The organism is Enterobacter sp. WPR_3_1, assembly GCF_003635055.1.
Lineage (GTDB): Bacteria > Pseudomonadota > Gammaproteobacteria > Enterobacterales > Enterobacteriaceae > Enterobacter > Enterobacter ludwigii.
This window is the reverse complement of sequence record NZ_RBXU01000011.1, coordinates 57,672-115,342: the sequence shown is the minus strand read 5'-3', so window position 1 is coordinate 115,342 and position 57,671 is coordinate 57,672. Positions and strand designations below refer to the sequence as shown.

46 protein-coding genes (2 of these 46 cut by a window edge) are annotated in these 57,671 nt (G+C 54.2%); 31 read left to right on the top strand and 15 right to left on the bottom strand.

All coding sequences use genetic code 11. The features are described from left to right. From rarA to BJ887_RS14580, 7 genes are all read left to right on the top strand, one after another. On the top strand, window positions 1–627 hold the 3' portion of the coding sequence (gene rarA, locus BJ887_RS14610) for a replication-associated recombination protein RarA (protein WP_014169370.1). Its footprint begins 717 nt before the window's first position; only the last 627 of its 1,344 coding nucleotides appear in the window; its start codon lies beyond the left edge, outside the window; its stop codon occupies window positions 625–627. Between the two features lie 92 nt (window positions 628–719). Further along, window positions 720–2,012: a serine--tRNA ligase gene (gene serS, locus BJ887_RS14605; protein WP_008499983.1), complete on the top strand. Its 1,293-nt coding sequence runs from the start codon at window positions 720–722 to the stop codon at window positions 2,010–2,012. 210 nt (window positions 2,013–2,222) lie between these two features. Further along, complete coding sequence (gene dmsA / locus BJ887_RS14600; protein WP_040017048.1) at window positions 2,223–4,664, top strand: dimethylsulfoxide reductase subunit A; 2,442 nt, start codon at window positions 2,223–2,225, stop codon at window positions 4,662–4,664. Window positions 4,665–4,674: 10 nt separating this feature from the next. Next, window positions 4,675–5,292, top strand: coding sequence for a DMSO/selenate family reductase complex B subunit (locus tag BJ887_RS14595; RefSeq protein ID WP_020884826.1), 618 nt, complete (start codon window positions 4,675–4,677; stop codon window positions 5,290–5,292). A 1-nt stretch (window position 5,293) separates the two neighbouring features. Then, the gene (locus BJ887_RS14590) at window positions 5,294–6,157 is read left to right on the top strand and encodes a dimethyl sulfoxide reductase anchor subunit family protein (protein ID WP_014169375.1); all 864 of its coding nucleotides are present in this window, start codon (window positions 5,294–5,296) and stop codon (window positions 6,155–6,157) included. 274 nt (window positions 6,158–6,431) lie between these two features. Further along, a complete protein-coding gene (locus BJ887_RS14585) occupies window positions 6,432–7,580 on the top strand; it encodes an MFS transporter (protein ID WP_014169376.1) in 1,149 nt (382 codons plus the stop codon). Window positions 7,581–7,703: 123 nt separating this feature from the next. Next, window positions 7,704–8,225 carry an anti-virulence regulator CigR family protein gene (locus tag BJ887_RS14580; RefSeq protein WP_020884824.1) on the top strand — a complete coding sequence of 174 codons (522 nt, stop codon included), beginning with the start codon at window positions 7,704–7,706 and terminating at the stop codon, window positions 8,223–8,225. A gap of 34 nt (window positions 8,226–8,259) precedes the next feature. On the opposite strand, the gene pflA is transcribed toward BJ887_RS14580, so the two are convergent. The 4 genes from pflA to ycaO form a co-directional block, all read right to left on the bottom strand. Further along, window positions 8,260–9,000, bottom strand: a complete 741-nt coding sequence (gene pflA / locus BJ887_RS14575; protein WP_020884823.1) for a pyruvate formate lyase 1-activating protein — start codon at window positions 8,998–9,000, stop codon at window positions 8,260–8,262. A gap of 204 nt (window positions 9,001–9,204) precedes the next feature. Next, a complete protein-coding gene (gene pflB / locus BJ887_RS14570; RefSeq protein ID WP_014169380.1) occupies window positions 9,205–11,487 on the bottom strand; it encodes a formate C-acetyltransferase in 2,283 nt (760 codons plus the stop codon). 51 nt (window positions 11,488–11,538) lie between these two features. After that, entirely contained in the window at window positions 11,539–12,396 is an 858-nt protein-coding gene (focA, locus tag BJ887_RS14565) for a formate transporter FocA (RefSeq protein WP_025204555.1), read from the bottom strand. Window positions 12,397–12,802: 406 nt separating this feature from the next. Beyond that, window positions 12,803–14,563 (bottom strand): 30S ribosomal protein S12 methylthiotransferase accessory factor YcaO, encoded by a 1,761-nt coding sequence (ycaO, locus tag BJ887_RS14560; RefSeq protein WP_121340041.1) that lies wholly within the window; start codon window positions 14,561–14,563, stop codon window positions 12,803–12,805. A 127-nt stretch (window positions 14,564–14,690) separates the two neighbouring features. Here ycaO and BJ887_RS14555 point away from each other — a divergent pair, with 127 nt between their 5' ends. The 13 genes from BJ887_RS14555 (at window position 14,691) to BJ887_RS14495 (ending at window position 29,686) form a co-directional block, all read left to right on the top strand. Next, on the top strand, window positions 14,691–15,383 hold the full coding sequence (locus BJ887_RS14555) for a DUF421 domain-containing protein (protein WP_020884820.1): 693 nt from the start codon (window positions 14,691–14,693) through the stop codon (window positions 15,381–15,383). A 162-nt stretch (window positions 15,384–15,545) separates the two neighbouring features. Further along, window positions 15,546–16,634 carry a 3-phosphoserine/phosphohydroxythreonine transaminase gene (gene serC / locus BJ887_RS14550; protein ID WP_044866179.1) on the top strand — a complete coding sequence of 363 codons (1,089 nt, stop codon included), beginning with the start codon at window positions 15,546–15,548 and terminating at the stop codon, window positions 16,632–16,634. Between the two features lie 69 nt (window positions 16,635–16,703). Continuing rightward, window positions 16,704–17,987 (top strand): 3-phosphoshikimate 1-carboxyvinyltransferase, encoded by a 1,284-nt coding sequence (aroA, locus tag BJ887_RS14545; RefSeq protein WP_044857540.1) that lies wholly within the window; start codon window positions 16,704–16,706, stop codon window positions 17,985–17,987. A 253-nt stretch (window positions 17,988–18,240) separates the two neighbouring features. Next, window positions 18,241–18,924 (top strand): (d)CMP kinase, encoded by a 684-nt coding sequence (gene cmk / locus BJ887_RS14540; protein ID WP_014169386.1) that lies wholly within the window; start codon window positions 18,241–18,243, stop codon window positions 18,922–18,924. A 110-nt stretch (window positions 18,925–19,034) separates the two neighbouring features. Beyond that, on the top strand, window positions 19,035–20,708 hold the full coding sequence (gene rpsA / locus BJ887_RS14535; protein ID WP_014169387.1) for a 30S ribosomal protein S1: 1,674 nt from the start codon (window positions 19,035–19,037) through the stop codon (window positions 20,706–20,708). A gap of 171 nt (window positions 20,709–20,879) precedes the next feature. After that, window positions 20,880–21,167 carry an integration host factor subunit beta gene (gene ihfB, locus BJ887_RS14530; protein WP_008499965.1) on the top strand — a complete coding sequence of 96 codons (288 nt, stop codon included), beginning with the start codon at window positions 20,880–20,882 and terminating at the stop codon, window positions 21,165–21,167. 215 nt (window positions 21,168–21,382) lie between these two features. After that, window positions 21,383–23,647, top strand: coding sequence for a ComEC family protein (locus tag BJ887_RS14525; RefSeq protein ID WP_121340040.1), 2,265 nt, complete (start codon window positions 21,383–21,385; stop codon window positions 23,645–23,647). A 36-nt stretch (window positions 23,648–23,683) separates the two neighbouring features. Beyond that, the gene (gene msbA / locus BJ887_RS14520) at window positions 23,684–25,432 is read left to right on the top strand and encodes a lipid A ABC transporter ATP-binding protein/permease MsbA (protein ID WP_020884816.1); all 1,749 of its coding nucleotides are present in this window, start codon (window positions 23,684–23,686) and stop codon (window positions 25,430–25,432) included. Then, window positions 25,429–26,406, top strand: a complete 978-nt coding sequence (gene lpxK, locus BJ887_RS14515; RefSeq protein WP_121340039.1) for a tetraacyldisaccharide 4'-kinase — start codon at window positions 25,429–25,431, stop codon at window positions 26,404–26,406. Before msbA ends, lpxK begins: the two co-directional genes overlap by 4 nt. Window positions 26,407–26,450: 44 nt before the next feature. Next, on the top strand, window positions 26,451–27,680 hold the full coding sequence (locus BJ887_RS14510; protein ID WP_121340038.1) for a winged helix-turn-helix domain-containing protein: 1,230 nt from the start codon (window positions 26,451–26,453) through the stop codon (window positions 27,678–27,680). A gap of 45 nt (window positions 27,681–27,725) precedes the next feature. Continuing rightward, window positions 27,726–27,908 (top strand): protein YcaR, encoded by a 183-nt coding sequence (gene ycaR, locus BJ887_RS14505; protein ID WP_006174474.1) that lies wholly within the window; start codon window positions 27,726–27,728, stop codon window positions 27,906–27,908. Beyond that, the gene (gene kdsB, locus BJ887_RS14500; RefSeq protein ID WP_014169394.1) at window positions 27,905–28,651 is read left to right on the top strand and encodes a 3-deoxy-manno-octulosonate cytidylyltransferase; all 747 of its coding nucleotides are present in this window, start codon (window positions 27,905–27,907) and stop codon (window positions 28,649–28,651) included. Before ycaR ends, kdsB begins: the two co-directional genes overlap by 4 nt. A 141-nt stretch (window positions 28,652–28,792) precedes the next feature. Further along, window positions 28,793–29,686: a YcbJ family phosphotransferase gene (locus tag BJ887_RS14495; protein ID WP_121340037.1), complete on the top strand. Its 894-nt coding sequence runs from the start codon at window positions 28,793–28,795 to the stop codon at window positions 29,684–29,686. Here BJ887_RS14495 and elyC read toward each other — a convergent pair. Beyond that, window positions 29,663–30,442, bottom strand: a complete 780-nt coding sequence (gene elyC, locus BJ887_RS14490; protein ID WP_121340036.1) for an envelope biogenesis factor ElyC — start codon at window positions 30,440–30,442, stop codon at window positions 29,663–29,665. The two genes, BJ887_RS14495 and elyC, sit on opposite strands and share 24 nt — an antisense overlap. 124 nt (window positions 30,443–30,566) lie before the next feature. Here elyC and cmoM point away from each other — a divergent pair, with 124 nt between their 5' ends. The 7 genes from cmoM to BJ887_RS14455 all read left to right on the top strand — a co-directional run bounded on the left by cmoM (window position 30,567) and on the right by BJ887_RS14455 (window position 41,205). Further along, complete coding sequence (gene cmoM / locus BJ887_RS14485) at window positions 30,567–31,346, top strand: tRNA uridine 5-oxyacetic acid(34) methyltransferase CmoM (protein ID WP_032677804.1); 780 nt, start codon at window positions 30,567–30,569, stop codon at window positions 31,344–31,346. 3 nt (window positions 31,347–31,349) lie between these two features. Then, window positions 31,350–32,672 carry a chromosome partition protein MukF gene (mukF, locus tag BJ887_RS14480; RefSeq protein WP_014169399.1) on the top strand — a complete coding sequence of 441 codons (1,323 nt, stop codon included), beginning with the start codon at window positions 31,350–31,352 and terminating at the stop codon, window positions 32,670–32,672. Beyond that, window positions 32,653–33,357 (top strand): chromosome partition protein MukE, encoded by a 705-nt coding sequence (gene mukE, locus BJ887_RS14475; RefSeq protein ID WP_014169400.1) that lies wholly within the window; start codon window positions 32,653–32,655, stop codon window positions 33,355–33,357. The genes mukF and mukE overlap by 20 nt, the downstream gene beginning before the upstream one ends. Further along, the gene (gene mukB / locus BJ887_RS14470) at window positions 33,357–37,808 is read left to right on the top strand and encodes a chromosome partition protein MukB (RefSeq protein ID WP_121340035.1); all 4,452 of its coding nucleotides are present in this window, start codon (window positions 33,357–33,359) and stop codon (window positions 37,806–37,808) included. Before mukE ends, mukB begins: the two co-directional genes overlap by 1 nt. 177 nt (window positions 37,809–37,985) lie before the next feature. After that, a complete protein-coding gene (gene ldtD, locus BJ887_RS14465) occupies window positions 37,986–39,809 on the top strand; it encodes a L,D-transpeptidase (protein ID WP_121340034.1) in 1,824 nt (607 codons plus the stop codon). 176 nt (window positions 39,810–39,985) lie between these two features. Continuing rightward, a complete protein-coding gene (locus tag BJ887_RS14460) occupies window positions 39,986–40,537 on the top strand; it encodes a YcbK family protein (RefSeq protein ID WP_014169403.1) in 552 nt (183 codons plus the stop codon). A 20-nt stretch (window positions 40,538–40,557) separates the two neighbouring features. Beyond that, window positions 40,558–41,205, top strand: a complete 648-nt coding sequence (locus BJ887_RS14455; protein ID WP_020884810.1) for an MBL fold metallo-hydrolase — start codon at window positions 40,558–40,560, stop codon at window positions 41,203–41,205. Between the two features lie 50 nt (window positions 41,206–41,255). On the opposite strand, the gene aspC is transcribed toward BJ887_RS14455, so the two are convergent. The 4 genes from aspC to pncB form a co-directional block, all read right to left on the bottom strand. Further along, a complete protein-coding gene (gene aspC, locus BJ887_RS14450; RefSeq protein WP_020884809.1) occupies window positions 41,256–42,446 on the bottom strand; it encodes an aspartate transaminase in 1,191 nt (396 codons plus the stop codon). 185 nt (window positions 42,447–42,631) lie between these two features. Continuing rightward, window positions 42,632–43,738, bottom strand: a complete 1,107-nt coding sequence (locus BJ887_RS14445; RefSeq protein WP_050736580.1) for a porin — start codon at window positions 43,736–43,738, stop codon at window positions 42,632–42,634. A gap of 605 nt (window positions 43,739–44,343) precedes the next feature. Next, entirely contained in the window at window positions 44,344–45,744 is a 1,401-nt protein-coding gene (gene asnS / locus BJ887_RS14440) for an asparagine--tRNA ligase (RefSeq protein WP_032677806.1), read from the bottom strand. 169 nt (window positions 45,745–45,913) lie between these two features. After that, window positions 45,914–47,116, bottom strand: a complete 1,203-nt coding sequence (pncB, locus tag BJ887_RS14435) for a nicotinate phosphoribosyltransferase (protein ID WP_025204545.1) — start codon at window positions 47,114–47,116, stop codon at window positions 45,914–45,916. A gap of 255 nt (window positions 47,117–47,371) precedes the next feature. Here pncB and pepN point away from each other — a divergent pair, with 255 nt between their 5' ends. Next, window positions 47,372–49,984: an aminopeptidase N gene (pepN, locus tag BJ887_RS14430; protein ID WP_063925140.1), complete on the top strand. Its 2,613-nt coding sequence runs from the start codon at window positions 47,372–47,374 to the stop codon at window positions 49,982–49,984. A 43-nt stretch (window positions 49,985–50,027) separates the two neighbouring features. On the opposite strand, the gene ssuB is transcribed toward pepN, so the two are convergent. Genes ssuB through ssuE form a run of 5 tightly spaced genes read right to left on the bottom strand, consistent with a single transcriptional unit; the run spans window position 50,028 to window position 54,268 of the window. Then, window positions 50,028–50,798, bottom strand: coding sequence for an aliphatic sulfonates ABC transporter ATP-binding protein (ssuB, locus tag BJ887_RS14425; RefSeq protein WP_032681326.1), 771 nt, complete (start codon window positions 50,796–50,798; stop codon window positions 50,028–50,030). Further along, window positions 50,795–51,586, bottom strand: a complete 792-nt coding sequence (ssuC, locus tag BJ887_RS14420; RefSeq protein WP_044866350.1) for an aliphatic sulfonate ABC transporter permease SsuC — start codon at window positions 51,584–51,586, stop codon at window positions 50,795–50,797. The genes ssuB and ssuC overlap by 4 nt, the downstream gene beginning before the upstream one ends. Before the next feature lie 9 nt (window positions 51,587–51,595). After that, the gene (ssuD, locus tag BJ887_RS14415; RefSeq protein ID WP_014169416.1) at window positions 51,596–52,741 is read right to left on the bottom strand and encodes an FMNH2-dependent alkanesulfonate monooxygenase; all 1,146 of its coding nucleotides are present in this window, start codon (window positions 52,739–52,741) and stop codon (window positions 51,596–51,598) included. Further along, window positions 52,738–53,700 (bottom strand): sulfonate ABC transporter substrate-binding protein, encoded by a 963-nt coding sequence (locus BJ887_RS14410; RefSeq protein WP_044866351.1) that lies wholly within the window; start codon window positions 53,698–53,700, stop codon window positions 52,738–52,740. The genes ssuD and BJ887_RS14410 overlap by 4 nt, the downstream gene beginning before the upstream one ends. Beyond that, window positions 53,693–54,268, bottom strand: a complete 576-nt coding sequence (gene ssuE, locus BJ887_RS14405; protein WP_025204542.1) for an NADPH-dependent FMN reductase — start codon at window positions 54,266–54,268, stop codon at window positions 53,693–53,695. The genes BJ887_RS14410 and ssuE overlap by 8 nt, the downstream gene beginning before the upstream one ends. Before the next feature lie 249 nt (window positions 54,269–54,517). On the opposite strand from ssuE, the gene pyrD reads away from it, so the two are divergent. Both pyrD and zapC read left to right on the top strand, forming a co-directional pair. Beyond that, on the top strand, window positions 54,518–55,528 hold the full coding sequence (gene pyrD, locus BJ887_RS14400) for a quinone-dependent dihydroorotate dehydrogenase (RefSeq protein WP_020884800.1): 1,011 nt from the start codon (window positions 54,518–54,520) through the stop codon (window positions 55,526–55,528). A 165-nt stretch (window positions 55,529–55,693) separates the two neighbouring features. Next, window positions 55,694–56,236, top strand: coding sequence for a cell division protein ZapC (gene zapC, locus BJ887_RS14395; protein WP_025204541.1), 543 nt, complete (start codon window positions 55,694–55,696; stop codon window positions 56,234–56,236). Here the strand turns inward: zapC and BJ887_RS14390 are convergent. After that, window positions 56,233–57,342, bottom strand: coding sequence for a YcbX family protein (locus BJ887_RS14390; RefSeq protein WP_025204540.1), 1,110 nt, complete (start codon window positions 57,340–57,342; stop codon window positions 56,233–56,235). The two genes, zapC and BJ887_RS14390, sit on opposite strands and share 4 nt — an antisense overlap. A gap of 98 nt (window positions 57,343–57,440) precedes the next feature. On the opposite strand from BJ887_RS14390, the gene rlmKL reads away from it, so the two are divergent. Next, a protein-coding gene (gene rlmKL, locus BJ887_RS14385; protein WP_121340033.1) for a bifunctional 23S rRNA (guanine(2069)-N(7))-methyltransferase RlmK/23S rRNA (guanine(2445)-N(2))-methyltransferase RlmL crosses the window boundary here: on the top strand, window positions 57,441–57,671 show its 5' end (the start). The gene runs 1,878 nt beyond the window's last position; the window shows 231 of its 2,109 coding nt (coding positions 1–231); it begins with the start codon at window positions 57,441–57,443; the stop codon falls past the right edge of the window.

Here is a 57,671-nt window from a genome sequence, read left to right as displayed (position 1 = left end):
ATCGCCGGGGAGCGCAGCGCGCGTTTCGACAATAAAGGCGATCGGTTTTACGATCTAATTTCGGCACTGCATAAGTCCGTGCGCGGCAGCGCGCCCGATGCGGCGCTTTACTGGTATGCCCGCATTATCACCGCCGGTGGCGATCCGCTGTATGTGGCCCGTCGCTGCCTGGCGATTGCCTCTGAAGATGTCGGGAATGCCGACCCGCGCGCCATGCAGGTGGCTATTTCGGCCTGGGACTGTTTTACCCGCGTCGGGCCTGCTGAAGGCGAGCGTGCTATCGCTCAGGCGATTGTTTATCTGGCCTGCGCACCGAAAAGTAACGCTGTCTATACCGCCTTTAAAGCGGCCATGTCCGACGCTCGTGAACGCCCGGATTATGACGTGCCGGTACATCTGCGCAATGCGCCGACCAAACTGATGAAAGAGATGGGGTATGGGCAGGAGTACCGCTACGCCCACGACGAACCCAATGCCTACGCCGCCGGGGAGGAATATTTCCCGCAGGAGATGGCACAAACCCGCTATTATCACCCCACAAACAGAGGTCTTGAAGGCAAGATTGGCGAAAAGCTCGCCTGGCTCGCCGGACAGGATCAAAATAGCCCTATAAAACGCTACCGTTAGTGCGATCGTTGCGGTAATGTTGGCAATGTATCCCTGTGGCCGCAGGCTGTGGTCACATTTTCCTATTTTAATTCGATAAGCACAGGATAAGCATGCTCGATCCCAATCTGCTGCGTAATGAGCCAGACGCAGTCGCTGAAAAACTGGCACGCCGGGGCTTTAAGCTGGATGTAGATAAGCTGCGCGCTCTTGAAGAGCGTCGTAAAGTTCTGCAGGTACAAACTGAAAATCTGCAGGCAGAGCGTAATTCTCGATCGAAATCCATCGGCCAGGCGAAAGCGCGCGGGGAAGACATTGAGCCATTACGCCTGGAAGTGAACAAACTGGGTGAAGAGCTGGATCAGGCGAAAGCGGAGCTGGACGTGCTTCAGGCCGAGATCCGTGATATCGCGCTGGCGATCCCGAACATTCCTGACGATAGCGTACCTGTCGGTAAAGATGAAAACGACAACGTTGAAGTGAAACGCTGGGGCACGCCTCGCGAGTTCGACTTCGAGGTTCGCGATCATGTGACCCTGGGCGAAATGCATGCCGGCCTGGACTTTGCGGCCGCAGTTAAGCTGACCGGTTCTCGCTTCGTTGTGATGAAAGGCCAGATTGCTCATCTGCATCGCGCTCTGGCGCAGTTTATGCTGGATCTGCACACCGAGCAGCACGGCTACAGCGAAACCTACGTCCCGTATCTGGTTAACCACGATACGCTGTACGGTACTGGCCAGCTGCCAAAATTTGCCGGCGATCTGTTCCACACCCGTCCGCTGGACGAGGAAGCTGACAGCAGCAACTACGCGCTGATCCCAACTGCGGAAGTGCCGCTGACTAACCTCGTGCGTGATGAGATCATCGACGAAGACGACCTGCCAATCAAACTGACAGCACACTCTCCGTGCTTCCGTTCTGAAGCGGGTTCTTACGGTCGCGACACCCGTGGTCTGATCCGTATGCACCAGTTCGACAAAGTAGAGATGGTGCAGATTGTCCGCCCGGAAGAGTCGATGGACGCGCTGGAAGAGATGACCGGCCACGCTGAGAAAGTGCTGGAGCTGCTGGGTCTGCCGTACCGTCGTATGGCGCTGTGCACCGGTGATATGGGCTTTGGTGCCTGCAAAACCTTCGACCTGGAAGTCTGGGTTCCTGCGCAGAATACCTACCGTGAAATCTCCTCCTGCTCTAACGTCTGGGATTTCCAGGCGCGTCGTATGCAGGCACGTTGCCGCAGCAAGTCTGACAAGAAAACCCGTCTGGTGCATACCCTGAACGGTTCTGGTCTGGCTGTCGGTCGTACACTGGTTGCCGTGCTGGAAAACTATCAGCAGGCGGACGGTCGTATTGAGATCCCTGAAGTGCTGCGTCCGTACATGAAAGGCCAGCAGTACATCGGTTAATGATTTGACGTGAAACAAAAAAGCGCCTCAGGGCGCTTTTTTATACCTTAGAATTGATACGACGCAATAACCCCTCCCTCCAAAGTAGTAATACTCCTCCGAATGAAAGTCAGCATAAAAAACCAATAACGAAGTTATTCGTTATATATAAAACTATATAGCGGCTTATGCCGCCTCTCTTTTCTTTGTGAGCAACCAAAGTGAGTCTCTATGAAAATCAAAGCGCCTGAAGCGTTAATGGCTGCCGAGGTCACTCGCCGTGGGTTGATGAAAACCACGGCAATTGGTGGTCTGGCCGTTGCCAGCAGCGCCTTTACGCTCCCTTTTTCTCGTCTGGTGTCGGCGGCGGATGCACTGTCCCCGACCACCCCGGAAAAAGTGGTGTGGAGTGCCTGTACCGTAAACTGCGGTAGCCGTTGTCCACTGCGTATGCATGTGGTGGATGGTGAGATTAAATATGTCGAAACCGATAATACCGGGGACGATAACTACGAGGGATTACATCAGGTCCGCGCCTGCCTGCGCGGCCGTTCAATGCGTCGTCGCGTTTATAACCCGGACCGCCTGAAGTACCCGATGAAACGCGTTGGCAAGCGTGGAGAAGGGAAGTTCGAGCGCATTAGCTGGGATGAAGCCTACGACATTATCGCGACGAACATGCAGCGTCTGATCAAAGACTACGGCAACGAATCCATCTATCTGAACTATGGCACCGGGACGCTCGGCGGCACGCTGACCCGCTCCTGGCCACCGGGGAAAACGCTGGTGGCCCGTCTGATGAACTGCTGCGGCGGTTATCTGAACCATTATGGCGACTACTCTTCGGCGCAGATTGCCGCCGGTCTGAACTACACCTACGGTGGCTGGGCTGACGGTAACAGCCCGTCTGATATCGAAAACAGTAAGCTGGTGGTGCTGTTCGGCAACAACCCGGGTGAAACGCGCATGAGCGGTGGCGGGGTAACGTACTACCTCGAACAGGCGCGAGCCAAATCGAATGCCCGCATGATTATTATCGACCCGCGCTATACCGACACCGGTGCAGGGCGTGAAGATGAGTGGATCCCGATTCGTCCAGGCACCGATGCTGCGCTGGTCTCCGCGCTGGCGTGGGTGATGATCACTGAAAATCTGGTCGATCAGCCGTTCCTCGATAAATACTGCGTCGGTTATGACGAGAAAACATTGCCAGCCAGCGCGCCGGCTAATGGCCACTATAAGGCCTATATTCTCGGTCAGGGCAGCGACGGTATTGCCAAAACGCCGGAATGGGCGTCCACCATCACGGGAATTCCGGTAGACCGTATTGTTCAACTGGCACGCGAGATTGGCTCGGCTAAACCGGCCTATATTAGTCAGGGCTGGGGTCCACAGCGTCATGCGAACGGTGAAATTGCCACCCGTGCCATTTCGATGCTCGCCATTCTGACGGGTAACGTGGGCATTCATGGCGGTAACACGGGGGCGCGTGAAGGCTCCTATGAAGTGCCGTTTGAACGTATGCCGACGCTGGAAAACCCGGTTCAGACCAGTATCTCCATGTTTATGTGGACTGATGCCATTGAACGCGGCCCGGAAATGACTGCGCTGCGTGACGGCGTGCGGGGTAAGGACAAACTGGATGTCCCGATCAAGATGATCTGGAACTACGCCGGCAACTGTCTCATCAACCAGCACTCTGAAATTAACCGCACCCATGAAATCCTGCAGGATGACAAGAAGTGCGAGATGATTGTGGTAATCGACTGCCACATGACTTCTTCGGCAAAATATGCCGATATTATTCTCCCGGACTGCACGGCCTCTGAGCAGATGGATTTCGCGCTGGATGCCTCCTGCGGCAACATGTCCTACGTCATCTTTACCGATCAGGCTATTAAACCTCGCTTTGAGTGCAAAACCATCTATGAGATGACCTCTGAGCTGGCGAAACGTCTTGGCGTTGAGCAGCAATTTACTGAGGGGCGCACGCAGGAAGGGTGGATGCGCCATCTGCATGAACTCTCCCGCAAAGCGATCCCTGACCTCCCGGATTTCGATACCTTCCGTGAGCAGGGGATGTACAAACAGCGTGATCCGGAAGGCCATCACGTGGCGTACAAAGCTTTCCGTGACGATCCGCAGGCCAATCCGCTGACCACGCCATCGGGCAAAATTGAAATTTATTCAGAAGAGCTGGCAAAAATTGCCTCTACCTGGGAGTTGCCGGAAGGGGATGTTATCGATCCGCTGCCGATCTACACGCCGGGCTTTGAAAACTACAACGATCCGCTGACCGCGAAATTCCCGCTGCAGTTGACCGGCTTCCACTACAAAGCGCGTGTTCACTCCACCTATGGCAACGTCGACGTACTAAAAGCTGCCTGCCGTCAGGAGATGTGGATTAACCCGATGGATGCCAAAGCCCGTGGGATCAGCAATGGCGACCGCGTGCGCATCTTTAACGGTCGCGGTGAGGTACACATTGAAGCCAAGGTGACTCCGCGCATGATGCCTGGCGTTGTCGCGCTGGGGGAAGGGGCCTGGTATAGCCCGGATGCGAATCGCATCGACCAGGCAGGCAGTATTAACGTACTGACCACGCAGCGTCCGTCGCCACTGGCGAAGGGCAACCCGTCCCACACGAACCTTGTTCAGGTTGAAAAGGTGTAAGGAGTAACCGATGACAACCCAGTATGGATTTTTTATTGATTCCAGCCGCTGCACCGGGTGCAAAACCTGCGAGCTCGCCTGCAAGGATTACAAAGATTTAACCCCGGACGTCAGCTTCCGCCGTATTTACGAATACGCGGGCGGTGACTGGCAGGAAGACAGCGGTGTTTGGCACCAGAACGTGTTTGCCTACTACCTGTCGATTGCCTGCAACCACTGCGAAGACCCGGCCTGCACCAAGGTCTGCCCGAGCGGGGCGATGCACAAGCGTGACGACGGGTTCGTGGTGGTGGATGAAGATGTCTGCATCGGCTGTCGCTACTGCCACATGGCCTGTCCGTACGGTGCCCCGCAGTACAACGCCGCCAAAGGCCATATGACCAAGTGCGACGGCTGCCACACCCGCGTGGCGGACGGCAAAAAGCCGATCTGCGTGGAGTCCTGCCCGCTGCGTGCGCTGGATTTCGGTCCCATTGACGAACTGCGTAAAAAACATGGCCAGCTGGCGGCCGTCGCGCCGCTGCCGTCCGCGCACTTCACGAAGCCAAGCATCGTGATTAAACCTAACGCCAACAGCCGCCCGACAGGGGATACCACCGGCTACCTGGCAAACCCGAAGGAGGTGTGAGATGGGAAGTGGATGGCATGAATGGCCGCTGATGATCTTCACGGTCTTTGGGCAGTGTGTGGCGGGCGGTTTTATTGTCCTCGCGCTGGCGCTGCTGAAAGGGAATCTCACTGCTGAGCAACAACAACGTTTAGTGTTGAGTATGTTTGGCCTGTGGGTGCTGATGGGAATTGGCTTTATTGCCTCTACGCTGCACCTCGGCTCACCAATGCGCGCGTTCAACTCCCTGAACCGGGTGGGCGCGTCGTCACTCAGTAATGAAATCGCCAGCGGGGCGATCTTCTTTGCTGTGGGTGGGCTGGGTTGGCTGCTGGCAGCACTGAAGAAATTGCCGGCAGGGCTGCGCAGCGTGTGGCTGATTGTCACGATGGTGCTGGGCGTGGTGTTTGTGTGGATGATGGTGCGGGTCTATAACACCATCGACACCGTGCCGACCTGGTACAGCATCTGGACGCCGATGAGCTTCTTCCTGACGCTGTTTATTGGTGGGCCGCTTCTTGGCTTCATGCTGCTGCGCGTCGCGGGTGTTGACGGTTGGGCGATGCGTTTGCTGCCTGTCGTTTCACTGCTGGCGCTGGTGGTGAGCGCAGTCGTCACCCTGATGCAGGGCGCGGAGCTGGCAACCATTCACAGCTCTGTTCAGCAGGCATCTGCCCTGGTGCCGGCATACGGCTCGCTGATGGCCTGGCGCGTGGTCCTGCTGGTGGCGGCACTGGTGTGCTGGATTGTGCCTCAGCTTAAGGGGTATCAACCCGCGCTGCCGCTCCTGTCACTGGCTTTTGTGCTGGTCCTCGCAGGTGAACTGATCGGCCGCGGTGTGTTCTACGGTTTGCATATGACCGTAGGTATGGCCGTCGCCAGTTAGCGTTGCCGTGGGTGAGATAAAGCCGGGACGGAGCGCCCGGCTTTTTTTATTTTAATCATGAAATTTTTCGACTGACGTTTTGTTTTTACTTCGGGCATTAATAAATAAAAACAGATACATAATTAATATCTATAGCAGGCGTTGCATTAGCAGGATAAGTTTTTTAAATCGACAGGGAACATATCGTGCGTGGCGGTGAAATCAGTGGATTGACTTTGTTTTTGCCAGTGGCATGATGCGCACGAAATCTGAACTTCCTCACGGTTTTTAATCCATGACCATCTATACCCGGCCAGTGCTTTTATTGCTCTGTGGCCTGCTTCTGCTGACCCTGGCGATCGCAGTGTTAAATACGCTCGTCCCGCTGTGGCTCGCCCATGAAAACTTACCGACCTGGCAGGTGGGTATGGTCAGCTCGTCCTTTTTTACCGGTAACCTGCTGGGTACGCTGGTTACAGGAAGCCTGATTAAACGCTTTGGTTTTAACCGCAGCTATTATCTGGCCTCGCTGCTCTTCGCTGTCGGATGTGCCGGGCTGGGCCTGATGGTCGGCTTCTGGAGCTGGATGGTATGGCGCTTTATCGCCGGAGTGGGTTGCGCGATGATTTGGGTGGTGGTTGAAAGCGCGCTGATGTGCAGCGGCACGTCACGTAACCGCGGACGCCTGCTGGCAGCCTATATGATGGTTTATTACATCGGTACCGTGCTTGGTCAACTGATGGTGAGCAAACTGCCAACCGACCTGATGAGCGTTCTGCCGTGGGTGACGGGAATGGTGCTGGCAGCAATCCTGCCGCTGCTCTTTACGCGCATTGTGAACCAGAACAGCGAACACCAGGAAGCAACCCACGTCTGGCCAATGCTGAGACTGCGTCAGGCGCGTCTTGGCGTTAACGGCTGTATTATCTCCGGAATTGTGCTTGGTTCACTGTATGGCCTGATGCCGCTTTATCTGAACCATCAGGGCGTCAGCGATTCCGGGATTGGGTTCTGGATGGCGGTGATGGTGAGTGCGGGGATTGTCGGTCAGTGGCCGATTGGACGCCTGGCCGATCGCTTTGGTCGCCTGTTGGTGCTGCGTGTTCAGGTTTTCGTGGTGATCATGGGTTGTCTCGCCATGCTCAGCAATGCGGCGATGGCGCCTGCGCTGTTTATTCTGGGTGCCGCAGGTTTTACGCTCTATCCGGTCGCGATGGCCTGGGCCTGTGAGAAAGTTGAACACCACCAGTTAGTGGCAATGAACCAGGCGTTGTTACTGAGCTATACCATTGGCAGCCTGCTGGGACCGACCTTTACCGCGATGCTGATGCAGAATTACTCCGACAATTTGCTGTTTATTATGATCGCCAGCGTATCGTTTATTTATCTCTTAATGCTGTTGCGCAAAGTGGGAGAACACCCGACGCCTGTGGCGCATGCCTGATTAATAAAAAGCCAGTCGATGACTGGCTTTTTTGTCCCCATCACATATAAGACTTTTACGTATTGTTTGTTTATTGCACCAGGCGATAATTCAGGTGAGTTATATCACTAAAAGGCAACAATCATGTCTACTCGTCGTTTTACCACTACCGCTCTGGCAGTAGTGTTGTCTTTAACGTTTGCTGCAGCTCCGGTCATGGCTAACCCGGGTAACGGGAATGGCAGTGGTCACGGGAACAGTGGCGGACAAGGTAATGGCGGCAGTCACGGCAATTCCGGTAGTCATGGCAACGGAAATTCCGGTACCCACGGTAATAAACAAAATAACGGTCAGGAAAATCCAGGTAAATCGAATAAAAGCGTCAGTGACGATGTCGACGCCCGTGTGAGCTTCGATCATGCCCGTCACCTGGCACTCAATTACGGCTTAACAGGTTATGAGTCACTGCCTCCGGGTATTGCGAAAAACCTCGCACGCGGTAAACCGCTCCCTCCGGGCATTGCGAAGAAAACCGTGCCGGCTTCTATGCTGGGCCAGCTTCCTTCCTATCCTGGCTATGAATGGCGTGTCGTCGGTGACGATCTGGTCTTAATTGCGCTGAGTACTGCGGTTGTGACCACCATTATTAATGGCGTCTTCAGATAATATAAAAAAGGCCCGGTTCTCACCGGGCCTTTTCTTAATACATTACCTTGTGGCCGTACTGTTCAAGAATACCTTTCACGCGTTCCATCGTCTCTTTCTTCGGCGGCTTAACACCATCGAGTTTATATTCTTCGCCCATGGCGACCCACTTGTGTTTACCCAGTTCGTGGTAGGGCAGAAGCTCAATTTTCTCAACGTTGCCCATATCGCGGGTAAATTCTCCCAGCCGATGCGCGGAATCGTCATCATCTGACCAGCCAGGTACAACAACATAGCGGATCCAGGTTTTGATGCCTTTCCCGGAGATGTATTTGGCGAACTCCAGCGTACGGTGGTTGGAAACACCCACCAGATTCTGGTGGATCTCATCGTTCATCTGTTTGAGATCGAGCATCACCAGGTCGGTGACGTCGAGCAGTTCATCAATGACCGGATCGTAGCGGCGGACAAAACCGTTTGTATCGAGACAGGTATGAATGCCTTCTTTGCGACAGGCGCGGAACCAGTCGCGCACGAATTCGGCCTGCAGAATGGCTTCACCGCCGGAAGCGGTTACGCCGCCGCCGGATGCGTTCATAAAGTGACGATAGGTCACCACCTCTTTCATCAGTTCTTCGACGGTCACTTCTTTGCCGCCGTGCGTATCCCAGGTGTCACGGTTATGGCAGTACAGGCAGCGCATCAGGCAGCCCTGGAAAAAGGTGATAAAGCGGATACCCGGGCCATCGACAGTACCACAGGATTCAAAGGAGTGAATGCGACCAATAATTGACATTGCGGTGATATCTCCAGCATCGGCCCGTCCGGGGCCTGTGTATGCACAGCTCAAAACCGGCTGTGTTTAAGTCTGTTTTGGCTGTTATCCATAGAGTATAGATAGCGGACAAAAGAGACTGTGATGGAGAGAGTGTTAAAAAGGCCCCACGTATGTGGAGCCTTTATTGTACGCCTTTTAACGCGTGATTTCAGTCAATTCCACTTACATGGACTGAGTGAAAGTACGGGTGATAACGTCCTGCTGTTGTTCTTTCGTCAGGGAGTTAAAACGTACTGCGTAGCCGGATACACGGATGGTCAGCTGAGGATATTTCTCAGGGTGTTCCATCGCATCAAGCAGCATTTCACGGTTCATTACGTTCACGTTCAGGTGCTGACCACCTTCAATGGACGCTTCGTGGTGGAAGTAACCATCCATCAGACCCGCGAGGTTAGTTTTACGTACTTCGTCGTCTTTACCCAGCGCATTTGGCACGATAGAGAAGGTGTAAGAGATACCATCTTTCGCGTAAGCAAACGGCAGTTTAGCGACGGAGGTCAGAGAGGCAACAGCACCTTTCTGGTCACGACCGTGCATTGGGTTAGCACCAGGACCGAATGGCGCACCCGCGCGACGACCGTCCGGAGTGTTACCGGTTTTCTTACCATACACAACGTTAGACGTGATGGTCAGAACAGACTGAGTCGGGATAGCGTTACGGTAAGTGGTCAGTTTCTGAATTTTCTTCATGAAACGTTCAACCAGGTCAACCGCCATGTCATCAACGCGAGAGTCGTTGTTACCAAACTGCGGATATTCGCCTTCGATTTCGAAGTCAACAGCCAGACCGTCTTCGTCACGAATTGGTTTAACTTTCGCATATTTGATTGCAGACAGGGAGTCAGCCGCAACGGACAGACCTGCGATACCACACGCCATGGTGCGGATAACGTCACGGTCATGCAGCGCCATCAGAGAGGCTTCGTAGCTGTACTTGTCGTGCATGTAGTGGATAACGTTCAGGGCAGTGACGTACTGTTTAGCCAGCCAGTCCATGAAGTGATCCATACGCTCCATAACTTCATCGAAGTTCAGAACGTCGCCTTTGATTGGTTCAGACTTAGGACCAACCTGCATTTTCAGTTTTTCATCAACGCCGCCGTTGATTGCGTACAGCATGGTTTTTGCCAGGTTTGCACGCGCACCGAAGAACTGCATTTGTTTACCAACAACCATTGGGCTTACGCAGCATGCGATAGCATAGTCATCGTTGTTGAAGTCCGGACGCATCAGGTCATCGTTCTCGTACTGCAGAGAAGAGGTGTCGATGGACACTTTAGCGGCGAATTTCTTGAAGTTCAGAGGCAGTTTTTCAGACCACAGAACGGTGATGTTCGGCTCCGGAGAAGGACCCATGGTGTACAGGGTGTTCAGGAAGCGGAAGCTGTTTTTGGTAACCAGAGTACGGCCATCAACACCCATACCACCGATAGATTCCGTTGCCCAGATTGGGTCACCAGAGAACAGCTCATCGTATTCAGGGGTACGCAGGAAGCGAACCATACGCAGTTTCATGACCAGGTGGTCAATCATTTCCTGAGCGTCTTGCTCGGTGATTTTGCCCGCTTTCATATCACGTTCGATGTAAGCATCCAGGAAGGTGGATACACGACCGAAGGACATTGCTGCACCGTTCTGAGACTTAACAGCGGCCAGGTAGCCGAAGTAGGTCCACTGGATAGCTTCCTGAGCGTTGGTTGCAGGACCAGAGATATCGCAGCCATATTTAGCCGCCATTTCTTTGATCTGACCCAGCGCGCGATGCTGTTCAGCGATTTCTTCACGCAGACGGATAGTCGCTTCCAGGTTTACACCGTTTTCCAGATCAGACTGCAGGGAAACAAACTGCGCGTATTTGTCTTTCATCAGGAAGTCGATACCGTACAGCGCAACGCGACGGTAGTCACCGATGATACGGCCACGGCCATAGGCATCTGGCAGACCAGTCAGAACGCCAGATTTACGGCAGTTCAGAATGTCTTTGGTGTAAACATCGAATACACCCTGGTTGTGGGTTTTGCGGTATTCGGTGAAGATTTTTTTCAGCATTGGGTCCAGCTCGCGGTTATACGCTTTGCAGGAACCTTCAACCATTTTGATACCACCGAACGGGATGATCGCACGTTTCAGTGGTGCTTCAGTCTGCAGACCAACGATTTTCTCAAGGGCTTTGTTAATGTAGCCAGCATCGTGAGAAGTGATGGTAGAAGCAACGGAGGTGTCAAAATCAACTGGCGCGTGAGTGCGGTTTTCCAGTTTTACGCCTTCCATTACGCTGTCCCACAGCTTGGTGGTCGCGTCAGTTGCACCAGCCAGGAAGGATTCGTCACCTTCATACGGGGTATAGTTTTTCTGAATGAAGTCACGTACGTTTACTTCATTCTGCCAGTCACCTTTCGCAAAACCTTCCCAGGCTGTGGCTAACTTTTCATTAAGCTCGGACATGTAACACCTACCTTCTTAAGTGGATTTTTTATTTACTGCCTGAGATAACCATCAATGATGGTCGTCGCCACGCAGGTAAATGACCCAGTATGTCAACCCAACTAACAGACCCCCACCGATAATGTTCCCGATAGTGACAGGGATCAGGTTATCAGTAATGAAATTCATAATAGTCAGGTGAGAGAAACTTTCCGGGGTTGAACCAACAGCAGTCCAGAACTCCGGGCTTGCAAAGTTGCGGATTACAATTCCCATTGGGATCATAAACATGTTCGCAATACTGTGCTCGAAGCCGCTGGCAACAAACATCGCAACCGGCAGAACCATAATCATGGCTTTATCCATCAGGCTACGACCCGAGTAGCTCATCCAGACAGCCAGGCAGACCATCAGGTTAGCGAGGATGCCGAGAGCAACGGCTTCGATAAATGTGTGGTGCATTTTGTGGTCTGCGGTCTGCAGGACGTTGAGTCCCCAGCCACCGTTGGCGGTCATATACTCGCCAGAGAGCCACATCAACAGAACAAAGAGCAGACAGCCAATCAGGTTGCCAACATAGACATTAAGCCAGTTGCGCGCCAGTTGACCCCAGGTAATTCTTCCGCTGGCTTTTGCCACGACAATCAGCACTGTAGAAGTGAAGAGGTCGGCGCCGCAGATGACGCAAAGAATCAGTCCCAGTGAGAAGCAAATACCGCCAATCAGTTTCGCCATGCCGAAAGGCATCGCGGCAGTACCGGTGGTGGCAGTGATGTAGAAGACAAACGCGATAGAGATGAACACACCAGCCGTGATCGCCAGATAGAACGTCTTCATCGGGTGTTTCGTTGCTTTATAGACACCCGCTTCTTCGGCAACTTTGGCCATAGCAGCTGGGAGTAAAAGATCAAAAGGGTTGTCAGCTTTCACACTAACTCTCTCTTTATTAAGTCGGCGACGAGATACTAACAAAGCATTATAGAAGAGAAATTGATATAGATCATATCTCGCCTGGCTTATAGGCCCGCAATGTGTATGGATTTACAGCAAAAGCGGAGTAAGTATTTGATTATCCGTATAAAAATAAATTTTAAAAGTTATGAAAAGAGTTGAATTATTTCTTTCGGCCACCTCTGCAACAGTTAATTAATATGGAGTAATTACCATAAAAAGTAACAGTAAAGCCCAGGTAAATATTATTATATTTACCCATATTTAACTTTATTATTACAATCAACAGTCATTGCCGAAAAAAATAAAAAACGGGGCAATGAAATTGCCCCGTAATATAGCCCAGACGATTGAATACGCCTACAGCTGATAATGTTATATGCGCTTATTTTGACCAGTAAGCGGATTTCGCCTTCTGCAATTTTTCATACGCTTTCAGCAGAGACTGATGTGCCGGGAAGGCTTTCAGATCGCTATCCACAGCCTGAAGACCGTAGAACGGCGCTTCACCGCTCAGTGCTGCGCTGGCGGCTTCAACGGCGTCAGCACCGTACATGCGAACAAACGCATTCAGGTATTGCAGCGGCTGACGATCGTCTTCCTGCGCGAGAAGCAGCAGGGTTTGCAGGCAGCGATAGTAGTTAGTGCGCTCGGCAGAGAAGACAGACTGGTTAAACTCCATAGTCCACTCGGTCCAGGCCAGAGCCTGATCCAGATCGCCGCCAGCCAGTGCCAGCATTGCTTTCAGCTCACCAATACGCAGGGTATACCAGCCGTTATCTTTACCGGTCGCCAGACCCAGCAGCTCGCGTACGCGGGTGAAGTCATCATGGCCTTCTTCGTCCAGTTGCGCGATCAGGTTCAGGTAATCTTCTTTTTCCCATTCGCTGCCCGGCAAGGCCAGCAGGATTTCACGCAGGTGCGCGCCCATGCTGTTGTTCGCCAGCCACAGATCTTCTGCCGGATAGATGTCGGACATGCCCGGCACCAGAATGCGGCAGGCGTACACGCCAAGGTGTTCGTAGTCAGCGATGTAGACTTCTTTATCTTCCGCCTTAAAGATAGCCATCAGCGTGGCGAACTCTTCTTCGGTGGTACCTGCAAAGCTCCAGTCGACGAACGGATAGTCCGCGTCCTGCTTAAACAGATCCCAGGAGATCAAACCGCTGGAGTCGATGAAGTGGGTTTCAAGGTTGGTGTGCTCGGCCACTTCTTCGTCGTCAAAGGTCGGTGGCGTAAACACGTCCAGATCTTTCAGGCCACGGCCCTGCAGTAACTCGGTGACGGTACGCTCCAGCGCCACGCCAAAGTCAGGGTGCGCGCCGAAAGAGGCGAAGCAGGTTCCGTTTTCAGGGTTAAACAGCACCACACAGATAACCGGGTATTTACCGCCCAGTGAGCCGTCATAGGCAAAGATTGGGAAACCTTCCGCTTCCAGCCTGGCGATGGATTCCACCACGCCCGGGTAGCGCGCCAGCACGTCAGCCGGAATTTCAGGCAGGCTGATGGATTCGGCAATGATGCGGTTTTTAATGTGGCGTTCGAAGACTTCAGACAGCCCCTGTACGCGCGCTTCATTACGGGTATTACCGGCAGACATACCGTTGGACACATACAAGTTGCCAACGATGTTCATCGGGATATAGACGGTCTGCTCATCAGACTGACGCGTGAACGGCAGGGCGCAGATACCACGATCCTCATTGCCGGACTGCAGATCGATCAGCATGCTGGCGGTCAGTTCGTTTTCCGGATCGTAGAACGCACGCAGACGCGCGTCGAGAATGCCTTCCGGCAGCGCGTCGTCTTCAGGCAGCGGGAACCATTTTTCGTTCGGATAGTGCACAAACGGGCCGTTGGCGATGGTTTCACCCAGCCAGAAATCGGCGAAGAAATAGTTGGTCGACAGACGTTCAAAATACTCACCCAGCGCAGAGGCCAGTGCCGCTTTTTTTGTCGCGCCTTTACCGTTGGTAAAGCACAGGGCACACTCTTTATCGCGAATATGCACGGACCAGACATGAGGCACCGGGTTGAGCCAGGAGGCTTCTTCGATATTAAAGCCCAGGTCGGTCAGTTTCTGCTGGAAGCGAGCGATGGAATCTTCCAGAGCGGCGTCTTTGCCGGGGATAAACGTTTGAGTCATGGCGTTCACTTTTATCGTACGTAAAGCGCGCAATGATACGGGTTTTGCGTGACAGGTGCTATCTTCGGCGAAAATAAAAGACTCGACTATGCTTACAGACAGTAACTTACTGTTAAGGCATAGAAAAATGAAAGCATTTGATCTCCAGCGGATGGCGTTTGATAAAGTTCCTCCCGAATTTTTGGGCGAAGTGGCCCTGCGCAGCCTGTATACCTTTGTATTGGTCTTCCTGTTTCTCAAAATCACCGGGCGGCGTGGTGTCCGGCAGATGTCCCTCTTTGAGGTGCTGATTATTCTGACGCTGGGTTCAGCGGCGGGGGATGTCGCCTTTTACGACGATGTGCCGATGGTGCCGGTCTTTATCGTTTTTGTCTCACTGGCGCTACTTTACCGGCTTGTCATGTGGCTGATGTCGAAAAGTGAAAAGCTGGAAGATCTTCTCGAAGGGAAGCCGGTGGTTATCGTCGAGAACGGGCGGCTGGCCTGGGAAAATGTACAGAGTGCCAACATGACCGAGTTCGAGTTTTTTATGGAACTGCGTCTGAATAGCGTTGAACAACTCGGGCAGGTGCGGCTGGCAATCATGGAAACGAACGGGCAAATCAGCGTCTATTACTATGCTGACGACGAGGTGAAGCCGGGGCTCTGTATTCTGCCGGATATGCTTATTGAGCGTTTCACGACCGTGCCTGAGTCAGGCGAATATGCCTGTATAAGATGTAGCCATGTTGTGGCGATGCAGCCGGGCGATCATCAATTATGTCCCCGCTGTACAAATCCGGAATGGACGAAGGTTAGCCGGGCCAAACGCCTTACCTGACAGCCATATTGTCGGTTTTGCCGCAGTGAGATGGCAGATTGTATTGTGTGACGCGGTACACATTTCACCGGTCATAAGTTTTAGACATTGCGGCGCGTGTCACTGAATGATAAAACCGATATCCACAGTTATAACTTATTGCTTTTAGCGTGGTGAGGGGAAATGGCTCAAGTCTTTAATTTCAGTTCAGGTCCGGCGATGTTGCCGGCAGACGTGCTTAAACAGGCTCAACAGGAACTTTGTGACTGGAACGGTCTGGGTACGTCGGTGATGGAAATCAGCCACCGTGGTAAAGAGTTTATTCAGGTGGCGGAAGAGGCAGAAAAGGATTTTCGCGATCTGCTGAACATTCCCTCAAACTACAAAGTTTTGTTCTGCCACGGCGGTGGCCGCGGTCAGTTTGCTGGCGTCCCGCTGAATATCCTCGGCGACAAAACCACGGCAGACTACGTTGATGCGGGTTACTGGGCGGCAAGTGCGGTTAAAGAAGCCAAAAAGTACTGCTCGCCAAATGTTATCGACGCCAAAATTACCGTTGATGGCCTGCGTGCCGTGAAGCCGATGAGCGAATGGCAGCTCTCTGATAACGCTGCGTATCTGCACTATTGCCCAAATGAAACCATCGACGGGATTGCCATCGACGAGACCCCGAACTTCGGTAAAGACGTGGTGGTTGCAGCCGATTTCTCCTCTACCATTTTGTCCGCGCCAATTGACGTCAGCCGCTACGGTGTTATCTATGCGGGTGCGCAGAAAAATATCGGCCCGGCGGGTTTGACGATCGTCATCGTGCGCGAAGATTTGCTGGGTAAAGCCCATCAGTCTTGCCCGTCTATTCTGGATTATACGGTCCTCAACGATAACGACTCCATGTTCAACACCCCCCCTACGTTTGCCTGGTACCTCTCTGGCCTGGTCTTTAAATGGCTCAAGCAAAACGGCGGCGTGGCGCAGATGGACAAAATCAATCAGCAGAAAGCCGACCTGCTGTATGGCGTGATCGATAAGAGCGATTTCTACCGTAACGATGTCTCGAAAGCTAATCGTTCTCGTATGAATGTGCCGTTCCAGCTGGCGGACAGCAACCTGGATAAAGTCTTCCTTGAAGAGTCCTTCGCTGCAGGCCTGCATGCGCTGAAAGGCCACCGTGTTGTAGGCGGTATGCGTGCCTCTATCTATAACGCGATGCCGCTGGAAGGGGTTAAAACCCTGACCGATTTCATGATCGACTTCGAACGTCGCCACGGTTAATTACGCTGTTTTTCACCCCCGTAGCCCTGCTGCGGGGTTTTTATTATGTTGAGTTGAGAGTTAAGTTTCATGGAATCCCTGACGTTACAACCTATCGCGCGGGTAGATGGCACCATTAATCTGCCTGGTTCAAAAAGTGTCTCGAACCGCGCTCTGCTGCTGGCAGCTCTGGCAAACGGCACCACCGTCCTCACAAACCTGCTGGACAGCGATGACGTGCGCCATATGCTCAATGCGCTGAAAGCGTTGGGAGTTCATTACACGCTGTCTGACGACCGCACCCGCTGTGAAGTGACCGGCAACGGCGGCGCGTTACGCTCGGCTGAAGAGCGTGAACTGTTTCTGGGTAATGCGGGGACGGCGATGCGCCCGCTGGCGGCGGCCCTGTGCCTGGGCAGCAACAATATTGTGCTGACCGGTGAGCCACGCATGAAAGAGCGTCCCATTGGTCATCTGGTGGATGCCCTTCGTCAGGGCGGCGCGCAAATTGAGTATCTGGAGCAGGAAAATTACCCGCCTCTGCGTCTGCGCGGTGGTTTCAATGGCGGCAACGTCGACGTGGATGGCAGCGTCTCCAGCCAGTTCCTGACGGCTCTGCTGATGACTGCGCCGCTGGCACCACAGGATACGGTCATCACCATCAAAGGCGACCTGGTCTCTAAACCGTACATTGATATTACGCTGCACCTGATGAAAACCTTCGGTGTTGAGGTGGAAAACCGCGCTTATCAGCAATTCGTGGTTCGCGGTGCGCAGCAGTACCAGTCTCCGGGTCATTACCTTGTGGAAGGTGATGCTTCGTCTGCCTCCTATTTCCTGGCGGCAGGGGCAATTAAGGGCGGTACGGTGAAAGTGACCGGCATTGGCCGTAACAGCGTTCAGGGCGATATCCGTTTTGCTGACGTGCTGGAAAAAATGGGCGCCACGATTACCTGGGGTGATGATTTCATCTCCTGCACCCATGGCGAGCTGAACGCTATCGATATGGACATGAACCATATCCCGGATGCGGCGATGACCATTGCCACGGCGGCGCTCTTCGCAAAAGGCACCACGACGCTGCGTAACATTTACAACTGGCGCGTAAAAGAGACTGACCGTCTGTTCGCGATGGCGACCGAACTGCGTAAAGTGGGCGCCGAAGTGGAGGAGGGCGAAGACTACATCCGCGTCACCCCTCCGGCAAAACTGCAGTTTGCGGAAATCGGCACCTATAACGATCACCGCATGGCAATGTGCTTCTCGCTGGTGGCGCTCTCCGATACGCCGGTGACCATTCTCGACCCGAAATGTACGGCGAAAACCTTCCCGGACTACTTCGAGCAATTGGCGCGTATCAGTACCCCTGCCTGATTTGCCTTCGCGCCAGCCTCTGTACTGGCGCGCTTACAGCGTTCCCACTCATTGACGTGATGATCTACACTTCTGGAGATGTGCGCCTGCCGCCTGCAAGCAACGCGAACGATGTAGAAGTATCATTGCGCAATAATTCTTCATCTAAATACCTGTAATTCGCGTTTTTGCACACAACGTTAACGATTGTGGGCATTGGCGCGTATAATGCGCGGCGTTTACGTTAACGGTATGCCTGTTTAAGGAGATAAAGATGACGGCAATTGCCCCGGTCATAACCATTGATGGCCCAAGCGGTGCAGGAAAGGGCACCTTGTGCAAGGCAATGGCGGAAGCATTGCAATGGCATCTGCTGGACTCTGGTGCTATTTACCGCGTGTTAGCGCTTGCGGCGCTGCATCACCATGTTGATGTGGCCTCCGAAGACGCGCTGGTTCCGCTGGCTACCCATCTTGATGTTCGCTTTATCTCAACCAACGGAAATCTGGAAGTGATTCTCGAAGGTGAAGATGTCAGCGGTGAAATTCGGACTCAGGACGTGGCGAATGCCGCGTCACAGGTTGCCGCTTTCCCGCGCGTGCGTGAAGCACTGCTGCGCCGTCAACGCGCCTTCCGTGAACTGCCTGGCCTGATCGCTGACGGGCGTGACATGGGAACCGTTGTCTTCCCTGATGCGCCAGTGAAAATTTTCCTCGACGCCTCCTCGGAAGAACGGGCTCAACGCCGCATGCTTCAGTTGCAGGAAAAGGGGTTTAGTGTTAACTTTGATCGCCTTTTGTCCGAGATAAAAGAGCGCGATGACCGCGATCGTAACCGCGCCGTCGCCCCACTTGTTCCTGCAGAAGATGCATTAGTTCTGGATTCAACCAGTTTAACTATTGAGCAAGTGATTGAAAAAGCGCTACAATATGCGCGCCAAAAACTGGCACTCGCGTAATTGCGACCGATTTAGCAGTACCCCCGCTGCAATGGATTGACGGCGGGTATGTGAAACAACCCCATCCGGCACGGAGCCAGGTGGACGTTATATTAACCTGAAGATTAAACATGACTGAATCTTTTGCTCAACTATTTGAAGAATCCTTAAAAACAATCGAAACCCGTCCGGGTTCCATCGTTCGTGGTGTTGTTGTTGCTATCGACAAAGACGTAGTACTGGTTGACGCCGGTCTGAAATCTGAGTCCGCCATTCCGGCAGAGCAGTTCAAAAACGCCCAGGGCGAGCTGGAAATCCAGGTTGGTGACGAAGTTGACGTTGCTCTGGATGCAGTAGAAGACGGCTTCGGCGAAACCCTGCTTTCCCGTGAAAAAGCTAAACGTCACGAAGCTTGGATCACGCTGGAAAAAGCTTACGAAGAAGCTGAAACTGTGGTCGGTGTTATCAACGGCAAAGTTAAAGGTGGCTTCACTGTTGAGCTGAATGGTATTCGTGCGTTCCTGCCAGGTTCTCTGGTAGACGTTCGTCCAGTCCGTGACACCCTGCACCTCGAAGGCAAAGAGCTTGAGTTCAAAGTAATCAAGCTGGACCAGAAGCGTAACAACGTTGTTGTATCCCGTCGTGCCGTTATCGAATCCGAAAACAGCGCAGAACGCGATCAGCTGCTGGAAAACCTGCAGGAAGGCATGGAAGTCAAAGGTATCGTTAAGAACCTCACTGACTACGGCGCATTCGTTGACCTGGGCGGCGTTGATGGCCTGCTGCACATCACCGACATGGCGTGGAAACGCGTTAAGCACCCAAGCGAAATCGTGAACGTGGGCGACGAAATCACTGTTAAAGTGCTGAAGTTCGACCGCGAGCGTACTCGTGTATCCCTCGGCCTGAAACAGCTGGGCGAAGATCCATGGGTAGCTATCGCTAAGCGTTACCCAGAAGGTACTAAACTGACTGGTCGCGTTACCAACCTGACTGACTACGGCTGCTTCGTTGAAATCGAAGAAGGCGTTGAAGGCCTGGTGCACGTTTCCGAAATGGACTGGACCAACAAAAACATCCACCCATCCAAAGTTGTTAACGTTGGTGATGTAGTGGAAGTTATGGTTCTGGATATCGACGAAGAACGTCGTCGTATCTCCCTGGGCCTGAAACAGTGCAAAAACAACCCATGGCAGCAGTTCGCGGAAACCCACAACAAGGGTGACCGTGTTGAAGGTAAAATCAAGTCTATCACTGACTTCGGTATCTTCATCGGCCTGGACGGCGGCATCGATGGCCTGGTTCACCTGTCTGACATCTCCTGGAACGTTGCAGGCGAAGAAGCAGTTCGTGAATACAAAAAAGGCGACGAAATCGCTGCAGTTGTTCTGCAGGTTGACGCAGAGCGTGAACGTATCTCCCTGGGCGTTAAACAGCTCGCAGAAGATCCGTTCAACAACTGGGTTGCACTGAACAAGAAAGGCGCAATCGTAAACGGTAAAGTCACTGCAGTTGACGCTAAAGGCGCAACCGTAGAACTGGCTGACGGCGTTGAAGGTTACCTGCGCGCTTCTGAAGCTTCACGTGACCGCGTTGAAGATGCCACTCTGGTTCTGAACGTTGGTGACGACGTTGAAGCTAAGTTCACCGGTGTTGACCGTAAGAACCGTGCAATCAGCCTGTCTGTTCGTGCTAAAGACGAAGCTGATGAGAAAGATGCAATCGCCACTGTTAACAAACAGGAAGATGCAAACTTCTCTAACAACGCAATGGCTGAAGCTTTCAAAGCAGCTAAAGGCGAGTAATATCAGGTTGTCCGCATCATTTTGAGCTGTAACGCATTTACAGCGAGAAGGATGAGGAGCAAACTTGACAGATTAGAGGATTCGTCCTGTAATCAATAACAAAGGGCGGCTACGGCCGCCCTTGTTTAATGAGCTGTTCAGCTAATTGGTTTGAAAGGAACCGGAGGAATCATGACCAAGTCAGAATTGATTGAAAGACTTGCCAGTCAGCAACCGCATATCCCTGCGAAAGCAGTGGAGGATGCCGTAAAAGAGATGCTGGAGCATATGGCCTCCACTCTTGCCCAGGGCGAGCGCATTGAAATCCGCGGTTTCGGTAGTTTTTCTCTGCACTATCGTGCTCCACGTACCGGGCGTAACCCGAAAACTGGCGATAAAGTCGAACTGGAAGGTAAGTACGTTCCACACTTTAAGCCGGGTAAAGAACTGCGCGATCGCGCCAACATTTACGGCAACTGAGTTTAGCCATCAGCGCTAAACTGGGTTCGAAAGAAAGCACCTGCGGGTGCTTTTTTTGTGCCTGTCGCTTTTATTCTGAAGATGCCGCGCAATTTTCCTTTTGTTTTCTGCAAACGGATAAAAATGTTTCAGCGCCCGCTGTAAACCGCGTTTCTTCTGGCTGACGACTCACCCTGCCTGCTTCCATACTGTCACCCTCAAACAGGGAGGTAGTAATGGGCATTCCCGCGATAAGTCTTTACGCCATTCTGGCGATCATGCCATTACTCTGGTTACCCGTCCTGCCTGAACGTCATACCGTGTGGGTAATGATCGCCGGTGGGATAGCGCTGGCCGCCCAGCGACACAACGTCCTGAAGTATATGGGGATCATGGTGTTATTTTGTGTCTGGGGTCTTCTTGCTGCGCAGGAAAGCGTCTGGCCGATGCAACATTTAACGACGGGAGCAGTGCAGGCAGAGATAGAAATCACGGCCACCGATGGTGCAACAATGCATCAGGGCAACATTCTGCGTGTCGATGGTCAACGCTGGTGGGCATCCACGGGCGTGACGCTGTATGGCAATTACCTGCCGCAAAAGGTGTGTGCCGGTCAGCGCTGGGCTATGACGCTCAGGCTCCGGCCTGTGCATGGCGAGCTAAACGACGGGGGATATGATCCCCAGCGAAGCGCCTTTGCCCGACACCAGACGCTCAGCGGACGTTTTACGCAGGCGAAAATCGTCGATGAAAACTGCAGCTTGCGTGCTCAGTACCTGATGTCACTGCAACACCGGCTTTCTGCTTTTCACTGGGGCGCGGTTATGCTTGGGCTGGGGATGGGAGAACGTCTGGAGGTGCCCCGGGAAATTAAAGATCTGATGCGCGACACCGGCACGCTGCACCTGATGGCAATTTCGGGTCTGCATATTGCGCTGGCCGCATCCATCGTCTGGTTACTTGCGCGTGGGCTTCAGTTCTTGATGCCGGGCCACTGGATCCACTGGCAGATTCCTCTCCTGGCCGGGTTGTTCTTTGCCGCTTTCTACGCCTGGCTTACCGGGCTGCAACCGCCCGCATTGCGAACGGTTATCGCACTTGCCGTGCTGGCGGCATTGCGCATTGGCGCCCGTCAGTGGTCTCCCTGGCAGGTGTGGTGTTGCTGTATCGCGGCAATCCTGATAAGCGATCCCTTAGCCGTGCTTTCTAAAAGTCTGGCCCTTTCAGCTTTTGCCGTCGCCGCGCTGATTTTCTGGTTTCAGTGGCTGCCTCTTCCTCGCGGGCACCGGGTTCGCTGGTTACAGCCTTTGCTGAATCTGCTCTATCTGCAAACTGGCATGTTGCTTCTGCTCATGCCATTACAGGTGCTGATTTTTCATGGGTTCAGCCTCTCTTCCCTGGTGGCTAATCTCTTTGCCGTCCCCCTGGTTACTTTTGTCTGCGTACCGCTGATCCTGTCCGGAATGTTGCTTCATCTGTTGCCGCTGACGGCGCTGGAAAGTGCCCTCTGGTTTGCAGCCGATAAATCCCTGGGGGGGTTGTTCTGGATGCTGATGCGCCTGCCGGATGGCTGGCAGAATGTAGATGAACGGTGGCAATACCTGACGTTATTGCCCTGGCTTGTCATTATCGGCTGGCGCTTTCATGCCTGGAAATCCGTTCCTGCAGTGTGTCTGGCAGGGAGTGTCTTACTGGCATTTCCGCTCTGGCGAACGGTGCGGAGTGAAGGCTGGACACTGCATATGCTGGATGTGGGGCAGGGGCTGGCAATGGTCATTGAACGCCATGGTAAAGCCCTTCTTTATGATACCGGGCTCGCCTGGCCGGGTGGTGATAGCGCCCGGCAGTTAATCATTCCGTGGCTACGCTGGCACCATTTGCAACCAGAAGGCGTCATTCTCAGTCATGAGCATCTCGACCATGCGGGCGGCCTGGCGACGCTGCAAAAAACATGGCCCACGTTATGGATAAGAAGCCCGTTAGATCGGGCGGAGCATCGGCCTTGTTTTCGCGGGCAGAGATGGATATGGGAGGGGTTAACCTTCACCGTCCACTGGCCACCTGAGGGCTATTCCGAAAGGGGGAACAATCGCTCCTGTGTGGTAAAAATCGACGATGGTGAGCAGAGTGCGTTGCTTACGGGGGATATTGAAGCGCAAGCGGAACAGACTATGCTTAGCCATTACTGGCGTCATCTGACGTCCACTGTGATACAGGTACCCCATCATGGCAGCAATACGTCTTCATCATTGCCACTGGTGCAGCGGGTAGAGGGGAGGATCGCGCTCGATTCTGCGGCTCGCTATAACGCATGGCATTTTCCGTCGGCAAAAGTTATCAGACGTTATCGAAAAGAGGGCTATATCTGGCACGATACCCCCCATTCTGGACAAATATCGGTGACATTCTCGCAACATCGATGGCAAATACAGCGCGTACGTGATGAATATTTACCGCGTTGGTATCATCAGTGGTTTGGCGCGCCCGGAGATAACGGGTAGAATATGCGGCTATTTCAACAGATGCTGGTTTTTTGAATGCATAACGACAAAGATCTCTCCACGTGGCAAACCTTCCGCCGACTCTGGCCGATGATTGCACCTTTTAAAGCAGGCTTGATCGTGGCGGGTGTAGCGTTAGTCCTCAACGCAGCCAGCGATACGTTTATGTTATCGCTTCTCAAACCGTTACTGGATGATGGTTTTGGTAAAACAGATCGCTCAGTGCTGATATGGATGCCACTGGTGGTTATTGGACTGATGATCTTACGCGGTATCACCAGCTACATTTCGAGCTACTGTATCTCCTGGGTTTCCGGGAAAGTCGTTATGACCATGCGCCGTCGGCTGTTTGGTCACATGATGGGCATGCCAGTAGCGTTCTTTGATAAGCAGTCTACCGGTACCTTGCTGTCACGTATTACCTACGACTCCGAGCAGGTAGCATCATCGTCGTCCAACGCGCTGATTACCGTGGTGCGTGAAGGTGCATCGATTATCGGTCTGTTCATCATGATGTTCTATTACAGCTGGCAGCTGTCACTGATCCTTATCGTGCTGGCACCGGTTGTCTCTATTGCTATTCGCGTCGTTTCAAAGCGTTTTCGCAACATCAGTAAGAATATGCAGAACACAATGGGTCAGGTTACGACCAGCGCTGAGCAGATGCTGAAAGGGCATAAAGAGGTGTTGATTTTCGGCGGGCAGGAAGTCGAAACCAAACGCTTTGATAAAGTCAGCAACAAAATGCGTCTGCAGGGGATGAAAATGGTTTCGGCCTCTTCAATTTCTGACCCTATCATCCAGCTGATCGCTTCTCTGGCGCTGGCCTTTGTTCTGTATGCGGCCAGCTTCCCGAGCGTGATGGAGACGCTGACGGCGGGTACCATCACCGTGGTCTTCTCATCGATGATTGCCCTGATGCGTCCGCTGAAATCACTGACGAACGTCAACGCTCAGTTCCAGCGCGGGATGGCTGCCTGCCAGACCCTGTTCAGCATTCTGGATACCGAACAGGAGAAAGATGAAGGTAAACGCGAGATTGAACGCGCCCACGGCGATGTTGAATTCCGCAATGTGACTTTCACCTATCCTGGCCGCGAAACGCCGGCTTTGCGTAATATCAACCTGTCCATTCCCGCGGGTAAAACCGTTGCGCTGGTAGGCCGCTCTGGCTCAGGTAAATCCACCATCGCCAGCCTGATCACCCGTTTCTATGATATCGACGAGGGTGAAATCCTGTTGGATGGCCATGACCTGCGGGAGTATACCCTGCAGTCGCTGCGTAACCAGGTGGCGCTGGTCTCCCAGAATGTGCATCTCTTCAACGATACTGTGGCAAACAACATTGCCTATGCGCGTACAGAAGAGTACAGCCGTGCGGAGATTGAAAAGGCGGCTCGTATGGCCTATGCGATGGACTTTATCAACAAGATGGATAACGGTCTGGATACCATTATCGGTGAGAACGGTGTACTGCTCTCCGGTGGCCAGCGCCAGCGTATCGCCATTGCTCGTGCGCTGTTGCGTGATAGCCCGATTCTGATTCTGGATGAAGCAACCTCTGCGCTGGATACGGAATCTGAACGTGCCATTCAGTCGGCGCTGGATGAGCTGCAAAAGAACCGTACGTCGCTGGTGATTGCGCACCGTCTGTCGACTATCGAACAGGCTGACGAAATCGTTGTTGTTGAAGATGGCGTGATTGTCGAACGCGGAAGCCACTCTGATTTGCTGGCGCACCGCGGCGTTTACGCCCAACTGCATAAGATGCAATTCGGCGAATGATTGTACGTATCTGGTCCGGTGAATCACCGCTGTGGCTGCCGCTTCTGCCGCTTTCCTGGCTTTATGGCCTGGTGAGCGGCCTCATTCGTCTGCTTTACCGCCTGGGGTTGAAGCGAGCATGGCGCGCGCCGGTGCCAGTTGTCGTGGTGGGTAACCTGACGGCTGGCGGCAACGGTAAAACACCGGTGGTGATCTGGCTGGTGGAGCAACTGCAAAAACGCGGTATACGCCCAGGCGTGGTATCGCGTGGGTATGGCGGAAAAGCGGCGCAGTATCCCCTGTTGCTGACGGCGGAAACTACGACCGCTGAAGCGGGTGATGAGCCAGTATTGATTTACCAGCGTACAGGCGCACCTGTTGCGGTTTCCCCGGTACGCAGTGATGCCGTTCAGGCACTTCTTGCCGAACACGCGGTAGACATTATTATTACTGACGATGGTCTGCAGCATTACGCGCTGGCGCGTGATAAAGAGATTGTGGTCATTGACGGGGTTCGCCGGTTCGGTAACGGCTGGTGGCTACCCGCCGGACCAATGCGCGAACGCGCTTCGCGTCTCAGGTCCGTTGATGCGGTGATTGTTAACGGTGGAGAGGCCAAACCGGGTGAGATCCCTATGCATCTCAGGCCGGGAATGGCGGTGAATCTATTGACCGGAGAGCGCCGTGCTGTCTCCTTGTTACCCGCGCTGGTGGCCATGGCGGGTATCGGTCATCCTCCGCGTTTCTTCGCGACGCTGGAACAGTGTGGTGCCCGGCTTGAAAAACGCGTTCCGCTGGCCGATCATCAGGCGCTGGTGCCAGATCAGGTCGCGGCCCTGACAGCTCCGGGGCAGACGCTAATCATGACTGAAAAAGATGCGGTGAAATGCCGTGCCTTTGCGAAGGATAACTGGTGGTATCTGCCGGTTGACGCTGAACTCAGCGGTGAGCAACCGGAACAATTGCTCAAGGAACTGATTGCGTTAGTGCAGTAATGGCTTACGCGGTTCTGGTGGCGCTTTGACTGACAGGAAAACGCATGTCTTTACCGCAACTCTCGCTTTCAGCCGCACGTCATTTGCACCTTGCCGCACAGGGGCTGCTCAAAAAGCCCCGCCGCCGCGCGCAGCCCGCCGATATTCTCTCTACCGTTCAGCGCATGTCGCTCCTTCAAATTGACACCATTAATATCGTGGCCCGTAGCCCTTACCTTGTGCTGTTTAGTCGACTGGGGAATTATCCGCCTCAGTGGCTGGATGACGCGCTCAGTAAGGGGGACTTAATGGAGTACTGGGCGCACGAGGCCTGTTTCCTGCCGCGCAGCGATTTTGCCCTGGTTCGCCATCGCATGCTGGCCCCCGAAAAGATGGGCTGGAAATACCGCCAGGAATGGATGCAGGAGCACACGACTGAAATTGCACAGCTTATCGAGCATATTCAGCAAAACGGTCCTGTACGTTCCGCCGATTTTGAACATCCGAGAAAAGGGACCAGCGGCTGGTGGGAGTGGAAGCCGCACAAACGCCACCTTGAAGGACTGTTTACGTCCGGCAAAGTCATGGTGATTGAACGGCGTAATTTTCAGCGCGTGTATGACCTGACGCACCGCGTGATGCCCCACTGGGACGATGAGCGTGACTTACTCACCCAGGAGGCAGCGGAAGCCATCATGCTGGAAAACAGCGCCCGCAGTCTGGGCATTTTCCGGCCGCAGTGGCTGGCGGATTACTATCGCCTTCGCCAGCCGGCCCTGAAACCGCTGCTGGAAATGTGGCAGCGTGAACATCGTGTTATCCCCGTCACGGTAGAAACCCTCGGGGACATGTGGCTGCATTCGGATCTCCTCCCGCTCTTACCCCAGGCTCTGGACAGTAAGCTTCAGGCAACCCACAGCGCGGTGTTATCGCCTTTCGATCCGGTCGTGTGGGACAGAAAACGGGCCGAACAGCTGTTTAATTTCAGCTATCGGCTTGAGTGTTACACCCCCGCGCCAAAGCGTCAGTACGGCTACTTTGTGTTGCCTCTGCTGCACAAAGGGCAACTGGTCGGTCGAATGGACGCTAAAATGCACCGCAAAACCGGCACGCTGGAGATTATCGCGCTCTATCTTGAAGAGGGGATCCAGACCACAGCGGCGCTGGAAAAAGGATTAACCTCCGCCATTAGCGAATTCGCATGCTGGCAGGGGGCCCACGACGTGGCGCTGGGTCGGGTGCCTGACGGGTTGTTTAGCACCTGTCGACGTGGCTGGGAAACAGACACTCCCTGAAAAAGGAATGTGTTAAGCTTTAGCGATTACCCATACGGAGGAACTATGGATCACCGTTTACTTGAAATTATTGCCTGCCCGGTGTGCAACGGCAAACTTTATTACAGCCAGGACAAACAAGAGCTGATTTGCAAGCTGGACAGTCTGGCATTCCCGCTGCGCGACGGTATTCCGGTATTGCTGGAAAACGAAGCCCGCTCCCTGGTGGCAGAAGAGAGCAAACCATGAGTTTTGTTGTCATTATTCCTGCGCGTTATGCATCAACCCGTCTGCCGGGTAAACCGCTGGTGGATATCAACGGCAAACCGATGATTGTGCATGTCCTTGAACGTGCGCGTGAGTCCGGTGCTGAGCGCGTTATCGTGGCAACCGATCATCCGGACGTTGCCCGTGCGGTTGAGGCGGCTGGCGGAGAAGTGTGCATGACCCGCGCCGATCACCAGTCCGGCACAGAGCGGCTGGCAGAAGTGGTTGAGAAATGCGGTTTCAGTGATGATACGGTCATCGTTAACGTACAGGGCGACGAGCCGATGATCCCGGCGGTCATTATTCGCCAGGTGGCGGAAAACCTGGCGCAGCGCCAGGTCGGTATGGCTACGCTCGCGGTACCTGTGCTCCACGCTGAAGAGGCGTTTAATCCGAACGCGGTGAAAGTGGTGATGGATGCCGAGGGCTATGCGCTCTACTTCTCTCGCGCCACTATTCCCTGGGATCGTGATCGTTTTGCGGTTTCAAAAGAGACCATTGGTGATTCATTCCTGCGTCATCTGGGGATCTACGGCTACCGTGCTGGCTTTATTCGTCGTTATGTTACCTGGGCACCCAGCCCGCTGGAGCATATCGAAATGCTGGAGCAGCTCCGCGTGCTCTGGTACGGGGAAAAAATCCACGTTGCCGTTGCGCAGGAAGTGCCAGGTACGGGTGTTGACACCCCGGAAGATCTTGAGCGCGTCCGCGCCGAATTGCGTTAATAGCGCCCGCATCCCTCCTTGCGGGGGGATGTTCTCTCCAGGTTATTTTCCCTTTCTTTTCCATAATTGATCTCTGTCGGGTGACATCTTCTGTCCGCGCGCTCATTATAAAAGCAGTAGTCTTAATGGGGGTAATATCATATGGAACAGCTGCGTGCTGAACTGAGCCATCTGCTGGGTGAGAAGTTAAGCAGGGTTGAGTGTGTGAACGAAAAAGCAGATACCGCACTCTGGTCGTTATATGACAGCCAGGGAAACCCAATGCCGCTGATGGCCCGAAGTTTTACCTCGCCGGGCGTTGCCAGGCAGCTGGCCTGGAAAATGTCGATGCTTGCGCGACAAGGGACCGTCCGCATGCCGACGGTGTATGGCGTGATGACGCATGAAGAACACCCCGGCCCCGATGTCCTGCTGATTGAGCGGTTACGTGGCGTGCCTGTGGAAGCGCCTGCTCGTTCACCGGAACGCTGGGAACAGCTGAAAGATCAGATTGTCGAGGCGCTGCTGGGCTGGCACAGACAAGACAGCGGTGGGCTCGTCGGCCCGGTAGACAGCACCCAGGAAAACCTGTGGCCACTGTGGTACCGCCAGCGGGTCGAAGTGTTGTGGGGCACCCTTAACCAGTTTAATAACACCGGTTTGACCATGCAGGACAAACGTATTTTGTTCCGCACCCGGGAGTGTTTGCCCGCGCTGTTTGACGGCTTTAACGACAACTGCGTGCTGGTTCACGGCAATTTTACCCTGCGCAGCATGCTGAAAGACCCTCGCAGCGACCAGCTTCTGGCAATGGTAGGGCCAGGGATCATGCTCTGGGCACCGCGCGAGTACGAGTTGTTCAGGCTCAGCGACAGCGGGGCCGCAGAGGGGTTACTCTGGCATTATCTCCAGCGCGCGCCGGTTGCAGAAGCGTTTCTCTGGCGCCGCTGGCTCTATCTGCTCTGGGATGAAGTGGCGCAACTGGTCAATACTGGCCGTTTTAATCGCGCCAACTTCGATCTCGCCACGATATCACTCCTGCCCTGGCTCGCCTGAGGCGCCTTTTAGCCATTGCCAGAGACGTCCAAGCGTTTCGTAACCGACACGATCGCTGTGCATCAGCCACACCGGGGACGGGATCGCCCGTTCCCACGGGTTAAGCGGCGCGTCGATGGCCATCTGGTTAGCCGGCGCGGGGAGGGGATGCAGGCCAACTCTTTCGAAGAAAATCATCGCCCGCGGCAGGTGCGAGGCGGACGTAACCAGCAGGAGCGGGGCATCGCCAATCGCCTGCTTCACGGCAGCAGCTTCTTCTTCGGTGTCTTTTGGGCTGTCCAGCGTGATGATAGCGGAACGCGGTACACCCAGCGATTCAGCCACTCTGGCTCCGGCTTCGGCCGTGCTGACCGGGTTTGTTTTTGCCGCCGCACCGGTAAAGATCATTTTCGATCCCGGATTCGCCAGCCACAGGCGAATGCCTTCGTTCAGTCGAGGCAGGCTGTTGTTAATCAGGTTTGAACTGGGCGCCCAGCTCGGATCCCAGGTGTAACCCCCACCCAGCACCACGATATACTTCACCTCCTGATGACCCTGCCATGTCGGGTACTTGTTTTCGACAGGACGTAACAGGCTATCCGCGACCGGCTGCAGACTCAGCAACAGCAGAACCAGCCAGCCGACGGTAATAAGGGTTTTGCCACTTTTCTGAAAGCGACTAAACCACACCAGCGCCAGCCCCAGCGCAATGATGATAAGCAGCAGTGGAAGGGGAAGCATCATCCCCCCAATGTATTTCTTCAGGGTAAAAAGCATCCTTTTTGGTTCCTTTTTTAACCATATAGCAGGTGATTACTCGTGATATTACACCAGAGAGGTTCATTCTCCGCGCGGGTGTGACAAAATAGCGGTTTTGCAGTTAGCGAGTGGAACTCTCCCAATGCGGGATCGCAATTTTGATGACATCGCGGAAAAGTTTTCGCGCAACATTTATGGCACCACGAAAGGGCAGTTGCGTCAGACGATCCTCTGGCAGGATCTGGACAACATCCTGGCCTCGTTTGAGGGGCAAACGTTGCGCGTGCTGGATGCTGGCGGCGGTGAAGGGCAGACGGCTATCAAAATGGCCCAGCGCGGTCATCACGTAACGCTTTGCGATCTTTCTGCTGAGATGATCGCGCGTGCGACGCGTGCCGCAGAAGAGAAAGGTGTGAGCGACAACATGCATTTTATACAATGCGCCGCTCAGGACATCGCACAGCATTTGGAAACCCAGGTTGATCTGATATTGTTTCATGCAGTGCTGGAGTGGGTTGCCGATCCGCAAAGCGTGTTACGCACCCTGTGGTCGATGTTGCGCCCGGGCGGTACGCTGTCACTGATGTTCTACAATGCTAACGGCTTCCTGATGCACAACATGGTTGCGGGTAACTTCGACTATGTTCAGGTCGGGATGCCAAAAAAGAAAAAACGCACGCTTTCCCCGGATTATCCGCGCGATCCGCAGCAGGTGTATGGCTGGCTGGAAGAGATTGGCTGGCAGATAACCGGGAAAACGGGCGTCAGGGTGTTTCATGATTATCTGCGTGAAAAACACAAACAGCGTGACTGTTTTGACACCTTAACAGAATTAGAAACGCGGTATTGCCGTCAGGAACCTTTTGTCAGTCTTGGCCGCTATATTCACGTCACCGCGCACAAGCCGCAGATGCAAGGATAACCTATGAGTGAATTTTCCCAGACAGTCCCCGAACTGGTTGCCTGGGCCAGGAAAAACGATTTCTCCATCTCGCTGCCGGTAGACAGACTCTCTTTCCTGCTGGCGGTTGCCACGCTGAACGGCGAACGGCTGGATGGCGAAATGAGCGAGGGTGAACTGGTGGATGCGTTCCGCCATGTCAGTGATGCGTTTGAGCAAACCAGCGAAACCATTAGCGTGCGTGCCAACAACGCAATCAACGATATGGTGCGTCAACGTCTGCTGAACCGCTTTACCAGCGAGCAGGCGGAAGGAAACGCCATCTATCGTCTGACGCCACTGGGTATCGGCATCACCGATTACTACATTCGCCAGCGTGAATTTTCCACGCTGCGTCTTTCCATGCAGCTCTCGATTGTGGCGGGTGAACTTAAGCGCGCCGCCGATGCAGCGGATGAAAACGGTGACGAATTCCACTGGCACCGTAACGTCTATGCGCCGCTGAAATATTCGGTGGCAGAGATTTTCGACAGCATCGATCTGACCCAGCGTCTGATGGATGAACAGCAGCAACAGGTAAAAGACGATATCGCACAGTTGCTGAATAAAGACTGGCGTGCGGCCATCTCCAGCTGTGAAATGTTGCTGTCGGAAACCTCGGGTACGCTGCGTGAACTGCAGGATACGCTGGAAGCGGCAGGGGATAAGCTTCAGGCGAACCTGCTGCGCATCCAGGATGCGACCATGGCCCATGACGATCTGCATTTTATTGACCGTCTGGTGTTCGATCTGCAGAGCAAACTCGATCGTATTATCAGCTGGGGTCAGCAGTCGATTGACCTGTGGATCGGTTATGACCGCCACGTGCATAAATTTATCCGTACCGCGATCGATATGGATAAAAACCGCGTCTTTGCTCAGCGTCTGCGCCAGTCGGTACAGACCTATTTCGATGCGCCATGGGCGCTGACTTACGCCAGTGCCGATCGTCTGCTGGATATGCGCGACGAAGAGATGGCTCTGCGCGATGAAGAAGTGACCGGTGAACTGCCACCGGATCTGGAATATGAAGAGTTCAACGAAATTCGTGAGCAACTTGCGGCGATGATCGAAGAACAGCTCGCTGTCTACAAAACCAGACAAGTGCCGCTGGATCTTGGGCTCGTGGTGCGCGACTATCTGGCGCAATATCCTCGCGCGCGCCACTTCGACATCGCCCGCATCGTGGTAGACCAGGCCGTGCGTCTGGGCGTCGCACAAGCAGATTTCACCGGGCTGCCGCCGAAGTGGCAGCCGATTAACGATTACGGAGCCAAGGTACAGGCGCATGTCATTGACAAATATTGAACAAGTGATGCCAGTTAAGCTGGCACAGGCGCTGGCGAATCCGTTGTTTCCGGCGCTGGACAGCCAACTGCGTGCCGGTCGTCACATTGGCTTAGACGAGCTGGACAATCACGCCTTTTTGATGGACTTCCAGGAGTACCTGGAAGAGTTTTACGCCCGCTATAACGTGGAGCTTATCCGCGCACCGGAAGGGTTTTTCTACCTGCGTCCACGTTCCACAACCCTGATTCCGCGTTCCGTGCTCTCTGAGCTGGATATGATGGTCGGCAAAATTCTTTGCTACCTCTATCTCAGCCCGGAGCGTCTGGCAAATGAAGGCATCTTCACCCAGCAGGAGCTTTACGACGAGCTGCTGGCGCTGGCGGATGAGAGCAAGCTGCTTAAGCTGGTGAACAACCGCTCCACCGGCTCGGATCTTGACCGCCAGAAATTGCAGGAAAAAGTTCGCTCTTCCCTTAACCGTCTGCGTCGTCTGGGCATGGTCTGGTTTATGGGCCATGACAGCAGCAAATTCCGCATCACGGAATCTGTCTTCCGCTTCGGCGCCGATGTGCGTGCGGGCGACGATGCGCGTGAAGCGCAGCTTCGCATGATCCGCGACGGTGAAGCGATGCCGGTGGAAAACCATTTGCAGCTCGATGATGAGCATGAAGAGAATCTGCCGGATAGCGGGGAGGAAGAGTAATGATTGAACGCGGTAAATTTCGCTCACTAACGCTGATTAACTGGAACGGCTTCTTTGCCCGGACGTTCGATCTGGATGAGCTGGTTACGACGCTCTCCGGTGGTAACGGTGCGGGTAAATCCACCACCATGGCGGCGTTTGTTACGGCACTGATCCCCGATCTGACGCTGCTCCATTTCCGTAACACCACCGAAGCGGGGGCGACCAGCGGCTCTCGCGATAAAGGCCTGCACGGCAAACTCAAAGCAGGCGTCTGTTATTCGGTACTGGACGTCATTAACTCCCGACATCAGCGTGTGGTGGTGGGGGTACGTCTGCAGCAGGTCGCAGGCCGTGACCGTAAAGTGGACATTAAACCGTTTGCCATCCAGGGTCTGCCAACCTCCATGCAGCCCACAGCGCTGCTGACGGAAACCCTGAATGAGCGTCAGGCGCGCGTGCTGACGCTGCAGGAGCTGAAAGATAAGCTCGAAACCATCGAAGGCGTGCAGTTCAAGCAGTTCAACTCCATTACGGATTACCACTCCCTGATGTTCGATCTGGGCGTTGTGGCGCGCCGTCTGCGCAGTGCGTCTGACCGTAGCAAATACTACCGTTTGATCGAAGCATCGTTGTACGGTGGTATCTCCAGCGCCATTACCCGCTCCCTGCGCGACTACCTGTTACCGGAAAACAGCGGCGTGCGTAAGGCCTTCCAGGATATGGAAGCCGCGCTGCGTGAAAACCGCATGACGCTCGAAGCCATTCGCGTGACGCAGTCTGACCGTGACCTGTTTAAGCACCTGATTAGCGAGGCCACCAACTACGTGGCGGCGGACTATATGCGTCACGCCAATGAACGTCGTGTCCATCTCGATCAGGCGTTAGAGTACCGCCGCGAGCTGTTTACCTCCCGTAAACAGCTGGTGGCTGAGCAGTATAAGCACGTCGAAATGGCGCGTGAACTGGGCGAGCACAACGGTGCCGAAGGCGATCTGGAAGCCGATTACCAGGCTGCCAGCGATCACCTGAACCTGGTGCAGACCGCCCTGCGTCAGCAGGAGAAGATCGAGCGCTACGAAGCGGATCTCGATGAGCTGCAAATTCGTCTCGAAGAGCAAAATGAAGTGGTGGCGGAAGCTGCCGACATGCAGGAAGAGAACGAAGCACGTGCCGAGGCCGCCGAGTTGGAAGTGGATGAGCTGAAAAATCAGCTGGCCGATTACCAGCAGGCGCTGGACGTGCAGCAGACGCGTGCAATTCAGTATACCCAGGCACTTCAGGCGTTACAGCGTGCAAAAGAGCTGTGTCATCTGCCTGACCTCACCCCGGAAAGCGCTGACCAGTGGCTGGATACCTTCCAGGCCAAAGAGCAGGAAGCGACCGAGAAACTGCTCTCGCTTGAACAGAAGATGAGCGTCGCGCAAACGGCGCACAGTCAGTTTGAGCAAGCGTACCAGCTGGTTGTGGCAATTAACGGACCGCTTGCGCGTAACGAAGCGTGGGAAGTTGCCCGTGAACTGCTGCGCGACGGTGTGAACCAGCGCCATCTGGCCGAGCAGGTTCAGCCGCTGCGTATGCGCCTGAACGAACTGGAACAGCGTCTTCGCGAACAGCAGGAAGCCGAGCGTATGCTGGCGGAGTTCTGTAAGCGCCAGGGCAAAAATTACGATTTCGACGATCTTGAAGCTCTGCATCAGGAGCTCGAAGCGCGTATTGCTGCGCTTTCCGATTCCGTATCCAACGCCAGTGAACAGCGCATGACGCTGCGCCAGGAGATGGAGCAGCTGCAGTCCCGTTCTAAGGTGCTGCTGCAGCGTGCACCAGTCTGGCTGGCTGCCCAAAGCAGCCTGAACCAGCTCAGTGAACAGTGCGGCGAACAGTTTGAGTCCAGCCAGGACGTGACCGAATATCTGCAACAATTGCTTGAGCGCGAGCGCGAGGCGATTGTTGAGCGCGATGAAGTCGGCGCCCGTAAACGTGAGATCGATGAAGAGATTGAGCGCTTAAGCCAGCCTGGTGGTTCGGAAGATTCACGTCTGAACGCCCTGGCTGAACGTTTTGGCGGCGTGCTGTTGTCCGAAATCTATGACGATGTCGGTCTGGACGATGCGCCGTACTTCTCAGCCCTGTATGGCCCATCACGTAACGCGATTGTGGTCCCGGATCTGTCGCTGATTGCTGACCAGCTGGCAGGGCTGGAAGATTGCCCGGAAGACCTCTATTTAATCGAAGGGGACCCGCAGTCGTTCGATGACAGCGTATTCAGCGTCGATGAGCTGGAAAAAGCGGTTGTCGTCAAAATCGCCGATCGTCAGTGGCGTTATTCTCGCTTCCCTGAGCTTCCGCTGTTTGGTCGCGCAGCGCGTGAAAACCGGATTGAAAGTCTTCACGCCGAGCGTGAGACGCTGTCTGAACGTTTTGCGACCCTGTCGTTTGACGTGCAGAAAACCCAGCGTCTTCATCAGGCGTTCAGCCGCTTTATCGGCAGCCATCTGGGCGTGGCGTTTGAAGCTGACCCGGAAGCCGAAATTCGCAAGCTCAACACCCGTCGCGGCGAGCTTGAGCGTGCGATCTCAAACCATGAAAATGACAACCAGCAAAGCCGCGTTCAGTTCGAACAGGCGAAAGAGGGCGTTGCGGCCCTTAACCGCATCCTGCCTCGCCTGAATCTGCTGGCAGATGACACGCTGGCTGACCGCGTGGATGAGATTCAGGAACGTCTGGATGAAGCTCAGGAAGCGGCACGTTTTGTTCAGCAGTACGGTAATCAGCTGGCGAAGCTCGAACCAATGGTCTCCGTGTTGCAGAGCGATCCGGAGCAGTTCGAACAGTTAAAAGAAGATTATGCCTGGTCGCAGCAGGTGCAGCGCGAAGCGCGCCAGCAGGCGTTTGCCCTGACGGAAGTGGTGCAGCGCCGGGCCCACTTCGGCTACTCCGATTCCGCGGAGATGCTGAGCGGTAACAGCGATCTCAATGAGAAGCTGCGTCAGCGCCTTGAACAGGCTGAAGCGGAACGTACTCGCGCCCGTGACGCGATGCGTAGCCACTCGGCACAGCTGAACCAGTACAATCAGGTCCTGGCCTCGCTGAAAAGCTCCTTCGACACCAAGAAAGAGCTGTTAAACGATCTTCAGAAAGAGTTACAGGACATTGGCGTCCGTGCTGACAGCGGAGCAGAAGAGCGGGCGCGTATCCGTCGTGATGAACTGCATGCGCAGCTCAGTAATAACCGCGCACGTCGTAATCAGCTGGAAAAAGCGCTGACCTTCTGTGAAGCGGAAATGGATAACCTGACTCGTCGCCTGCGCAAGCTGGAGCGTGATTATCACGAAATGCGTGAGCAGGTCGTGACCGCGAAGGCGGGCTGGTGCGCCGTCATGCGGATGGTGAAAGACAATAACGTTGAACGCCGTCTGCATCGTCGCGAGCTGGCCTATCTCTCTGCGGATGAACTGCGCTCTATGTCGGATAAGGCGCTGGGTGCCTTGCGTCTGGCGGTGGCGGATAACGAACACCTGCGCGATGTGCTGCGTATGTCCGAAGATCCGAAACGCCCTGAGCGTAAGATCCAGTTCTTCGTGGCCGTTTATCAGCACCTGCGTGAGCGTATTCGTCAGGACATCATTCGTACCGACGATCCGGTCGAAGCCATTGAGCAGATGGAAATCGAACTGGGCCGCCTGACGGAAGAGTTGACCTCCCGCGAGCAGAAGCTGGCTATCAGTTCCCGCAGCGTGGCGAATATCATCCGTAAAACCATCCAGCGCGAGCAGAACCGAATTCGCCAGCTGAACCAGGGCTTGCAGAGCGTATCGTTTGGTCAGGTGAACAGCGTGCGTCTGAACGTGAACGTGCGTGAAGCGCACTCGACGCTGCTGGAAGTGTTGTCTGAACAGCACGAACAGCATCAGGATCTGTTCAACAGCAACCGTCTGACCTTCTCCGAAGCGCTGGCGAAACTGTATCAACGCCTTAATCCGCAGATTGACATGGGGCAACGCACGCCGCAAACCATTGGTGAAGAGCTCCTGGATTACCGTAACTACCTGGAAATGGAAGTGGAGGTTAACCGTGGTTCAGACGGCTGGCTCCGTGCGGAGTCCGGTGCACTCTCTACCGGTGAAGCTATCGGTACCGGGATGTCGATTCTGGTGATGGTGGTCCAGAGCTGGGAAGATGAGGCGCGTCGTCTGCGCGGCAAAGATATCTCCCCATGTCGACTGCTGTTCCTGGATGAAGCTGCGCGTCTTGACGCCCGCTCAATTGCCACGCTGTTTGAACTCTGTGAGCGTCTTGATATGCAGCTCATTATCGCTGCGCCGGAGAACATCAGTCCTGAGAGAGGCACCACGTATAAACTGGTGCGTAAGGTATTCCAGAATACCGAACACGTTCACGTGGTCGGGTTACGCGGTTTTGCCCCACAGCCGCCAGAATCCTTACCGGAAACAACGGCAGACGCGTCCTGAGGCGTTTTCTAACCGTGAGCGGCGCACCAGCGCCGCTTTTTTTTTCGCTTAACTTGTGTTTAAGGCTGCGTTATCTTTAAACTTCTTTACATAAGGTAAGGCAACAGGTTTGCCGTCACCCTATAATAAAAGAAAGCCCCAACGTGATGGGCATGTCGTGAAAACAGGGGGCAAGGGATGTTGCTAAAGAAAAAATGTGGTCGTCAGCTGTCTGCGCTAAGTTTATGCCTGGCAGTGACGTTTGCTCCACTGTTAACCGCTCAGGCCGACGAGCCTGAAATTGTGCCGACTGACAGCACAGCAACGACTGGCACACAGCCAACGTCGCTGTCTCAACCGCTGGAGCAGTCTCCTGCGACGGCCATCATGGCCGGTATTAAACCGTTGCCAGAAGGCATCGACGCGGAATCGCTTCGCCAGCAGCTGCTGTCTGGGCTGCCAGCAGGCTACACGCCTGTCTATTCCAGCCAGCTCACGCTGCTCTATGCGGCGCGTGACATGAAACCCATGTGGGAAAACCGTGATGCGGTGCGCGCCTTCCAGCAACAGCTGGCAGAAGTCGCCATTGCAGGGTTCCAGCCGCAGTTCACAAAATGGGTTGAGCTCTTAACCGATCCTGCTGTCACCGGGCAGGCGCGGGACGTGGTGCTTTCCGATGCCATGATGGGGTATCTCCAGTTTGTGGCCGGTATTCCGGTCAATGGTAACCGTTGGTTGTACAGCGATAAGCCTTACAAGCTGGCGACTCCGGCACTGTCGGTAATTAACCAGTGGCAACTGGCGCTGGATAGTGGCGATCTGCCGCGCTTTATTGCGAGCCTCGCGCCGGCACATCCGCAATACGCGACCATGCATCAGTCGCTTCTGGAACTGGTCGGGGATTCACGTCCATGGCCGCAGATGCGTGGTACCGCGACGCTGCGTCCTGGACAGTGGAGCAGCGATGTGCCTGCCCTGCGTGAGATCCTCAAACGCTCCGGTATTCTGGATAGCGGGCCTAAAATTGCCCTGCCGGGTGACGATGCGCAAAGCGTCGTTGTCAGCCCGTCAGCCCCGGTGAAAGAGAAAAAAGCCGCCGTTCTGAGTGATAAGCCCGCGGCCTACGATCGGGAGCTGGTTGCAGCGGTTAAGCAGTTTCAGGCTGCTCAGGGGCTGGGTGCTGATGGCGTGATTGGCCAGTCAACGCGCGACTGGCTGAACGTCTCACCTGCGCAGCGTGCAGGGGTGCTGGCGCTCAATATCCAGCGTTTACGCTTGCTGCCAGGGACCCTCTCTACCGGCATCATGGTGAATATTCCGGCGTATTCGCTGGTCTATTACCAGAACGGCAGTGAAGTGCTGGCGTCACGCGTGATTGTGGGACGTCCCGATCGCAAAACGCCGATGATGAGCAGTGCCCTGAACAACGTGGTGGTTAACCCGCCGTGGAACGTACCGCCGACGCTGGCGCGTAAAGACATTCTGCCCAAGGTCTGGAACGATCCGGGTTACCTGGAACGCCATGGCTATACGGTGATGCGCGGCTGGAACAGCAAAGAGGCGATAGACCCCTATATGGTCGACTGGTCAACCATTACCGCGTCTAATCTGCCATTCCGGTTCCAGCAGGCACCCGGTGCACATAACTCGCTCGGACGCTACAAGTTCAATATGCCGAGTTCAGATGCTATCTATCTGCACGATACGCCGAACCACAATCTGTTCCAGAAAGATACCCGCGCGCTGAGTTCAGGCTGTGTGCGTGTCAATAAAGCCTCGGAGCTGGCTAATATGCTGTTGCAGGATGCAGGCTGGAACGATACGCGCATCTCTGACGCCCTGAAGCAGGGGGATACGCGTTACGTTAATATTCGCCATAATATTCCGGTCAATCTTTATTATCTGACGGCGTTTGTGGGTGAGGACGGGCGGACGCAGTATCGTACAGATATTTACAATTATGATCTCACGGCGCGATCCGGCGCACAAATTTTGCCAAAAGCTGAACAATTAATCAGGTAAATGAAGCAGTTCGGGAAAATAGGTTGTCGTAAGTAATGGTGAATACGGGGCTATATGGCTGGAGGCCGCGTATTTACTGGGGTTGGGTGCCTTGACGTAGTCGGCTTTGCCAGTTAAGGTGCCCTTCGTGCGCTAAGCATATTTACGATAAACATTGACCTGTAGACCTGATTATCATGGACAAATTTGACGCTAATCGCCGCAAACTGCTGGCGTTAGGTGGTGTTGCGCTCGGCGCAGCGGCCATCTTGCCGACGCCAGCATTTGCCACCCTCTCGACACCTCGTCCGCGAGTTTTAACGCTCAACAATCTCCACACCGGTGAGTCGTTAAAAGCGGAGTTCTTCGATGGCAGAGGCTATATTCAGGATGAATTAGCAAGACTTAACCATTTTTTCCGTGATTTCCGCGCGAATAAAATAAAAGCCATCGACCCAGGACTGTTTGATCAGTTATTCCGCCTTCAGGGCCTGCTGGGTACCAGCAAGCCAGTGCAACTTATTTCTGGTTATCGCTCTGTTGATACCAATAATGAACTGCGCGCCCACAGCCGTGGGGTAGCGAAAAAAAGCTATCACACGAAGGGACAGGCAATGGATTTCCATATTGAAGGCGTTTCGTTAGCCAATATTCGCAAAGCTGCGTTATCTATGCGCGCAGGTGGTGTAGGATATTACCCAAGTAGCAACTTTGTGCATATTGATACCGGTCCGGTCCGGCACTGGTAATAACGAAACACAGGAGCAGTATGAACTATCGTATTATTCCGGTTACTGCATTCTCCCAGAATTGTTCATTAATCTGGTGTGAGCAAACCAAACTGGCCGCGCTTGTCGATCCCGGCGGTGACGCTGAGAAAATCAAGCAGGAAGTCGCTGATAGCGGTGTCACGCTGATGCAGATTTTACTGACGCATGGTCATCTTGATCATGTTGGTGCGGCGGCGGAGCTGGCACAGCACTTCGGTGTGCCTGTGATCGGTCCGGAAAAAGAAGATGAGTTCTGGCTGCAGGGTTTACCAGCCCAGAGCCGCATGTTTGGCCTTGATGAGTGTCTGCCCCTGACGCCCGATCGCTGGCTAAATGAAGGAGAGCGCGTTAACGTAGGGAATGTGACTTTACAGGTGTTGCATTGTCCTGGGCATACGCCAGGCCATATTGTCTTCTTTGATGACCAGTCCCGTCTGCTGATTTCCGGCGATGTGATTTTCAAAGGTGGCGTAGGACGCAGCGATTTTCCACGTGGCGACCACGGACAGCTGATTCAGTCGATTAAACAGAAGTTGTTGCCGCTGGGCGATGATGTGACGTTTATCCCTGGACACGGTCCGATGTCGACGCTGGGTTATGAACGACTTCATAACCCGTTCCTTCAGGACGAAATGCCTGTCTGGTAACCAGAATAAAAAAAAGCCTGCATTACGCAGGCTTTTTTTATGGGGGCAATTTACAGCACGGCGACGATGGCTTCGCACAGCGGCGCCATATTGTCTGGGGTCATGCCTGCAACGTTGACGCGACCAGACGCCACGGCGTAGACGCCAAACTCTTCACGCAGACGCAGAACCTGTTCTTTGGTCAGGCCGCTGAAAGAGAACATACCGTTCTGCTTAATAATAAAGCTGAAGTCACGGTCAGCGCCTTTCTCCGCAAGGGTGTTCACAAACAGCAGACGCATGCGCTGAATACGCTGACGCATATCGTTCAGCTCTTGTTCCCAGATAGCACGCAGTGCATCGTTGCTCAGGATAGTCGCAACGACAGAGGCACCGTGTGCAGGCGGGTTAGAGTAGTTAGCGCGGATCACGGATTTCATCTGGCTGAATGCACGATCAACGGTTTCAGTGTTCGCCGCAACCAGCGTACAGGCACCGACACGCTCATTGTACAGACCGAAGTTCTTGGAGTAAGAGCTTGCCACGATCAGTTCCTGATGCACGGCAGCAAAAGCGCGCAGGCCTTCCGCATCTTCTTCCAGACCACGGGCGAAGCCCTGGTATGCAAAGTCAAACAGCGGCAGCCAGCCTTTTTCTACGGAGAGCTTCGCCAGCTGTTCCCACTGTTCCAGCGTTGGATCAATACCGGTTGGGTTGTGGCAGCAGCCGTGGAACAGCACCACATCACCCGCCTGAGCCTCGTTCAGGCTGGCCAGCAGACCGTCGAAGTCCAGAGAGTGGTTAGCCGCGTCGTAGTAAGCATATTCGCGTACTTCCAGGCCTGCAGAGTTGAATACGCTCTTGTGGTTTGGCCAGCTTGGGTTGCTCACCCAGACACGCTTAACAGAGGTGTTTTTCGCAAGGAAATCCGCCGCGACGCGCAGCGCGCCGGTACCGCCAGGGGTCTGTGCTGTACGCGCACGCTTGTCGCTCACAATTGCACTGCCTTTGCCGAACAGCAGTTCCTGAGTGCAACGACCAAATTCAGGGATACCATCAATACCGAGGTAATTTTTGGTGGTTTCATTTTCCAGCAGATACTGCTCAGCTTTTTTAACGCTGGTCAGCACCGGGGTTTTGCCGGTTTCATCTTTATATACACCAATACCCAGGTTGATTTTACCAGGGCGGTCGTCGGCACGAAACAGATCGGCCAGGCCCAGAATAGGGTCGGCAGGAGCGGCGGTAATGTTCTCAAACATGACGAAGTTCCATTGTGATTACAGAAGTGAAATCCGCTATCAGGTTAACGGTAGATTTACAAAATGCCAACCGTTTGCGACAAAAAGCGTGCGGCTTTTCAAAAGTCGCCATTTTTTGCTATCAGACATAAAAAAAACAGGGCCGAAGCCCTGTTCATTAAGCATATAACAAAGTGGTGTACTGATTAGAACTGGTAGGTCACACCCACTGCTGCCATATCGTCGTTGCCGTTCAGACCGCCAACCGCTTTCGCGTAGTCGGTGTCTTTGTCCAGCAGGTTGATGTAGTAGTCAGCCCACACGTTGAAGTTTTTGTTGAAGTAGTAAGTGGTACCCACCTGGATGAATTTAGCCAGGTCTGCATCGCCACCGCTGAAGCCGCCGACGGCAGCCAGGTCTTTACCTTTGGTCTGCACGTAGGAGATGGCTGGGCGCAGGCCGAAGTCGAACTGGTACTGAGCAACCACTTCGAAGTTCTGAGTTTTGTTAGCAAAACCAGCATCACCGCTAGAACCGGTACGGGTGGTGTTACGGGTTTCTGCATAGGTGGTTGCCAGGTACAGGTTGTTAGCGTCGTATTTCAGACCAACACCCCATGCTTCAGCTTTGTCACCCTGACCATCAGCCTTCTGGTTCAGAGTACGGTTAGCGTTGCTGTAAGATGCGATTGCACCGAAGCCTTCGCCGAAGTCGTAACCCAGGGAGTAACCTACGCCGTCACCGTTAGAGGTTTTAACGTCAGCACGGTCGTTTTTACCCTGGTACTGTACGCCCATGCTCAGACCGTCAACCAGACCGAAGAAATCGCTGTTACGGTAGGTCAGCAGGCCAGTGCCACGGCTGGTCATAAAGTTATCAACGTAGTTACCGCCCCAGGTCATACCTGAGAAGGACGGCGCCATATCGGTGTATGACTCAACGTCATAAACGATACCGTAGTTACGACCATAGTCGATGCTGCCAGCGTCACCCGCTTTCAGGCCCGCGAAAGCCAGACGGTTTTTGTTAGCCTGAGCAGTGTTCTCAGCCTGGTTAGCCATGAAACGGTATTCCCACTGGCCATAACCGGTCAGCTGGTCGTTGATCTGAGTTTCACCTTTGAAACCGATCTGCGCGTAGGTAGCGTCGTTGTTATTCGTGTTATCGCCAGAGGTCACGAAATCGTGCTCGGCGTTAACTTTCCCGTAGAAGTCCAGTTTGTTGCCGTTCTTGTTATAGATTTCTGCAGCGTTAGCTGCACCGGCTACCAGCAGGGCAGGGATTACCACTGCCAGAATATTGCGCTTCATCATTATTTATTACCCTCATTGGTTTTTTTATGACACTCGCCACTGCCGTCAATAAATTCTGTCAATAAATATTTCCGGAACTATTGATGAGAGTTAGGTGTCTTTATGTATCTGACAGGCATCTTTCCATTCATAGAACCGTTTCGCTAGCCTGAAAGTGCTACAATTCTCAAGATTAAGTTACAAAAAGAAATAATGTGTAACTAAATATGTATTTTTCGGAACTTTGTGAACCACCTCAAATTTCAGCGTCCACTGGCGAATTAAACGGCAGATATATTGATATCTATATGAAAAGCTTATAATTAATTTAGATAAAGGCAATTCGTATAAACAGAAGCCAAACGGCTCATTTTTTCTTATGACCCGAAAGAGACTTCTGGATGGCTGTAAAACTGGTTGAATTTTGTGCTATTGCTTCAGATTGCAATAAGCGCAATAAGAATAGGGTTTATTTTTTGTGCGTAGATGTTTCATGGAAACAAAACGTAACAGGTAGTGGTTGTAACGGGGTTGTGGTTTAAAAATGCTGACTTTGCGCTGACGAAAACTGACAATGCAGAATAAAATAATGGCCAGCAATTGCTGGCCATTTGTTATTCAGTCGATTAGAAACTGGCGTTACGCGGTGTGCGTGGGAATGGAATAACGTCACGGACGTTCTGAACACCGGTGACATAGGCGATCAGACGCTCAAAGCCCAGACCAAAACCGGCATGCGGGACGGTACCGTAACGGCGTAAATCGCGATACCAGCTGTAATCCGCAGGATTAAGGCCCATCTCTTCCATGCGTGCGTCCAGTACGTCAAGACGCTCTTCACGCTGAGAACCACCGATGATTTCACCAATGCCCGGTGCCAGGACGTCCATCGCCGCAACGGTTTTACCGTCTTCGTTAAGGCGCATATAGAAGGCCTTAATGTCTTTCGGGTAGTTTTTCACCACAACCGGTGCTTTGAAGTGCTTCTCGGCCAGGTAACGCTCGTGCTCAGACGCCAGGTCAACACCCCAGTAAACCGGGTTCTCAAACTTCTCTCCGCATTTCTCGAGGATGGCCACCGCGTCGGTGTAGTCCACCTGCGCGAAATCTGCTGAGACGAAACGCTCCAGACGTGCGACTGCATCGCTGTCGACACGCTCTGCGAAGAATTTCATGTCGTCAGGACGCTCTTCCAGCACCGCTTTGAAGACATATTTCAGCATCGCTTCTGCCAGACCCGCGACATCATCCAGATCTGCGAACGCCACTTCAGGCTCCAGCATCCAGAATTCCGCCAGGTGACGGCTGGTGTTGGAGTTTTCTGCACGGAAGGTAGGACCAAAGGTGTAGATTTTGGACAGCGCGCAGGCGTAAGTTTCACCGTTGAGCTGACCAGAAACCGTCAGGAAGGCCTCTTTACCGAAGAAGTCTTTGTCATAGTCCACTTTACCTTCTGGCGTACGCGGCAGGTTTTCCATGTCCAGCGTAGAGACGCGGAACATTTCACCCGCACCTTCCGTATCGGACGCAGTGATCAGTGGAGTAGACACCCAGAAATAACCCTGCTCATCGAAGAAACGATGCAGCGCCTGCGCCAGCGTATGACGCACGCGGGCAACCGCACCAATCAGGTTGGTGCGTGGACGCAGGTGCGCCACTTCACGCAGATATTCAATGCTGTGACGTTTTGCCGCCATTGGGTAGGTGTCAGGATCTTCAACCCAGCCAGTGACTTCAATGGCAGAGGCCTGAATTTCGAAACTCTGACCCTGACCAGGCGATGCCACAACAACACCGGTTACGATAACGGAACAACCCGTTGTCAGGCGCAGAACGTCATCATTGTAATTGGGCAGAGAATTATTAATGACGGCCTGTACAGGATCAAAGCAGGAACCGTCATAGACGGCAAGGAAGGAGATGCCAGCTTTAGAATCTCGGCGAGTACGCACCCATCCGCGCACGGTGACTTCTTGGTCAACGGCGACACGGCCCTGGAGTACGTCGGCTACAGGCACAACGCTCATAATATTCTCTCTGTTAATAGTCGGAAAAAATAAACACTTGTCCACCCTTACTGGGGGGGATATCTATGTTACCTGGCATCCGCCATCAGACAAGCAGATTTCGCAGTCAAAAGAGAAGAATTAAGAAATAAATTGAGGAGAGGGGAGCCTGAAAGGCTCCCGAAAGCAGTTAACTGGCTTTTTTGATCTGCGGCAGATCGAATGCTTTGCGTAATGCGCGCACAAAGGCTTTGTCATGGCAGATGGTTTTACCGGGGCTATCGGAGAGCTTCGCTACCGGCTTACCGTTACATTCCACCAGTTTTATCACGATGTTCAGAGGTTTTACCTGAGGGATGTCGCAGGTCAGACGGGTGCCAATCCCAAAGCTCAGGTTAATTCTGGAGGTGAAATGACGATAGAGATCGACCGCTTTCGCCAGATCGAGGTTATCGGAGAAGACCAGCACCTTGCTCATTGGGTCAATGCCCAGTTTTTCGTAATGGGCAATGGCCTTTTCACCCCATTCAACCGGATCCCCGGAATCATGGCGTAATCCCTGATAACGTTCGGCAAATTCAGGGCCAAAATCACGCAGAAACGCGTCCATCGTAATACAGTCGGTAAGCGCGATGCCCAGTTGATTGGGATATTCTTCCAGCCACGCGGCCAGTGCGGCACGTTGGCTGTTTGCCAGGTCCGGGCTTATCTGCTGATGCGCCTGGAACCACTCATGCGCCTGGGTGCCCATCGGGGTCAGATCCAGACGACGTGCCAGATCGTAGTTGCTGGTGCCCACGAACCACGGCTCCTGCTGCAGACGCTTCACAATAGCCTGCTGCACTTCGCGAGAGAAACGGCGACGCGTGCCAAAATCCATCAGGCGGAAGCGGGACATATCCAGCCCTTCGGTCAGCGTTGAGAATGCGGCCAGTTTATTTTCCAGCGACGCGACCGCCTGCTCAACGCCGGTTTCCGGCGAACGGTAGCGGTGGGCCAGTTCACTGATCACCGCGAGAAGCGGAACTTCCCACATGATCACTTCACGCCACGGGCCTTCAAGACGAATATCCAGCTTGCCGTTATCATTGACCACGGTCACCTGCTCCGGCTTATAGCGGAAGTCGCGCAGCCAGTTCAGGTAGTCAGCTTTAAAGAAGGGCAGGCCAGAGAGCCACTGATATTCGTCGTCCTGCAGCGTCAGATGCTGCATAGCATCGACCTGTTCACGAATGGAGTCTGCGTAGATACCGAGCAAGTCGTCACCACGGCAGCGGAATTCCGCCGCGACATGGACGTCATAGTAATGGTGGAAAACGGCTTGCTGCATATGCAGTTTATACGCGTCGGTATCCAGCAATGTATGCAGAACAGGAGAAGCGAATTGAGTCATAGGTGCGCAGTAGCATCCTCTCACAGGAGCGTTTAGTACAATAAACAACTCCGGAGTATACCTTGTTTAGTGATTTATTGAACCCCGATCACAACATAAGCGCTCTTTATGGTCGAGGGCATTTTGTGCCCCGTGTTATACAAATGTAGCGAAAAAGGTGTTTGTACCTGAAAAGATGAACATTCTGCATAGCGCGTTTTACACAACAGGAATAGACTGGATTCGTTATTCGACAAACGATGCATAAGGTTTTCTATGACACAACAGCCACAAGCCAAATACCGCCACGACTACCGTGCGCCGGATTACCTGATTAGCGATATCGATCTGACTTTTGACCTGGATGCCACTAAAACCGTTGTCACGGCGGTAAGCCAGCTCACGCGCCAGAGCGCGACGGCTGTGCCGCTGCGTCTGGATGGTGAAGACCTGACGCTGGTCTCCGTGCAAATCAATGATCAAGCATGGTCTGACTATAAAATAGAAGGCAACCAGCTGGTTATCGACAACCTGCCGGAACGCTTTACGCTGCGCATCGTGAATGAAATCAGCCCGGCTGCCAACACGGCGCTGGAAGGGCTTTACCAGTCTGGCGTGGCCCTGTGCACCCAGTGTGAGGCCGAAGGTTTCCGCCACATTACCTGGTATCTTGACCGCCCGGACGTGCTGGCACGCTTTACAACGAAAATCATCGCCGATAAAACCCTCTATCCGTTCCTGCTTTCCAACGGCAACCGCGTAGGTGAAGGCGAGCTGGAAAACGGTCGCCACTGGGTACAGTGGCAGGATCCGTTCCCGAAACCGTGCTACCTGTTTGCGCTGGTGGCGGGTGATTTCGACGTGCTGCGTGATACGTTCAAAACCCGTTCAGGCCGCGACGTCGCGCTGGAGTTGTTCGTCGACCGCGGCAATCTGGACCGCGCGCCATGGGCGATGACCTCGCTTATCAACTCCATGAAGTGGGATGAAGAGCGCTTTGGCCTCGAGTATGACCTCGACATCTATATGATCGTTGCTGTCGACTTCTTCAACATGGGCGCGATGGAGAATAAAGGTCTTAACGTCTTTAACTCCAAATACGTGCTGGCGCGAACCGATACCGCGACCGATAAAGATTACCTGGATATTGAACGCGTCATCGGACACGAGTATTTCCATAACTGGACCGGAAACCGCGTCACCTGCCGTGACTGGTTCCAGCTGAGCCTGAAAGAGGGCCTGACCGTCTTCCGTGACCAGGAGTTCAGTTCCGATCTGGGTTCCCGTGCGGTGAACCGCATTAACAACGTGCGCACCATGCGTGGCCTGCAGTTTGCGGAAGATGCCAGCCCAATGGCACACCCTATCCGTCCCGATAAAGTCATCGAGATGAATAACTTCTACACCCTGACGGTGTACGAAAAAGGGGCGGAAATTATCCGCATGATCCATACCCTGCTGGGTGAAGAGAACTTCCAGAAAGGGATGCAGCTCTACTTCGAGCGTCATGACGGCAGCGCAGCCACCTGCGACGATTTTGTGCAGGCGATGGAGGATGCGTCTAATGTCGATCTTTCCCATTTCCGCCGCTGGTACAGCCAGGCCGGGACGCCGATTGTCACCGTCAAAGACGACTACAACCCGGAAACCGAGCAGTACACCCTGACCATCAGCCAGCGCACACCGCCAACGGCAGAGCAGGAAGAAAAACACCCGCTGCACATTCCGTTCAGTATTGAACTGTATGACAACGAGGGTAACGTGATCCCGCTGCAGAAGGGCGGCCATCCGGTCCACCACGTCCTGAACGTGACCCAGGCGGAACAGACCTTTATCTTTGATAACGTCTATTTCCAGCCGGTTCCCGCGCTGCTGTGTGAATTCTCTGCGCCCGTGAAACTGGAATATAAGTGGAGCGACCAGCAACTGACGTTCCTGATGCGCCATGCACGCAATGACTTCTCACGCTGGGATGCGGCGCAAAGCCTGCTGGCGACCTACATCAAGCTGAACGTTAATCGTCATCAGCAGGGCCAGCCGCTGTCGCTGCCGGTTCACGTTGCGGACGCATTCCGTGCAGTCCTGCTGGATGAGAAGATTGACCCGGCGCTGGCGGCTGAAATTCTGACGTTGCCATCCGCAGGCGAAATCGCCGAACTGTTCGACATCATCGATCCGATTGCCATTGTGGCGGTGCGTGAAGCGCTGACCCGTACGCTGGCGAACGAGCTTGCAGACGAATTCCTCGCAATCTACAACGCTAATAAGCTTGACGCTTATCGTGTGGAACATGCTGACATCGGTAAACGTTCCCTGCGTAACACCTGCCTGCGTTATCTGGCCTTCGGTGAGCGCGAGCTGGCAAACACGCTGGTGAGCAAGCAGTATCACGAAGCAGACAACATGACCGACGCGCTGGCAGCCCTGGCTGCAAGTGTTGCCGCCGAACTGCCATGCCGTGATGCGCTGATGCAGGAGTACGATGACAAGTGGCATCAGGATGGTCTGGTCATGGACAAGTGGTTCATCCTGCAGGCCACCAGCCCGGCGGCCGATGTCCTCAGCAATGTACGCAGTCTGCTGAAGCATCGCTCCTTCACCATGAGCAACCCAAACCGCGTGCGTTCCCTGATTGGCGCGTTTGCCAGCAGCAACCCGGCGGCGTTCCATGCGGAAGATGGCAGCGGTTATCAGTTTATGGTGGAAATGTTGACCGAGCTGAACAGCCGTAACCCACAGGTGGCGTCACGCCTGATTGAGCCGTTGATCCGTCTGAAACGCTATGATGCACAGCGCCAGGCGAAAATGCGTGCTGCGCTTGAGCAGCTGAAAGGGCTGGAAAACCTGTCTGGCGATCTGTACGAGAAGATCGCTAAGGCACTGGCCTGATCGAAAGACCCATCCTCCCTCTCCCGGTGGGAGAGGGAGGATGTCAGCCGTGAGCCGTCATTAACGCTCGCTCGCTGACCCCGCGCTTCATCACCCGATTCAGCACTTCCGCCTCCAGCTCTGCCAGTCTTGCCGACCCTACGCGGCGCGGACGCGCAATATCGACCGTGACATCAAGACCGATTTTCCCTTCTTCTATTAGCAGCACGCGGTCTGCCATCGCGACGGCTTCGCTCACGTCGTGCGTCACCAGAAGTACCGTAAAGCCATGCTTTTGCCAGAGCGCGGCAATCAGGTCCTGCATTTCGATTCGCGTCAGGGCGTCGAGCGCGCCGAGTGGCTCATCCAACAGCAGCAAGCCCGGACGATGTATCAGCGCTCGCGCCAGCGCCACGCGTTGCTTCTGCCCGCCGGAGAGCGCAGCAGGCCATTCATCCGCACGGTTTTCCAGCCCTACGGCGGCCAGCGCCTGGCGGGCTTCATCCCGCCAGTTGCCGTTGAGGCCCAGTCCGACATTATCAATCACCGTTTTCCAGGGCAGCAGGCGCGCGTCCTGAAACATCATGCGGGTATCATCCTGAATAGTGGCCAGCGGTGTCGCGCCTGCCAGAATTTCGCCGCCGTTGGGGGATTCTAGCCCGGCTAAAAGGCGTAACAGCGTACTCTTGCCGCCGCCACTGCGGCCCACAATGGCGACAAATTGTCCGGCAGGAATATGCAGATCCAGCGCGTTGAGAATCGTGTTTTCGCCATAGCGCTTCGTGACACCGTTAAGGAGCAGCGGTGTACCCTGAGTCAGTCGGGCAGTATTCATGCTTTAGCCTCCTGTGAAATATAGGCTGGATTCCAGCGCAGCCAGCTGCGTTCCAGCCACTGGGCGCTGACGTCGGCAAGTTTGCCGAGCAGGGCATAGAGGATAATGGCCACCACCACCACGTCCGTTTGCAGGAATTCGCGGGCGTTCATCGCCAGATAGCCAATCCCTGAGTTTGCAGAGATGGTCTCTGCCACAATCAGCGTCAGCCACATCAGGCCGAGCGCAAAGCGCACGCCGACCATTATGGAGGGCAGGGCGCCCGGCAGGATCACATGCATAAAGAGGGCAAAACCGGACAGGCCGTAACTGCGTGCCATTTCGACCAGTCCGCGATCGATGTTGCGGATCCCATGCCAGGTATTAATGTAAATCGGGAACAGCGTACCCAGCGCGACGAGGAAAATTTTGGCGCTCTCATCAATACCAAACCATAAAATGACCAGCGGGATCAGCGCCAGATGCGGCACATTACGCAGCATCTGAATGGAGGTATCGAGCAGCCGCTCGCCCCAGCGAGAAAGCCCGCTGATCAGACCCAGTACCAGGCCGATGCTTCCGCCAATCGAAAAACCAATTACCGCGCGCCATGAGCTGATGGCCAGATGCTGCCAGAGTTCGCCGCTGACGCTCAGCGACCAGAATGCCTCTATTACGCCCTCCGGAGAGGGCAGAATACGGCTCGACAGCCAGCCGGCAGAGGACGCGAGTTGCCAGACAAGCACAATGCCAACGGGTAAAAACCATGGGGCGGCACGTAGCAACCATTTTTGTGAGGGGGCAGACATGGCAACTCCTTAGCTTTGTGCGGCTCTTCGCGGGATAAACTCGTTAGCCACGGCTTCGCCCTGAAGCTGGAGCTGGCGGGGCTGCGGTACGTCCGGGATGGCGACATCCAGATGCGGGAATAACAGCTCGCCCACTTTGTAGGCCTCTTCCAGGTGCGGATAACCGGAGAGGATAAAACTGTCGATACCCAGGTCCGCGTATTCATTGATCCGCGCAGCCACAGTTGGACCGTCGCCGACCAGCGCGGTACCCGCACCGCCGCGCACCAGGCCGACGCCCGCCCACAGGTTCGGGCTGATCTCCAGATTCTCGCGCTTACCGTTGTGCAATGACGCCATTCTGTGCTGGCCGACGGAGTCGGTTTTCGCAAACGCCGCCTGAGCTTTAGCGATAGTCTCATCATCGAGATGCGCGATCAGCCGGTCGGCCGCCTGCCAGGCTTCTTCATTGGTTTCACGCACAATCACATGCAGGCGAATACCAAAGCGTACCTTGCGACCATGCGCTGCCGCTTTAGCGCGCACCTGGGCAATTTTCTCTTTGACCAGCTCGGGCGGCTCACCCCAGGTGAGGTAGAGATCAACCTGTTCTGCCGCCAGATCCTGCGCCACATCTGATGAGCCGCCGAAGTAAAGAGGAGGGCGCGGCTGCTGCACCGGCGGGAAGTAGAGCCTGGCGTCGCGAACGTGAATATGTTTACCTTCGAAGGTGACGGTTTCCCCCTCCAGCAGACGTCGCCAGACGCGGGTGAACTCGGCGGACGCTTCATAGCGTTCGGTGTGATCGAGGAACACGCCGTCACCCGCCAGCTCCTGCGGATCGCTTCCGGTGACCAGGTTAAACAGGGCCCGGCCGTTAGAGAGCCGGTCGAGCGTTGCCGCCTGGCGCGCCGCGACGGTCGGGGAGACCACGCTCGGACGGAGTGCCACGAGGAACTTCAGGCGTTGGGTCACGGGGATCATCGATGCGGCTACCAGCCACGCATCCTCGCACGAGCGTCCGGTGGGGATCAGTACGCCGGTAAAACCGATTCGGTCAGCTGCCTGCGCAATCTGCTGCAGATAGCCGTGGTCAACCGGGCGTGAACCCTCTTCTGTACCAAGATAGTGTCCATCACCGTGGGTGGGTAAAAACCAGAAAAGATTCAGACTCATGATTTGGTTCCTTCTTTGCCTGCGGGTTGCCAGATGCGTTCGCGAATATTCACCTGTTTTGGAACAAGGCGATTTTGATAGAAGATATCTGCGGTTTGCTGCTGGAGCGCAGCGACGTGTGCGTCCACCGGGGTAATGGTGGTCTGTGGACGGTGATCGAGATAGCTCGCGATCACCGGCTCAGGTAAGCCCATGGTTTTCGCCAGCAGGGTAATGCTCTCCTGACGTTGGCTTTGCGTTAGCGCATCCGCCTGAGTAAAGGTGTTAAGAACATCCTGAATAAAAGCGCCATTCTTTTCCGCATACGGGCGCGCGGCGAGGTAGAACGAGCCGGTTTGTTTCAGCGTGGTGCCATCTTTTAATACCCGCACGCCACCCTGCAGTAAAGCTGCGGAGTAGTAGGGATCCCAGATAGCCCACGCGTCGACATTGCCCTGCTGGAAAGCGGCGCGAGCATCAGCCGGCGTCAAATAAACGGGTTGAATGTCGGTGAATTTAAGCCCGGCCTCCTGCAGGGCCCGCAGCAGCAGGTTATGCGAGCTGGAGCCTTTCTGGAATGCAACCTTGTGGCCTTTGAGATCGGCGACCGTCTTAATGGTGCTATTTTCAGGGACCAGAATGACCTCAGCCTTCGGCTTGGCCGGCTCAACGCCGACATAAACCAGGTCGGCCCCCGCCGCCTGCGCGAATATTGGCGGAATATCCCCGGTGCTGCCGAGGTCGATGCTTCCGACATTCAGGGCTTCCAGCATTTGCGGGCCAGCAGGGAACTCAATCCAGGAGAATGTGGTCTTCGGGAAGCGTTTTTCCAGAAGCTGATGGCTTTTGGCCAGCACCATACTGACGCTGCCTTTCTGATAGCCGATGCGTAAATGTTCAGGCGCCGTCTCTGCCGCGTGGGCCAGCGAGGTGAGCGCTAACAGCCCGGCCAGTCCGAGACGGGTTAATCTTTTAAACATGGGCGACTCCCTGTGACGGGTTAAACGCCGGGGCGTGGATATCTCTGCGGTGCAGGGCATGCCAGAAGGTTTCCAGGGCGCTGTCGAGGCGGGTTTGCAGATTCGGCGTGAAGCGAGGCTTGTGTTGATAATCGATAACCTGCGAGTCGTCGGCAAAGACGCCGTGGAGGATCTCCTGCGCTTTTAGCGCATTGAGTACCGGCTTGAGGGCATAATCCACCGCCAGTAAATGGGCCACCGTGCCGCCCGTTGCCAGTGGCAGAACCACTTTGCCGTCCAGCGCACGTTCAGGCAGCAGATCGAGCAGCGTTTTCAGGGCCCCGGAAAACGAAGCTTTATAGATAGGCGTCGCCACGATTAAGCCATCAGCCCCTTTAAGCTGTTCAGTCAGCGTTTGCAGCGCCGGACTGTCAAAACGGGCGTAGAGCAGATCCTCGGGGTCGAAGTTATGCAGATTCCAGTGGCATACTTCCACATCCAGAGCATTGAGCTTTTCACGGGCATATTCCAGCAGTGCGCTGGAGCGAGAGGGGAATCGTGGACTTCCGGCCAGGGTTATGACGCGCATGCATGCTCCTTATAACTAATTGTTTGCTTTTATCTAACATTCATAACAATTTTCAGGAGTGTGACACTGCCCGGTTATTCCACTAAATGATTTATCTGCAATTAAAATGCGAAAAAGCGCATAAGAACGGGGCTGCAAGGTAAACGATTGCGTCTAACGGTGTTTTTTTTGCCACAGGTCAATTCCCTTTCCGGGCCGGATCGCACATAATCCCCTCCCGGTTTGCACACCGGGAATCCAGGAGAGTTCATGTACTACCCCTTCGTTCGTAAAGCCCTTTTCCAGCTCGATCCTGAGCGCGCTCATGAATTTACATTCCAGCAGTTACGTCGTATTACCGGAACGCCGCTGGCCGCACTGGTGCGTCAAAACGTGCCGGAAAAACCTGTGCAATGCATGGGCCTGACCTTTAAAAATCCGCTGGGTCTCGCGGCGGGTCTGGATAAAAATGGTGAGTGCATTGATGCCCTGGGCGCGATGGGCTTTGGCTCCATCGAAATCGGTACCGTCACGCCGCGTCCGCAGCCAGGTAATGATAAGCCGCGTCTGTTCCGCCTGGTCGAAGCCGAAGGGCTGATCAACCGCATGGGCTTTAATAACCTCGGCGTTGATCACCTTGTTGAGAACGTAAAAAAAGCCCATTTTGATGGTGTATTAGGCATCAATATTGGCAAAAATAAAGACACGCCGGTAGAGCAGGGTAAAGATGACTATCTGATTTGTATGGAAAAAGTCTATGCCTACGCGGGGTATATTGCGGTGAATATTTCCTCACCAAATACCCCGGGTCTGCGCTCTTTACAATATGGCGAAGCACTGGACGATCTTCTGAGTGCCATTAAAAATAAACAAAATGAGCTCCAGGCGATCCACCATAAATATGTTCCGGTCGCGGTTAAGATCGCACCGGATCTTTCTGCTGAAGAATTGATCCAGGTTGCCGACAGTTTAGTTCGCCATAATATTGACGGGGTGATTGCGACCAATACCACACTCGATCGCTCGCTCGTTCAGGGAATGAAAAACTGTGACGAAGCGGGTGGGTTAAGTGGACGTCCGGTACAATTAAAAAGCACAGAAATTATTCGTGCCCTGTCAGCAGAATTAAAAGGACGACTGCCGATTATTGGCGTCGGTGGTATCGACTCCGTGATTGCGGCTCGCGAGAAGATGGCGGCGGGTGCCTCACTGGTGCAAATCTATTCCGGTTTTATTTTTAAAGGACCGCAGCTGATTAAAGAAATCGTTACTCATATCTAATCTTTTCTCTTTATCAGACAACCAGGGCTTTATTTCCAGCCCTGGTTGTTTTATATTCCGTCATTGTTGCTTATTTAGTCATTATAGTCTTTTATTAATGGTGTTATAAACGAAGCGGCGAACAGGACATTTTTAGTACAGGAAGTTTGGGGACGGGAGAGAAACATGCGAATTAAACCTGACGATAACTGGCGCTGGTATTTTTGTGACGAGCATGACCGCATGATGCTCGATTTAGCCAATGGTATGTTGTTTCGTTCCCGTTTTGCTCGCCGAATGTTAACCCCGGACGCCTTCTCCCCGTCAGGCTTTTGTGTTGACGACGCTGCGCTTTATTTCTCCTTTGAAGAAAAATGCCGCGACCTGGTGCTTTCTAAAGAGCAGCGTGCCGAACTGGTATTAAACGCGTTAGTGGCTATTCGATTCCTGAAACCGCAAATGCCGAAAAGCTGGCATTTTTTACCGCACAGCATGAACTGGACCCCCGCCACCGGCGATGCGGCGAGTGTAAACCTGAGCGATACCGCTGAAGAGGTGAGCCTGCTGGTGGTTGAGCCTGGCGAAAATGCCGCACTCTGTCTGCTGGCCCAGCCCGGTGTGACCATTGCCGGGCGGACGATGCAACTGGGGGATGCCATTAAGGTAATGAATGACAGGCTGAAACCGCAGCAACGCGTAGACGCTTTCAGCCTCGAGCAGGCCGTTTAAGCTTCCAGCTGTACCGACGTTTTCGGAATACAGCTGCAGCACAGAATTGTACCATCATCGCCAATCGCGGATTTTTTCAGCGCGCTGACTTCCCCTTCGACCAGCTTGATTCGACAGCACCCACAGATGCCTGCCCGGCAGGAGTAAGGTACGCGGATCCCCGCTTGTTCCAGCTGTTCAAGTAAAACCTGCTGATTGTTGCCGCGGATAACGGTGCCCTGCCAGTGAATGTCTACGGGCGAACTGGCTGGCGTCTCAACGTCGACGAACTCTTCTTCCTGACCTGCGCCATACACTCTTGCGGGTCCACGGGCGAGAATTTCGACTTCGTCACCCACGCGGATGACGCCGCTTGAGCGCGGAATGAGGTTCTGGCCGAAATCCACATCGCCATTGTCCTGCGCTGTGCGGAATGACTGCAGGGTTTTTAACGGCTCGCCGGAAGGGTGTTTCTGGCCTTTTTCGGGACTGACGGTGGTAAAGATACAGCGACTGCAGGGCTTCACGACATCAAATACCACGCTGCCGATACGGATCACCTTCCAGGTATCCTCTTCCCAGGCGTCAGCACCTGTAACAACCAGGTTGGGACGAAACTGCTCCATCTGGACGCTGGCTTTACAGCGACGCTGCAGGTCGCGCAGGGAGGCGTCGTTAGTCAGCAGGAAGGGGAAGCCGTCCGCGAATGAGAGCGGGACCGCCTCGTGGCGCTTAACGCGCCGCGTCAGCGCCGGGCCGACCCAGCGCAGCTGCACATCCCGGGAGAAGAAGCCGCTCAGCCAGCGGTTAATGTCATCCGGGGCGATGCGCGCGGTAAAATGATTGCCCCACACTTCCGTTGGCGCTTCGACAGGCGCAAAATCAGCAAAGCGGATCACCACGCTGGAGCCATCCGGCGCGGTGAGATGCAAACCGTCATAAAGCGGGGAAGGGGTAAAGCGAACCATTTGTGGGAACTGGCGTGCGGTAATGAACGTACCGTCAGGTTCGGTGACCATAAAGATACGATCGAAGGCAAATCCGCTCATGTCGGCCAGCGCGTGTGAAACGCCGATCCCGCGCATGGATTTCACCGGATGAATAAAAAGCCTGGATAACGTCGCCACTGCACAGCCCCTCGAATGAAAATAAGCCTTCAACTTTATGACATACACGCCATATTAGCTATAATGCGCGACAATTTTCTAAGAGTAAAAGTGACGATATGAATTCTCTGTTTGCCAGTACGGCCCGTGGGCTGGAAGAGCTGTTAAAAACTGAACTGGAAACCCTGGGTGCGCAAGAGTGCCAGGTGGTTCAGGGTGGTGTCCATTTTGAGGGCGACACACGGCTTATTTACCAGAGCCTGATGTGGAGCCGTCTGGCATCACGCATCATGCTGCCGATGAAAGAGTGCAAGGTTTACAGCGACCTTGACCTCTATACCGGCGTACAG

Coding starts and splice junctions, on each gene's coding strand:
- ycaR (WP_006174474.1), top strand. CDS start 27,726: ATGGATCACCGTTTACTTGAAATTATTGCCTGCCCGGTGTGCAACGGC.
- pepN (WP_063925140.1), top strand. CDS start 47,372: ATGACACAACAGCCACAAGCCAAATACCGCCACGACTACCGTGCGCCG.
- BJ887_RS14510 (WP_121340038.1), top strand. CDS start 26,451: ATGTCTTTACCGCAACTCTCGCTTTCAGCCGCACGTCATTTGCACCTT.
- mukF (WP_014169399.1), top strand. CDS start 31,350: ATGAGTGAATTTTCCCAGACAGTCCCCGAACTGGTTGCCTGGGCCAGG.
- aroA (WP_044857540.1), top strand. CDS start 16,704: ATGGAATCCCTGACGTTACAACCTATCGCGCGGGTAGATGGCACCATT.
- zapC (WP_025204541.1), top strand. CDS start 55,694: ATGCGAATTAAACCTGACGATAACTGGCGCTGGTATTTTTGTGACGAG.
- BJ887_RS14590 (WP_014169375.1), top strand. CDS start 5,294: ATGGGAAGTGGATGGCATGAATGGCCGCTGATGATCTTCACGGTCTTT.
- BJ887_RS14555 (WP_020884820.1), top strand. CDS start 14,691: ATGAAAGCATTTGATCTCCAGCGGATGGCGTTTGATAAAGTTCCTCCC.
- pncB (WP_025204545.1), bottom strand. CDS start 47,116: ATGACTCAATTCGCTTCTCCTGTTCTGCATACATTGCTGGATACCGAC.
- pyrD (WP_020884800.1), top strand. CDS start 54,518: ATGTACTACCCCTTCGTTCGTAAAGCCCTTTTCCAGCTCGATCCTGAG.
- BJ887_RS14580 (WP_020884824.1), top strand. CDS start 7,704: ATGTCTACTCGTCGTTTTACCACTACCGCTCTGGCAGTAGTGTTGTCT.
- BJ887_RS14445 (WP_050736580.1), bottom strand. CDS start 43,738: ATGATGAAGCGCAATATTCTGGCAGTGGTAATCCCTGCCCTGCTGGTA.
- aspC (WP_020884809.1), bottom strand. CDS start 42,446: ATGTTTGAGAACATTACCGCCGCTCCTGCCGACCCTATTCTGGGCCTG.
- BJ887_RS14525 (WP_121340040.1), top strand. CDS start 21,383: ATGGGCATTCCCGCGATAAGTCTTTACGCCATTCTGGCGATCATGCCA.
- pflA (WP_020884823.1), bottom strand. CDS start 9,000: ATGTCAATTATTGGTCGCATTCACTCCTTTGAATCCTGTGGTACTGTC.
- msbA (WP_020884816.1), top strand. CDS start 23,684: ATGCATAACGACAAAGATCTCTCCACGTGGCAAACCTTCCGCCGACTC.
- ssuB (WP_032681326.1), bottom strand. CDS start 50,798: ATGAATACTGCCCGACTGACTCAGGGTACACCGCTGCTCCTTAACGGT.
- mukE (WP_014169400.1), top strand. CDS start 32,653: ATGTCATTGACAAATATTGAACAAGTGATGCCAGTTAAGCTGGCACAG.
- serS (WP_008499983.1), top strand. CDS start 720: ATGCTCGATCCCAATCTGCTGCGTAATGAGCCAGACGCAGTCGCTGAA.
- BJ887_RS14595 (WP_020884826.1), top strand. CDS start 4,675: ATGACAACCCAGTATGGATTTTTTATTGATTCCAGCCGCTGCACCGGG.
- ycaO (WP_121340041.1), bottom strand. CDS start 14,563: ATGACTCAAACGTTTATCCCCGGCAAAGACGCCGCTCTGGAAGATTCC.
- rpsA (WP_014169387.1), top strand. CDS start 19,035: ATGACTGAATCTTTTGCTCAACTATTTGAAGAATCCTTAAAAACAATC.
- cmk (WP_014169386.1), top strand. CDS start 18,241: ATGACGGCAATTGCCCCGGTCATAACCATTGATGGCCCAAGCGGTGCA.
- dmsA (WP_040017048.1), top strand. CDS start 2,223: ATGAAAATCAAAGCGCCTGAAGCGTTAATGGCTGCCGAGGTCACTCGC.
- mukB (WP_121340035.1), top strand. CDS start 33,357: ATGATTGAACGCGGTAAATTTCGCTCACTAACGCTGATTAACTGGAAC.
- BJ887_RS14460 (WP_014169403.1), top strand. CDS start 39,986: ATGGACAAATTTGACGCTAATCGCCGCAAACTGCTGGCGTTAGGTGGT.
- cmoM (WP_032677804.1), top strand. CDS start 30,567: ATGCGGGATCGCAATTTTGATGACATCGCGGAAAAGTTTTCGCGCAAC.
- ssuD (WP_014169416.1), bottom strand. CDS start 52,741: ATGAGTCTGAATCTTTTCTGGTTTTTACCCACCCACGGTGATGGACAC.
- ihfB (WP_008499965.1), top strand. CDS start 20,880: ATGACCAAGTCAGAATTGATTGAAAGACTTGCCAGTCAGCAACCGCAT.
- asnS (WP_032677806.1), bottom strand. CDS start 45,744: ATGAGCGTTGTGCCTGTAGCCGACGTACTCCAGGGCCGTGTCGCCGTT.
- BJ887_RS14455 (WP_020884810.1), top strand. CDS start 40,558: ATGAACTATCGTATTATTCCGGTTACTGCATTCTCCCAGAATTGTTCA.
- serC (WP_044866179.1), top strand. CDS start 15,546: ATGGCTCAAGTCTTTAATTTCAGTTCAGGTCCGGCGATGTTGCCGGCA.
- ldtD (WP_121340034.1), top strand. CDS start 37,986: ATGTTGCTAAAGAAAAAATGTGGTCGTCAGCTGTCTGCGCTAAGTTTA.
- ssuC (WP_044866350.1), bottom strand. CDS start 51,586: ATGTCTGCCCCCTCACAAAAATGGTTGCTACGTGCCGCCCCATGGTTT.
- ssuE (WP_025204542.1), bottom strand. CDS start 54,268: ATGCGCGTCATAACCCTGGCCGGAAGTCCACGATTCCCCTCTCGCTCC.
- BJ887_RS14585 (WP_014169376.1), top strand. CDS start 6,432: ATGACCATCTATACCCGGCCAGTGCTTTTATTGCTCTGTGGCCTGCTT.
- pflB (WP_014169380.1), bottom strand. CDS start 11,487: ATGTCCGAGCTTAATGAAAAGTTAGCCACAGCCTGGGAAGGTTTTGCG.
- BJ887_RS14410 (WP_044866351.1), bottom strand. CDS start 53,700: ATGTTTAAAAGATTAACCCGTCTCGGACTGGCCGGGCTGTTAGCGCTC.
- kdsB (WP_014169394.1), top strand. CDS start 27,905: ATGAGTTTTGTTGTCATTATTCCTGCGCGTTATGCATCAACCCGTCTG.
- BJ887_RS14495 (WP_121340037.1), top strand. CDS start 28,793: ATGGAACAGCTGCGTGCTGAACTGAGCCATCTGCTGGGTGAGAAGTTA.
- lpxK (WP_121340039.1), top strand. CDS start 25,429: ATGATTGTACGTATCTGGTCCGGTGAATCACCGCTGTGGCTGCCGCTT.
- elyC (WP_121340036.1), bottom strand. CDS start 30,442: ATGCTTTTTACCCTGAAGAAATACATTGGGGGGATGATGCTTCCCCTT.